Source organism: Paraburkholderia sp. Ac-20340, from assembly GCF_017104965.1.
Taxonomy (GTDB): domain Bacteria; phylum Pseudomonadota; class Gammaproteobacteria; order Burkholderiales; family Burkholderiaceae; genus Paraburkholderia.
This window is the reverse complement of record NZ_JAAGPR010000008.1, coordinates 1-56,345: the sequence shown is the minus strand read 5'-3', so window position 1 is coordinate 56,345 and position 56,345 is coordinate 1. Positions and strand designations below refer to the sequence as shown.

The window sequence follows — 56,345 nt, the reverse complement described above, 5'->3', positions numbered from 1 at the left end:
GAAGGAAGCGCTGTTTCGCTACATGCTGCGCGAGGCGCAGCGCGTGCGCTCGGCCATGCTGATTGCGAACGCGTGGCATGCGCGTTCGGATGCGGCGTCGTCGCTGGTGGTGGCGCTGGGCATTGTCGGCAGTCTGGCGGGCGTGCGCCTGCTCGATCCGATCGCGGCGGCCATCGTCGGCTTCATGGTCGCGCGCATGGGCTGGGTGTTCGGCTGGGATGCGCTGCAGGATCTGTCAGACCGCGCGCTCGACGAATCTGCCGCCGCCGATCTGCGTGCGCTGCTGACGAGCACGCCCGGCGTGCTCGACGTACACGAACTGCGTACGCGCAAGACCGGCGACCTCGCGCTGGTGGACGCGCATATTCTGGTCGATCCGTTTATCTCGGTATCCGAAGGACATTTCATCGCGGAAATGGCGCGCACGCGTCTGCTCAACGATGCGCGCGTGCTGGACGCGCTGATTCACGTCGATCCCGAGGACGATATGCATGTGCGATCGGTGTCGAATCTGCCGCCGCGCGGCGAAGTGGCCAGCGCGCTACGCGAGGCGCTGGCGGCGCATGACGTGCATGTGGAAGCGGTGACGCTGCACTACCTGAGCACGGGCCTCGACATCCAGTTCGTGCTGGCGGCGCGCGACGACGCAAAGCGTCTCGCCGATGTCGATCTGGAAGCGCTGCGGCGCAAGCTCGGCGCGAGCCGGCTGGAAGCCGTGCAGATGACGGCGGATACCGCGACGCCGCCGCGTTGAGCGCGGCGCGCGTTAAAGCGCCATGACCGCGGCAATCAAAGTGGCATTTAAAGCGGCAACTGTGTATCGAACTTGATCTCGCGCAGCACGACGCTCGTGCGCACCTGCGCGACCGCCGGAATGCGGAAGATGCGTTCGTGCAGGAAAGTGTCGTAGGACTTGATGTCCGGCGCGACGATCTTGAGGATGTAGTCCGATTCGCCGGTGGTGCTGTAGCACTCGGTCACTTCGGGGCAGGTGGCGATCTCGCGCTCGAATGCCTCGACGCCGCCTTCGGTGTGGCGCGTGAGATGGATATGCGCGAGCGCGCAGACATGCAGGCCGAGCTTTTCGCGATCGAGCAGCGCCGTGTAGCGCTGGATCACGCCCGACTGTTCCATATCCTTGATGCGGCGCCAGCAGGGCGTGCTGGAGAGCCCGACCTGATCGGAAATTTCCTGCACCGAGCGGCGCGCGTCGAGCTGCAACAGGCGCAGGATCTTTTGAGAGAACGTATCGAGTGTCAAATGCGCCTCCAGTGCGTCGCCGTATTCCCGAATGTTAGAGGCCGGGAAAACGAAACGCAATGCAAACCGCAGATGACGAGGGAGATTACCTAATATTGAGTCCGACGCGCGGCGTTTTGCCTTGAGTTGGCCCTTTCAGCCGCGCCTCGAATGGACCGTGAATGTACCTTCACTGGCCCTTGGCATCGGCAGCGTCGCCGGCATTCGCCATCGCGCTGAGCGCGGCCTGCTGCGCGCGCAGATCGGCGAGCATGTTGCAGAACAGCGCGCCTTGCTCGATGGCGTCGTCGAGCGCCACGTGCGTATGCGGATGATCGTCGAACCAGTGCTTCGGAAAGCGCGGCTTGATGTTCTTGCGATAAGGCAGACCGGTGATCGCAAACGCCAGCGTCTTGATATCGAGCGCCGACCACGAGAACGGACAGCGCCCCGCAAAACGCATCATGTACCAGAACATGAAGGTGAAATCGAAACCTGCCGGCATCGCCACGAATACCGGCTTGCCCGGCAGCGCCTCCACCCATTCGACATAGGCCACGAGCGCTGCGGCCGGGTCCTGCAGATCCTTGCGGCAGGCGGCCCATGCTTCGGGCTGCGTTTCCCACCACGCGGCCTGCACCGGATGCGGCGCGGCGCCGTCGAGCGTCGCGAGATTCGCCGAGAACGTGGCGATCAGGCGCTTGTCGGCGGTATAGGCCGCCGAGGCGAAACTGAGCATCGAGTGCGGGCCGGGAATCGGACCGTCGGCCTCGACGTCGGTGCTGACATAGATTTCTTCGATGGCGGCTTGATTCATCGCTTCCTGTTGATAGCGCGCAACCGGTTCAGCCGGATGCGCGTGTTGATGGGCGTTGGGTTCAGCCCCACTGCGCCTGGCTCGGTTTGTCGCCGACGACGCTGTCCGCCACGTAGGGATTCGAGCGGCGCTCCTCGCCGAACGTCGAGACCGGCCCGTGGCCCGGCACGAAGGTGACGTCGTCGCCGAGCGGCCAGAGCTTTTCGCGGATCGAGCGCACGAGATCGGCGTGATTGCCGCGCGGGAAATCCGTGCGGCCGATCGAACCGGCGAACAGCACGTCGCCGACCAGCGCGATCCGGTGCTCGCGGCTGAAAAAGACCACGTGACCCGGCGTGTGGCCGGGGCAGTGATAGACCTCCATCGCCTCGTTGCCGAAGCGCACGGTGTCGCCGTCGAGCAACCAGCGATCCGGCTCGAACGCCTGCGCGTGGCCGAAGCCAAAGCGCACGCTCTGCTGCGGCAACTGCTCGATCCAGAAGCGCTCGTCTTCCTGCGGGCCTTCGATCGGAACACCGAATTTGTCCGCGAGTTCCCTGGCGCCCGCGCAGTGATCGAGATGACCGTGCGTGAGCAGCACCTTTTCGAGCTGCACGCCCTGCTTGTTGATCTCCGCTTCGATGCGATCGAGATCGCCGCCCGGATCGACGACGGCGGCGCGCTGCGTCGCCTCGCAGACGAGCAGCGAACTGTTTTGCTGGAACGGCGTGACGGGGATCAGCGTGACTTTCATGCGCGCGGTCGGGCTCAGGTCGTGGAGTGAGGAGAGGGTTTGTCGTTTTAGAGGCGCGCCTCTAGCGCGAGCCGGAGGCGAACCCAAAACCCGATTGTACCGGGGTGCGCCAGGGGCCGCCCGCGCTTGCCGGGGGATCGGCGCATGCCTTGTCTGACAAGGGCTGGGACGAATGCAAACCGGCCGCGCCAAACGTCTTTATTGCATCAATAGTTAGAAATCATGGCAATTTGCGGGTGCCGAGCATGACAGGAATTACTTTTAGGTATAATGCGGTCCATCAAGCACGTTTGCGCGTGCATTCACTGGGCGATGTGACCTGCAGTAAATAATGGGTCGCGATGCATCGCCGTCAAGCAGTGCCGTCTCAGAGGCTAGCTAAACAGGCTGCCTTACAAGACGGCAAATCAGGTGCCGATCCGTTCGGCACCGCACGTCTTACCCAGCCAGGCGCCGCGCGCCTGCCACGGACTTGCTGCCGTGACGCTGGGTGGGGCCTACGCCGCCGTTCCTGTGCGCCGTGTTGTATCCGGCGTGCCTGAATGTGTACATCGCGTTCGATGGCGGCATGTGGGGTCTGGTCAGGCTGCCGGGGACAGGTTGCGCCAGACGTGAAAGAAAACCAGCGGTTAGCGGCATATGGGGCCGCATCCGGGTATTGGCACTCGCACGCCTTTTGTTCACACGACAAGGCGCGCGCGGCGTCCTATTGCCTGCGACCGCCGGGGTTATCCAGCGATGCACCACCAGGGTGCAGGACAGCCTCGAAACGTGATGGCTAACTTATGAACTTTGGACTTTCTCGACGACGACTCGGGAGTCTCGCAGCCGTGTCCGTGCTGGCAGGTTGTGCCATGCCGCCCGGCCCACAGGACCAGGCGCAGGGCAACGCGCTCAGCACCAAGGACGCGCACACCGCGTTCGCGTCGCCGCAGAGCTATGGCTCCGCACTGGCGGCGCTGCCCGCTTCGGGCGCCAGTCGCGACAACTCGCTCGCCGATGCACAGGCGATCGACGACAACGCTGTCGACGTCGGCTCGTTTCACCAGACCGGCCGCGCCTCGTGGTACGGCCGCGCTTTCCACGGCCGCAAGACCGCCAGTGGCGAGCGTTTCAATATGGAAGCCATGACCGCTGCGCACCGCACGCTGCCGCTTGGCTCGTATGTGCGCGTGAGCATCCCGGCGACCTCGAAGTGGGTGGTGGTGAAGATCAACGATCGTGGCCCGTACGCACGCGGCCGTGTGATCGATCTCTCCTACGCCGCCGCGAAGATGCTCGGCCTGCAGCATGCCGGTACGGCGAAGGTGAACATCGAAGGACTCTCGCGCCAGGAAGCGAAGGCTGCTCAGGCCGCTCAAGCTGAAATGCTGGCTGCGAACTCGAACAACACCCAGTGATCGCTTGAGCCTTGCGGCTCGGCTGGACTGGCGGGTTTTGTCGACGTGATTCGATCCGTGTTGGCGCGTGGCGCGCACCGGACGATGCACGAGGGCCGAATCCCGTTAGATTCGATGTGATGTGTATCAAAACAAAGGGCTGCCCGGATCGGGCAGCCCTTTGTTATTTCTGCTGGCTTCAGCGGGACGCAGTCGGTCTTCAGTCGCTGTCTTCGCTGCCTTCGCCCTTCAGTTCGAGCGCACGCGCGTAGAGCGCATTGCGCGACGCACCCGTGAGCGCCGCCGCCACCTTCGCTGCGCCCTTTACCGGCATCTCGGCTAGCAGCACGCGCAGCATGGCATCGTGATCCGCCTCGCCGGATTCAGGCGCGCTCGCGCCTTCCACGACCAGCACGAATTCGCCGCGTTGACGGTTCGCATCTTCGGCGAGCCACGTTGGCCCTTCGGCCAGGGTGCCGTGCCAGATCGCTTCGTGTAACTTGGTCAACTCGCGGGCGATCAACAGACGCCGCGCGGGACCGAACGCATCGGCGAGCGCCTGCACGGTTTCGATAATGCGATGCGGCGCTTCGTAGAACACCATCGCGTGCGCATGCGAGGCGAGCGGCTGCAACGCGCTAGCGCGCTGCTTCGCCTTGGGCGGCAGAAAGCCGAGGAAGGTGAACGTCGATACCCAGTCGCCCGCCGCGGAAAGCGCGGTGGCGAGCGCGCTTGCGCCCGGCAGCGGCACGACCTGGAAACCGGCGTCGCGCACCGCATCGACGAGCTTGGCGCCCGGATCGGAAATGCCCGGCGTACCCGCATCGGACACACAGGCCACGCGTTCGCCCGCGCGCAGATGCTCGATCACGCGCTGCGCCGCTTCGCGCTCGTTGTGCTCGTGCACGGCGATAAGCGGCTTCGAAATACCGTAGCGCGTGAGCAGCTGGCCGGTATTGCGCGTGTCCTCGGCGGCGATGCGATCGACTAGACCGAGCACGTGCAGCGCGCGCACGGTGATATCGGCGGTATTGCCGATGGGCGTCGCCACGACGTACAGCGTGGCGGCCGGATATTGCTGGGCCTGTGCGAGTTCGAAAGGAGACGACGTCATGACACGGAACGCGCGAACGCAAGAAAAGAGGCCGTCATTGTGCCACGCAGGGGAGCGCGCGGCGGCGGGGACGCATGTCGAGCCCGCGAAGGCGGCGCGCACCGACCGCGACAACTTTTCTGTACGAGCCCGGTCGAAGTCGGAACGCCGTGCGATAGGCGCGCGCTTCGAGGCGCATGCGCTGAACTGGCTGCAACGTCAGCGCCTGGTGCTGGTCGCGCGCAACGTGCATTGCCGCGGCGGCGAGCTTGATCTCGTGATGCGCGAGCGCGACGGCACGCTGGTGTTCGTGGAAGTGCGGGCGCGCACGCAGGCCACCTACGGCGGCGCGGCTGCGAGCGTGGGCTGGCACAAGCGGCAGCGCCTGCTGCGCGCCGCGCGTCACTATCTGCTCGCGTATGCGGCCGAACACGACGCCTTGCCGCCGGCCTGCCGCTTCGACGTGGTGACGTTCGAAGGCGGCCGCCTCACGTGGCTGCGCGACGCGTTTCGCGAAGATGAAAGCTGAAGTCGGACGCTGTAGGCATAAAGAAGCACGCGCGATGGAAAAGAACGCCGGAAGAGAACCCCTGCGAGTGCGCTAAACTTGCGGCACGCCGCAACCAAGGGATTTTCGCGAGAGAACATCGCGAAACCCGCAGTACAGATTAGAGAGTCGATGTCCGTCGAACGTATTCAACAGCATTTTCGCGATAGCGCAGCGACCCAGCTCGCCGCGATGGAAACCCAGGCGGTGCCGATTGCCGCCGCGGTCGATACGATGTTCGCCGCGCTGGCGAACGGTAACAAGATCCTGACCTGCGGCAACGGAGGCTCGGCCGCCGACGCCCAGCACTTTGCCGCCGAACTGATCGGCCGCTTCGAGCGCGACCGTCCGGGCTTGCCCGCGCTCGCGCTGACGACCGATGCATCGGTGCTCACGGCGGTGTCGAACGACTACGCCTACGAGCAGGTGTTCGCGCGCCAGGTGCGCGCACTCGGCCAGCCCGGCGACGTGCTGCTCGCCATCACGACTTCGGGGAATTCCGCGAACGTGCTGGCGGCGATCGTCGAAGCGCACGAACGCGAAATGATCGTGATCGCGCTGACGGGCAAGGGTGGCGGCCTCGCCAACGAAACGCTCGCGGATACCGATATTCACCTGTGCGTGCCGTCCGAGCGGACCGCGCGCATCCAGGAAGTACACCTGCTGACCATCCATTGCCTGTGCGACGGCATCGACGCGATGCTGATGGGCGAAGATTGAAGTCGGACTGACACCGTAGGATCAAGGAGAGGGAGTTGATGAGCAGAAACGGCATGACGCGCGCGCTGGCACGGACCACGCTGACGATCGGCTTCGCGGCCTCGCTGTGCGCGAGCCTGCAGGGTTGCTTCCTCGCGCTCGCGGGCGCGGCGGGCGGCACGGCACTGGTGGCGACCGACCGTCGCACGGTGGGCTCGCAAACCGAAGACCGCGAAATCCAGGTGAAGGCGCTGTCGAATGTGTCGAGCAATTTGCCCGATACCGCGCACGTCAACGTGGCGGTGTTCAATCAGCGCGTGCTGCTGACTGGCGAGGTGCCGGACGAGGCGTCGAAGCAGAAGGCCGAGAGCGTGGTGCGCGGGATTCCGAACGTGGGTTCGATCGTCAACGAGCTTTCGGTGCAGCCGGCGAGTTCGTTCTCGTCGCGTGCCAATGACTCGTATCTTGAAGGGCGTGTTAAGAGCGAGCTGGTGCTGTACAAGGAAATCTCGGCGAATAACTTCAAGGTTGTGGCCGAGCGCGGAAATATCTATTTGATGGGGCTTGTGACGCAGCGTGAAGGTAATGTTGCGGCCAATGCATCGAGCACGGTTTCGGGCGTGGCGCAGGTGGTGAAGTGCTATCAGTACATCGCGCCGGAACAGGCGATGGCTTCGTCTTCGGGTAATGCGCCGGTTTCCAATGCTTCGGTGCAGGGTAGCGCTGCGGATGCGCCGACGGTTGGCGCGATCCCGGATTCGGGCGTGAGTTCGCGTCCGATCGATCAGCAGTCGCCCGCGCCGGTGATGGAATCGTCGCCTGCGCATTCGGGCTCGACTGGAGCGTCGATGTGATGGTGCGGCGTTTGGTGGTTGGGCTGGTGTTGATGGGGACGGCTGCGGCTTCTTTTGCCGCCGATGGTGTTGCGGTGGCTCGCGCGAATGCCTGTATGGGCTGCCATGCGGTGGATCGGCGGCTTGTTGGGCCTTCGTTCAAGGATATCGCCGCGAAGTACAAGGGCGATGCGGGCGCGCAGGCGAAGCTGGAAAAGAAGGTGCGGGATGGTGGGTCGGGGGTTTGGGGTGCTATTCCGATGCCTTCGCATCCGGGGATGAGCGCCGGCGATATTCATGATGTCGTTGCCTGGGTTTTGGCTGGGGCGCCGGCTTCTTCCGCTAAGTGATTTGGGTTGCTGCGGCGCAATTTCTCGGTTGGTACACCGAAAAATAGGTGTGCTACACTCGAACGGCAGTGGGGCGGTAGCTCAGCTGGGAGAGCGTCGCGTTCGCAATGCGAAGGTCGTGAGTTCGATCCTCATCCGCTCCACCAAGAATTTCGAAAACCACAAACCCCGCGCAGCCAAAGGCTCGCGGGGTTTTGCGTTTCTACGACCGACACGCAACAGCAAAAAACCCAGTTTCACCCCAACCACTCCCACCTCAAACTCACTACCCTAAAACAACAGCCTCCACAAACCTCCCCAACAACTCCACCGATTCCTGCCACCCCAAATAACACGCCTCAACCGGAATAGCCTCCGGAATCCCTGCCTGGGTAACGTTCACCTCCGTCCCACAAAACACCTCCCTCAGCACCACCGTAGTCACCATCGTCCCCGCCAGATTCGGATCATCGAACACAGCCGAATACCGAATCCGCTCATACGGCACAAGCTCAAGATATTCCCCGCCAAACGAGTGACTCGCCCCATCGGTGAAGTTAGTAAAAGACATCCGATACTTCCCGCCCACGACAGCATCGATCTGCTGCACCGCCGCAGTAAACCCATCCGGCGGCAGCCACTTCACCAGCGCTCCAGCATCCAGAAAAGCGCGATAAATCCGCTCAGCCGGCGCGCGCATCACACGATGAATTCGCACAGTATTCGTCGCCATCCCAAACCTCCTGATCAATAGAATTCAGAGACACGAGGCATGCGCCTCAAACCCCGCCATCGCCTAAACTTCCCCCATACCCCGCGAACAATCCACGAGCCAAAGAAGCCCAAAAGCAGGAGGCCGCCATGCCCGCGCTTCAACCCGAACTCGAGCCGCAAACGCTCGCTTACGAAGGCTTCGAAATCCACATCTGCGCTGCGCCGATAGAAGAAAACGCCGTGCGCTACACCTACACGGGCTACGTCTGCCACCCCGGCGCAAACCCGGCGCAACCCGGCCACACCGTCCCTTATCACGCAGACGGCGAAGAAACCTTCCGCACGCAGCAGGAAGCAGTAGAAGAAGCCGCCCACATCGGCCGCAGCATCATCGACGGCACGCATCCCGATCTCTCGGTGTTATCGCTCGTCACCCACGGCTACTAATCGCAACTAACAGCCCCGCCCCTCAGACCCCCCGCCACCACGGCCACCCAGCGCAACAGCAAGACCACCACCAACACCAAAAAACCAATACCCCAAAACCCCACCCGTTGCGCCATCCCATCAGTTTCACGAAACCGTCATTGGAACGGCGTGAAACCATTGCCTCGAACCTACATTCCTTACTAATATTTCAACAGATTACAAGGCGCCGGAACGCCGCGCCACCGCCGTCCTCTACGAACACCGAATACCGGTCCATCCGCCATGACCAGCCCTTACCGCAAGAAGGCTGCGCTAGCCGTTGCCTGCGCCATCACCGTCGCCACGCTCGCGGCCGCAAGCACCGCAGCGAACGCCCAATCCACCGTCACCCTCTACGGCGAACTGGACGCGGGCCTCGCCTACGCCAACAACGTCGGCGGCCACGCGCAATACCAGCTCGCCACCGGCCTCATCGACGGCAGTTTCTGGGGCCTGCAGGGCAGCGAAGACCTCGGCGGCGGCATGAAGGCGCTGTTCCGCCTCGAACGCGGTTTCTCCGTCGCCAACGGCGAGGAACGCAACGACCATCCGTACTACGTCGGCCTCGAATCCGAATCGTTCGGCACCGTCACGCTCGGCCACCAATACGATTCCATCCACGACTACTTCGCGCCCTTCACGCTCACGGGCAGCGCCGGCGGCACGGCCTTCGCGCATCCGTTTGACAACGACAACGCCAACAACACCTACCTCGCCGCCAACGCGATCAAATACACCAGCCCGACGCTCGCCGGCTTTACCTTCGGCGGCATGTACGCGTTCTCGAACGGCGCGGGGCGTTTCGCCGATAACCGCGCCTACAGCCTCGGCGCGAACTACGCGGCGGGCAGCTTCAACGCGGGCGTCGCCTGGCTGCACGCGAACAACCGCGGCGCGACTGGTGCGGGCGCCTACGATCCGCTCGCCTTGCCGGGATCGAGCGGCGATATCGTCGATACCTTCGTGCAGAAGCAGGACACGATCGGCGTCGGCGCGAACTACGCGTTCGGCGATGTGACGCTCGGCGCCGCGTGGTCGCGCGCGATCCAGACCGGTATCGTCGATGCCGATAGCGGCGCGGGCCTGCCGTCCATCGCCTTCAGCAACTACGAGCTCAACGCCGTCTGGCAGGTCACGCCGACGGTCTCGCTTACCGGCATGTACGTGTACACGAAGGCGTCGTCGGCGCACTGGAACGAGGGCGGGGTGCAGGCGATCTATCAACTGTCCAAGCGCACCGACGTCTACGCCGAAACGCTCTATCAACGTGCAACCGCAGGCGCACCGGCCGCGATCAATGCGTTCGATCCGTCGAGCGGACGCAATCAACTGGTCGTCGCTACGGGCATCCGGCACCGCTTCTGAGCGCGCGCGCTGCTACCATCGGCGCTCGCTCTCCATGCCAACAATCAAGCCCGATGCTCGCGCTCAAGCTCACGCTCGTTCCGCTGTTTCTGCTGTTCGTGTCGATGTCCGGCAAGCTCTGGGGCCCGCGCGTGGCGGGCTGGCTGGCCGGATTACCCGTCGTAGCCGGGCCGATTCTCTTTCTGCTCGTGATCGAGCACGGCGACGCTTTCGGTGCGCGCGCCGCCACGCTTTCGCTCTACGCGATCCTCGCTTCCGAAGCGTTTAATTTTGCCTACGCGTGGACCTGCCGCGCGCGGCCGTGGTGGCTCGCGCTCGCAGCGGGTTTGTGTGCGTGGTTCGTCGCGGCATGCGTGCTCTCGCATCTGCCGGTGTCGTGGCCGTGGGCGCTGGGCGTCGCGCTGGCGGCGACGTGTTTCGGCCAGGCCTTCCTGCCGCGCAGCACGGCAAGCGCATCAGGCGCGTCAGGCGCAAATCTCACACGCACCGATCTCGCCACGCGCATGGCCGCGGGCGCCGCGCTCACGCTCGCCGTGACGGCGATGTCCGCGCGACTCGGCCCGGCGTGGAGCGGTCTGCTCGCCGTGTTTCCGTTGCTGGGTAGTGTGCTGGCGGTGTCGTCGCATCGGGCGCAGGGCGCGCCTTTCGTGATCGCGTTGCTACGGGGAATGGTGTTGGGGCGCTTCGGCTTCGCGGCGTTCTGCCTCGTGCTTGCGCTGGGTCTGAGCCATCAGACGTCGATAAGGGTTTTTGCCGAAGCCGCCATCGTCGCGATGATCGTGCAAGTCGCCAGCGCGCGTCTCGCACGTCTGAGCCGGGCGCAGACGATCCACGCTGCACAACGCAACGTACACACGCATACCGCGACAACAGAATAAAAGCAGGGGAGAGCAAGCAGCGAGTTCGCGCACCGACGCCAACGAAGCGCGAACCAATAGAACAAGACGTGCAGCGCCCACAAAAAAGAGGAAAAAGGCCCGGGCAACGAGTGCCCGGGCAAGCCGCCGGATATCCGGCGGCGGAGGTTTCCTGGGGCGTGCCCTGCGCGCGAGGACGGATTCCAGCGCGGCGCAAGGCAACGATAACTAACGTGTCTGCACAAAGACTGACAGGCCCGCTCTTAAGTTCCTGCAGAGCGGGCCTGCCTGGCGTAGGTCACGCAGCGAGCTGCGTTCGACCGGGCATCTTCAACAACTTACTGGCCGAAATAAACCGGCTTGATGTTCGCCGTGCGGCTGCCGGCTTGCGTCGAACCATTGGTCGATGCGCCGTAGGCCGTGGCTTCAGCGGTGGCGTTCTGTTGCGCGACGCGCGCTTGCGCGGCTTGCAGGTCTTCCGGGTAGTACGGGCTCGACAGACCCGGGCGATAGCCGGCCTTTTCGAGTTGCACGAGTTCGGCGCGAACCTGGGCGCGGGTCAGCGGCTGCTGGCTGGCTTGAGCAAACGACACGGCCGGGGCGGCCAGAACGGTAGCGGCGAGCGCTGCGGCAATAAGGGACTTCATGATCTACAACCTCCAAAAATTATCTTTCGGATCGTAACAATCTGCTTGCTCGATCCGTTGATGTGACTTTATTGCGGTGCACTTCAAAGATAAATATCGGGATGCGGCAAACATCATTGCGAAAACCGAGATAATTCGCACGCCGATTCAGTGCCGGATCGCCTGGGCGCGCAATCCACGCCCGTCCGTTTGCGTCGCGGATTGATCGCTGAGGCAAAATAGGGCGCACGCAGCGCGCATGCGTCAGCGCGCGCGCCATCCGCAACTTCCAGGAGATTTCCCATGAAAAACGCGCTCGGCCGTCAGGCTGTGATCGCCGCCGCGCTGGCGGGTCTGGCAACGGCAGGCGTCGCGCACGCCGACGACAAGGTCAACTGCTACGGCGTCGCCAAGGCCGGTCAGAACGACTGTTCGAGCAAGACCGGCGTGCACGATTGCGCGGGTCAGGCCAAGGTCGATCACGACAAGGGCGACTTCAAGACGATGCCCAAAGGCACCTGCGAAAAGCTCGGCGGCACGCCTGAGCAGTAAATCCGCACGCGCATGACCACGATGCTCACGCCCGCCCATCCGTCGCGGCCCGCGCAGGGCGTCGGCATCGGCTTGCGTCATGCGCACTACGATGCCTTCATGCAGGCGCCGCCGCCCGTCGGCTGGGTCGAGGTGCATAGCGAAAACTACTTCGGCGATGGCGGCTACGATCTGCACGTGCTCGAAACGGTGCGCCGCGATCTGCCGGTGAGTCTGCATGGCGTCGGGCTGGGTCTCGGTTCGGCGGCGCCGCTGGACGCATCGCATCTCGCGCGGCTCGCACGACTGGTGGCGCGCATCGAACCCGCGCTCGTCTCCGAGCATCTCTGCTGGGGCGCGACGCCGCATGCCGCGCTGCACGATCTGTTGCCGATGCCGCTCACGCAGGCATCGCTCGATCACTTGAGCGCGCGCGTGACGCATATGCAGGACACGCTGCGCCGCCGCGTGCTGATCGAAAACGTCTCCACCTACGTGCGTTTTCGCGACGACGACTACAGCGAAGCCGCGTTTCTCGCGGAACTCGCGCGGCGTACCGGTTGCGGCGTGCTGCTCGACGTGAACAATCTCTACGTGAATCAGCGCAATCACGGCGAGGACGCGCTCGCCGCGATGCACGCGCTGCCGTGCGACATCGTCGGCGAACTGCATCTTGCGGGCCATCGCGTGAGCGAAGCGGCCGTGATCGACGATCATGGTTCGCGCGTCGCGCCCGAGGTCTGGTCGCTTTACGAGGCCGCGTTGCAGCGTTTCGGCGCGGTGCCCACGCTGATCGAATGGGACACGCATGTGCCGCCGCTGGCCGTGCTGCTCGACGAAGCGCGGCAGGCGCAGGAACGCATGAGTGCGCACGCATGAAGCCATCGCTCGAAGCGTTGCAGTCGGCGTTTGCCGATGCCATCGACGATCCCGCCGCCGATGCCGCGCTCGCCGCGCATCTGCAGAAAGCGGAAGCGGGCGATGGCATCGAGGTCGTTGGTCTACTCGGTTTATATCGCGGCAACGTGCGCGCGGCCCGGCGCGCGGCGCTGGCCAGCGCGTTTCCCGTGCTCGCCCAGCTCACCGGCGACGCGTATTTCGACGCGCTCGCACTCGCGTACGCACGCGCCCATCCTTCGCGCGATGCCGATCTGAACCGCTTCGGCGCGAACTTGCCCGCCTTTATCGAAGGTTATGAAACCGACGCACGTTACGCGTATTTCGGCGATGTCGCGCGTCTCGAATGGGCGCTGCACGTTGCGGCGTTCGCGGCGAATTGCACGCCAATTGCCGCAGCGCAGTGGCAGGCAATCGGCGTGGAGCGGTTGATGGCGTCGCGGCTTGCGGTGCATCCGGCCTGCGTTGCGCTCGAATCGCGCTTCGCGGCGTTCGGGATCTGGCGCGCGCATCGGCAAGACGATCCGGCGCAACAACGGTGGCCCGAGCGCGTCGATACACCTTGCTGGACGCTGATCGTGCGTCCGCAATGGCGTCCCGCTGCGCTCGCGCATACGCAGGCCGCGCACGCGGCTTTCGTCGCCCTGCAAGGCGGCGCGACGCTCGACGAAGCGCTCGAACGCGCCTTCGCCATCGACGAACATTTTGATTTCGCCAGCCAGTGGCGCACGTGGATCGAAGCGAGTGCGATCACGGGACTGCACGACGCCGACTAGCGGTTAGCGCACATAACGCAGAAGAATTCCGCCTCGCAACAACGCACAAAAAAGCAGGATTCCGAATCAAAATGGCGTGTGATGCAAACCCGGCATTCTTCTGTCGAATGCCTATGAAATCAAGGCTGAAAACTCACTTGTCTACACTGTGAAGCACGCCACATAAACGGCGCGCGCGGGCCGTTTTCAGGATGTACACTCGATTGCAAACCGGCACGTCGCGCGCGCCGCGCATCGACGCGCGCGGCTTTTTTGTGTGTTCGCCGATACGGCTGTTCCTTGCCCGTTGTTCGCCCGGGCACCCGCGAGTCCCACGCCATGATGACCCGCCGACCGTACGTCATGATCGCCATCAGCATCGTGCTGGCTGCCGTGCTCACCGCGGTGGCCGGCTGGGTCATGGCGCAGATGCGCGAGGACGCGCTGGCGAGCGCGCGCGCCGCGGCCTTCAACATGGCGCTGCTGTTCGAGCGCGACACGCAGCGCAATTTCGATGTCTACGCGATGTCGCTGCAGGCCGTAATCGACGCCATCGACGATCCGCGTCTGGCCGGACTCCCCGACGATATCCGCCAGAACGTGCTGTTCGACCGCTCGGCGACGGCGCGCAATCTCGGCGCGATTCTGGTCGCCAACGCGGCTGGCGATGTGATCTTCGATTCACGTTCGACGTTGCCGCGCGACGTCAATATCGCCGATCGCGACTACTTCATCGCCCAGCGCGATTCGCGCCAGACGGGCCTCTATATCAGCCAGCCGATGATCGCGCGCGACGGCCCGGAGAACGCCGCCATCGGCCTGAGCCGCCGCCTCGAAAAGCCCGATGGCTCGTTCGCGGGCGTGGTGGTGGGCACGATGAAGCTCGACTATTTCCGGCGCCTGATGAGTGGCGTCGAAATCGGTGCGCATGGCACGGTCGCGCTCACGCTCGCCGACGGCACGCTGCTCATGCGCCGTCCGTACGCGGCCGGGATGATCGGCAAGAATCTCGCCGAATCGGCGCTGTTTCAGCGCATCGGGCGCGCGCAGGAGGGCGGCTTTTTCGGCAACGGGCCGGTGGACGGCGTGCGGCGCTGGTTCGCGTTTCGCCGCGTGGACGGTTATCCGCTCGTGTTCAGTGTGGCGGTGGCCGCAGGCGATATCTACACCGAATGGCGTGCGCGCGCGTGGATCATCGGCTCGCTGACGGTGCTGCTCGACGCTTCGCTGGTCGCGCTGGCGGTGCTGCTTTCGCGGCAGTTGCGCCGTCGCGAACTGCTCGAAGAGGAGTTGCGCGCGCTCGCGGGCACCGATGCGCTCACGGCGCTCGCCAATCGCCGCGCTTTCGAAACGCGCGCGGATCACGAATGGCTGCGCGCGCGCCGCTCGGGCCAGCCGCTCGCAGTGATGATGCTCGACGTCGATCGCTTCAAGCTCTTCAACGACCGCTACGGCCACTCGGCGGGCGATCGCGCGCTGGCGGCCGTGGCGCGCTCGATCGGCGCGCACGCGCGGCGTCCGGGCGACTGCGCGGCGCGTTATGGCGGCGAGGAGTTCGTGCTGCTGCTGCCCGACACCAACGCGGCCCAGGCGCTCGCGCACGCCGAAAAGCTGCGCTCCGCCATCGAGACGCTCGACATTCCGCACGCCGACAGCCCGAACAACGTGCTCACGGCCAGCGTGGGCGTGGCGAGCACGTCGGCGGGCAGCTTTGAATCCTGGCGCACGCTGATCGAAGCCGCCGATGCCGCGCTCTACACGGCTAAACGCGCGGGCCGCAACCGCGTTGCCGTCTGGCAGCCGAGCCTGGCCGGCGAGCCGCACGGCGCCGGTCCCGATCTTTGACAAAATTTTACCCGGATAATATTGCGCCGATAAATTTACCCGGGTAATATTCGCTGCATCGACACAGCAAGGTGATCACGATGACAGCGACACATACGACTCATGAGAAACCCGCGTCCCACGCCGCAGGCGTGACGGCATTTGCAGGCACGCGCCTGATTGCGCGCGGCGCGCCGCTCGACGTGGCGCTGGCCGTGAAGGCGGCGCTGGATCAAGGCGAAGCGGCCTCCGTGCTGATCTTCGACGACCGCGACGCCACGCAGGTGGAATTCGATCTGCGCGGCCGTCCCGCCGATGTCGCCGCGCGTCTTTCCGCCGATGCCGCGTGGCAGGCGCAAACGCAATCAGCAAGCGAAGACGCGCCGCAGGACGACATCGGCGAAGACACGCCCCGCGGCCGTGGCCGTCCGAAGCTTGGCGTGGTGGCGCGCGAGGTCACGCTCCTGCCGCGTCATTGGGACTGGCTGGCGGCGCAGCCGGGCGGGGCGTCGGTGGTGCTGCGCAAGCTGGTGGAAAGCGCGCGTCACGCGAGCGAGGCAAAGGACCGCGTGCGCACATCGCGCGAATCCGTGCATCGTTTCATGACGGCGCTGGCGGGCAATCTGCCGGGTTACGAAGAGGCGCTGCGTGCGCTCTATGCCGGCGAGCGCGCGCGTTTCGAGGCGTGGAGCGTGGACTGGCCCGAGGGCGTGCGCGATTACGTGCGGGAACTGGCGCAAGGCGCTTTCGCCTGAAAAAGTCCGCATAAAGAGGTTCAAGCAAAAGCGAGGTTCAGGCAAAAACGTCCGGGCAAAAAAAAGCCGCTCAGGCCGGGGAGGCATGAGCGGGAAGTCGGAGAGTTTACAACTTACAACCTCTGCATGAACAGTCATGGGGTCACGCAGTAGATTGAGTCTACGTGCGGCCCCCGGCCATCGATATAAGACTTGTCCGAATTTTCTGGCGGGCTGTCCGAATGCACGCCCGAAGTCTCGATGCGCCATTGCTGTTTCGTCCTGCCCACATGCAGGAAGACTTGCCTTGCCACGTGGATTGCGGCTCCGTACACTCGCGCGTGATTTCTCTGACGGGCAGGCGCGGGGCTCGCCGTATCGACGCATGCAGCCCTCGCCCCGATCCCCGTCCCAATAAATAGCACCCGACCACGCCGGCAAACCGCCGACACCGCAGCCGACACCGCATCGACGATGCGGCGTTCGAGTTCGCGCAAGCGCCGGTTGCGGTCACAACGGCACACAAGCACACAAAGAGGAGCCCTAATGTCCGATTCCTGGTTTCCCCGCTGGCGCGCGCAAACCGGCGCCGCAAAAACCGTCGTCGCGCCCGACGAACGTCTCGCCTGGCCGCAGATGTTCGCGATGGGCGTGCAGCACGTCGTCGCCATGTTCGGCTCGACGGTGCTCGCGCCGCTGCTCATGGGCTTCGATCCGAATCTCTGCATTTTCATGTCGGGGATCGGCACGCTGCTGTTCTTCGTGATCGTCGGCGGGCGCGTGCCGAGCTATCTCGGCTCGAGCTTCGCCTTCATCGGCCTCGTGATCGCGGTCACGGGCTACGGCGGTCATGGCCCGAACACGAATATTCCCGTGGCGCTCGGCGGCATCATCGCGTGCGGCGTGGTCTATGCGCTGATCGGCGTGCTGGTGTCGGTGATCGGGACGAAGTGGATCGAAACGCTGATGCCGCCGGTCGTGACCGGCGCGATCGTCTGCGTGATCGGCCTGAATCTCGCGCCGATCGCCGTGAAGGGCGTGAGCGCAACGCAGTTCGATTCGTGGATGGCGCTGGTCACCGTGCTCTGCGTGGGCGCCGTGGCGGTGTTCACGCGCGGCATGCTGCAGCGTCTGCTGATTCTGGTCGGCCTGCTGATCGCTTATGTGATTTACGCGATCGTGACCAACGGCATGGGTCTGGGCAAGCCGATCGATTTTTCGATTGTTGCCAACGCCGCCTGGTTCGGCATGCCGAAGTTCAGCGCGCCGGTGTTCGAGCCGCACGCGATGACGCTGCTGATTCCCATCGCCGTGATTCTGGTGGCGGAAAATCTCGGCCACATCAAGGCCGTTTCGGCGATGACCGGTCATAACCTCGACCGCTATGTGGGCCGCGCGTTTATCGGCGACGGTCTCGCGACGATCGTTTCGGGTTTCGCGGGCGGCACGGGCGTGACGACCTACGCGGAAAACATCGGCGTGATGGCCGTTACCAAGATCTATTCGACGCTGGTGTTCGCCATTGCCGCGCTGATCGCGCTGGTGCTGGGTTTCTCGCCGAAGTTCGGCGCGGTGATCCAGACGATTCCGGGCCCGGTGCTCGGCGGCGTGTCGATCGTCGTGTTCGGTCTGATCGCGGTGACGGGCGCGCGCATCTGGGTGGTCAACAAGGTGGACTTCTCGGACAACCGCAATCTGATCGTCGCGGCCGTGACGCTCGTGCTGGGCGCGGGCGATTTTTCGCTGAAGCTCGGCAACTTCGGGCTCGGCGGCATCGGCACTGCTACGTTCGGCGCAATCGTGCTGTACGCGCTGCTGCGCAGAAAGCCGGCGCAGGAAGCCGCGGTTTAAGCCTTAAAATACGCGGTGAAATGCAAAACGCGACGCCTTCTTTCGAAAGGCGTCGCGTTTTTTTTATGGCCGCAGCGAGCGCGCTTAATCACGCTTAATCGCGATCCTAGCCTCGACTGCGCCCGCGATTCATCATCGCCGTTTCGGTGAGATCGACTTCGCGCATCAGCTTGCCGAGCGTTTCGTCGTTGATCGTATTCGTGTTGCGCAGTTCGAGCAGTGCCGCGCGTTCGGCGCGCATCGCCGCAAGCCGCATCTGCACTTCGAGCTGTTCCGCCTGACGCGCGTTCTTGCTGCGGTCGTGATCGGCGTCGAGCGTGGCGAGGCGTCGGCGATAGGTGTCCAGCACGCGCGCCGTGGTATCGGCGGCATGGGCCAATTCCGATTCGTCCATATCCTCGGTGGCCTTCTCCATATGCGCGTCGACCGCGCGAATCGCCGCCTGCGCCGCCTGGACGCGCGCGAGACGCTCCTCGGCGGCATGCTTCGATTCGCCGCCGCGCCGCACGCCGCGCAGCAGCAACGGCAACCCGACGATCGCCACCAGCAGCGAAGCGAGAATCACCCCCGTGGCGATAAAGATCGCGCTGTCGCGGCCCGGCAGAGGCAGGCCGTTATCGAGCGCGACCGGCAGCGAGAGCACGCCCGCGAGCGTCACCGCGCCGCGCACGCCCGCAACCGTGGTGATCGCCACGGTGCGCAGGCCCGGCACCGCATTCGACACGCCATGACGCGCCGCGCCGCGGCTCGCCACCCAGCGCAGCAGCCAGACCCAGCCGAAGCGCATGGCGTAGAGCGCGGCCAGCACGGCGGCGATATACATCAGCAGACGCAGCATCTGCAGATTGCTGGTGTGATGCGCTTCCAGCAGCGCCTTGCCGAGAATGCCCGGGAATTGCAGGCCGAGCAGCGTGAACACCATGCCGTTGAAGACGAACTCGATCATCGACCACGTGCTCGCCGCCCGCACGCGCGCCGACACCGGCCCCATGTGCGCCGCGCTCGTGTAGTTCATCATCATCCCCGCCGCGACGGCGGCCAGCACGCCCGAGACTTCCAGATGCTCGGCGAACAGATAGGCCGCGAACGGAATCAGCAGCGTCATCACGACGCCGGGCGCGGGATCGCCATCGGACGTGATGTTGAGAAAGCGCTCCGACACAAAACTGAATCCCCAGCCGATGATCGCGCCCACCGCGAGGCCGCCCGCTGCGATCACGAAGAAGCTCAGCGTCGCTTCGCGCAGCGAGAAATAGCCGGTGAGCGCCGCCGCCACGGCGAACTTCAGCGCAACAAGGCCTGACGCATCGTTCATCAGCGCTTCGCCTTCGAGAATGTGCATGAGTTGCGCGGGAATGCGGTCCTTGCCCGCGATGGCCGAAAGCGCGACGGCGTCGGTCGGCGAGAGCACGGCCGCGAGCGCGAACGCGACGGGCAGCGAAATCTGCGGCACCAGCCAGTGCACGAAATAGCCGACCGCCACCACGGTCAGCAGCACGAGGCCGAGCGCGAGCATCAGGATCGCGCGGCGCTGCATGAAGAATTCGCGCTTGGGAATGCGCCAGCCATCCGCGAACAGCAGCGGCGGAATGAACAGCGCCATGAAGATATCCGGGTCGAAGGTGACGTGCGGATTCACGCGCGGAAACGTCAGCAAGGCACCGATGCCGATCTGCAAAAGCGGCAACGGCAGCTTGATCGGCAGAAGTCGCACGATGACGCCCGAAAGGGCGACGGCAAGGAGCAGAATGAGAACGGTGAAGAGGTTTTCCATCGATCAGACAAAAGGTGCGGCGAGGACGATCGCTCAGGCGCGAAAAGCGCGTGGGGCGTGTCCCTTTATGCGGGGGCGTGGGTGAGCGCGCTCTGCGGCAGCGAAATCTCTTGCGGCAGGCGGCGGCGAGCTTACAAGTAGTTTAGCCCGAGGGCGGCGCAGGTCGCCGCGAAGCGCGCAGTCGGGTTTTTCATCGAGTGTGGATGCACGATTTTGGTGCGGTTTGATGTGTTGCATGCCCGTTGGCCGCGCACAGGCGCGATTGGCGGTGCAGGGAACGATGCGCGGCGGGTCCGGATGCAGGCGTGCACGGACTTTGCTTTATCGCCCTGCGTGGCGCAACGCATCGGTCGCGGCAGCAAGCCGCGGCGATCAACTTGCGCGAAGAGGAAGGCATGATCACAGAGCAACAGGAAAAGACGGCGCTCGCGCCGCACGGGTTCGATCTGAGCGTCACCTCGGGGCTGCAGCGCTACAGCGCGCAACATGGCGAACTCACGCTCACGAGCGTGTTCCAGCCGGTTTTCAGCCTCTCGCATATGCGCGCGATCGGCTACGAAGGGCTTTTGCGCGCGCACGATCCGCTCGACCGGCCGATTTCGCCCATCGACGTATTCGGCGAGGCCGCGCGCGTGGGCGATGTGCTGCAGGTCGACCGGCTCGCGCAGGGGCTGCATCTGGAGAACTTCGCGCTGCTCGGCGCCGAGCGCGAGTGGCTCTTTCTCAACGTGCATCCGGGCACGCTGACCGAGCCGTATCACGCGGCCGCGCTGCTCGCCAATCTCAAGCGGCTGGGCATTGCGCCGCGCCGCGTCGTGCTCGAAGTGCTGGAAGCCGAGGCCACCGACCTCGACGCGCTCGCGCATGCCGTGCACGCCTTCCGCGAGCGCGGCTTTCTGATCGCGCTCGACGACTTCGGCGCGGGGCATGTGGATATTGGCCGCGTCTGGCAACTGAATCCCGACATCGTCAAACTCGACCGCATCATGCTGATGCACGCCGCGCATCGCGCCGATATGGCCGCGACGCTGCCCGCGCTGGTCGCGCTGCTGCACGAGGCGGGCAAGCTCGTGCTGATCGAAGGCGTGGAAATGGAGCAGGAAGCGCAGCTTGCGCTGTCCTGCAACGCCGATTTCGTGCAGGGCTTTTTCTTCGCGCGGCCCGCGCCTGGCCTCACCGATTCCTCGCACGCGCAGACCGTGATCGCGGAAGCGACCGATCGTTTCCGTCAGCAAACCGAGACGCGCGAGCGCGGCACCGCCACCCGGCTCGCACCGTATCTGCGCGCGTTCGAACGCGCGGCGGAACGGCTGGGCGCGGGCGAGCCGCTCGAAGAAGTGTGCTGGAATTTTCTCGCGCTCGATCACGCGGCGCGCTGTTTTCTGCTCGATGCGAACGGGCGTCAGGCGGGCCGCAATGTCGTGCTGCGCGTGGACCGCGCGGAACACGACGCGCGCTTCCTGCCGCTCGACGACGCGCAGGGCGCGAACTGGCTGCGCCGGCCGTACTTCCGCGCGGCGCTGGTCGCGCCTGGACGCGTGCATGTGACGTCGCCGTATCTGTCGATCAACGAGGCCTTGCCGTGCGTCACGCTTTCGATGGCCGTGCAGGTGGGCGACCGTCTGTGCGTGCTGTGCGGCGATGTGGACTGGCTGGCGGAATTGCTCGCCTGAAAACGCGCGTGAATAAAAAACGGCGCGGGTGTGAATCGCCCGCGCCGTTCATTTTGTGCCTTTAAAACAGGCCTATTTCGATACGACCACGGGAATGCCGCGCAGCGCGCCCGCGCCCTTGAACGAATCGATCGCTTGCTGCACGACCGCGCTGGTCTTCACGTCGAGCTTCAGGCGCGCGCCGAGTTCGCGCTCGCTACGCTTGACCGCCGCGAGATTCGCCAGCTTCACGTGACCGTAACCGCGCACGCGCTGATGCAGATTGGCGAGCTTCGCGATTTCGTCGGCGTTATCGGCGCAGAGTTTCGCCAGCGCGTTGCGCAGCGTCGCTTCGTAATCGTCGGCGAGGGCGCGTTCCATGCGGCGCTCAAGCGTGCGGCCGAACGGATCGAACCACGTGCCGCGCACGCCGCGTCCCTTCGAAAGCAGTGCAAGCGCGCTCCAGAGCCATTGGCCGAACTGCATTTTGCGCGGCGGCTGGCCGTGCTTTTCGCGGGCGATCAGCGGCGGCGCGAGGTTGAACTTCACCGTGAAATCGCTGCCGGCCTGACCTTCGAACTGCGCTTCGAGCGCCGAGCGGAAAGCCGGATCGGCATGCAGTCTTGCGACTTCGTATTCGTCCTTCACCGCGAGCAGTTTGTAGAACGTCGATGCCACCGCGCGCGACAAGCCCTGTTCCGTCGAACGATCCGCGCCGCGCGCCGCATCGACCAGCGCACGATAACGCTTCACGTAAGCCGCGCCGCCGTACGCAAGCAGACGCGCTTCGCGGTCGGCGACCAGCTCGTCGAGCGTTTGCGTGAGCTTGCGCGCCGTGGCGTTGGCTGCAGCCGCGCGTTGCACGTCGAGCGCTTCCAGCGCAGCGGGATCGGCGGCGGCCATACGGCCAATCGAGAACGCAAAGAGGTTCGCCTGCACGGCCACGTTGTTCAACTCGATCGCGCGCGTGAGCGCCGCGAGCGACACCGGCACGAGACCCAGTTGCCACGCAAAGCCGAGCATCACGATATTCGCGCCGATGGTGTCGCCCAGATAGCGTTGCGCGAGCGCCTGGGCATCGCAGGTCGAAAGCGGGTCTTGCGCATCGGCATGACCGGCCGTTGCGGCGTGACGCATTTTCGCGAGCAGTGCATCGGCGTGCAGGTTGGCTTCGGGGTTCTGCACGAACGACGCGTTCGGAATCTCATGCGTATTCACGACGATGCGGGTGCGGTCGTGACGCACCGTTTGCAGCGCGTCGGCGCTCGCGCCCACCACCATATCGCAGGCGAGCAGCAGGTCGGCCTGCTGGGTGTCGATGCGCACCTGGTTGAGCAGCGCGTCGGTGGCGGCGAAGCGCACGAATGACAGCACCGATCCGCCTTTCTGCGCAAAGCCCATGAAATCCAGCACCGAAGCGCTCTTGCCTTCCAGGTGCGCAGCCATGCTGATGAGCGCGCCGACCGTCACCACGCCCGTGCCGCCCACGCCCGTGACGAGAATGTCATAGGGCGCATTGTCGAGATGGGTGGCCGGCAGCGGCAGCGCATCGACGCGTGCAGCCAGCGCCTGCGGATCGAACGCCGCGCCCGCCGCCTTCTTGAGCTTGCCGCCTTCGATCGTCACGAAGCTCGGGCAAAAGCCGTTCACGCACGAATAGTCCTTGTTGCACGACGATTGATCGATGCGACGTTTGCGGCCCAGTTCGGTTTCCACCGGCTCGACCGAAAGACAGTTCGATTGCACGCCGCAATCGCCGCAGCCTTCGCACACTTCTTCGTTGATGAAGAGGCGCTTGTCCGGGTCGGGGAATTCGCCTTTTTTGCGGCGGCGGCGCTTTTCGGCGGCGCAGGTCTGGTCGTAGATCAGCACGGTCACGCCCGGCGTTTCGCGCAGTTCGCGCTGCACGGTGTCGAGTTCGCTGCGGTGATGGAAGGTCGTGCCCTTCGGGAACAGACCGTGATGGCCGTCGTATTTTTCGGGTTCGTCGCTCACGACGACAAAGCGCGAAACGCCTTCGGCTTCCACCTGACGCGCGATCTGCGGCACGGAAATGCTGCCGTCGACCGGCTGGCCGCCGGTCATCGCCACGGCGTCGTTATAGAGGATCTTGTAGGTGATGTTGGCCTTCGCGGCCACGGCCTGGCGAATCGCAAGGATGCCTGAATGGAAGTAGGTGCCGTCCCCGAGATTCTGGAACACGTGGCGCGTTTTCGTGAACATCGAATGCGAGGCCCAGTCGACGCCTTCGCCGCCCATCTGGATCAGGCCCATGGTGTCGCGCTCCATCCACGACGCCATGAAGTGACAGCCGATACCGGCCTGAGCGATCGAGCCTTCCGGCACCTTCGTCGAGGTATTGTGCGGGCAGCCCGAGCAGAAGTAGGGCGTGCGGCGCACGGCATCGGCGACATTCGAGAGGATTTGCGGCGCGACCAGATCGACCACGCGCTCGCGCCGGTCGAGCGCGGGCTTGTGCTTCGCGAGCCACGCGGCGAACACCGGCAGGATGCGCGAAGGACGCAATTCGCCCAGATCGGAAAGCAGCAGCGAACCATCTTCCGCGTGCTTGCCGACAATCGCCGGACGCGCGCCGCTCGTGCGGTTGTACAGATAATCCTTGATCTGCTGCTCGATCACCGGGCCCTTTTCTTCGATCACGAGCACGTTGTCGAGACCGGCCACGAAGGCGTCGATGCGCGACATCTCCAGCGGAAACGACAGCCCCACCTTGTAGATGCGCACGCCCGCCGTTTCCAGATCGGCGACGGTGAGGTCGAGGCGGCGCAGCGCTTCCATCAGATCCAGATGCGCCTTGCCGCAGGTGACGATGCCCACGTTCGCGTGCGGGCTCGGCGCGATCCATTTGTCGATGCTGTTGGCGCGCGCGAAGTGGCGCACGGCGTCGAGCTTGGCGGCGAGGCGCTGCTCGATCGCGAGACTCGGCAGGTCGGGCCAGCGGTTGTGCAGCCCGCCTGCGGGCGGCGTGAAACCTTCGGGGGCGCTCCAGTCGGTTTTGATGGCGTCGAGATCGACGGTCGAGCCGGATTCCACCGTCTCCGAAATCGCCTTGTAGCCCACCCACGCGCCCGAATAGCGCGACAGCGCCCAGCCGTAGAGGCCGAATTCGAGCATGTCCGCGATATCCGACGGGTTCACGACAGGCATGTGCCACGCCATCAGCGCGAAGTCGCTCTGATGCGGCATCGACGACGACACGCAGCCGTGATCGTCGCCCGCCACCACCAGCACACCGCCATGCGGCGACGAACCGTAGGCGTTGCCGTGCTTGAGCGCATCGCCCGCGCGATCGACGCCCGGGCCCTTGCCGTACCACATCGCGAACACGCCTTCGACGGTGCGCTCCGGGTCCGCTTCCACGCGCTGCGTGCCGAGCACGGCCGTGCCGCCCAGTTCCTCGTTGATGGCGGGCAGAAAGCGCACATCGGCGGCTTCGAGCAGTTTCTTCGCTTTCCACGCCTGCTGATCGACCATGCCGAGCGGCGAACCGCGATAGCCGCTGATAAAGCCCGCCGTGTTCAGCCCGAGCGCGCGGTCGAGCGCGCGCTGCATGAGCGGCAGGCGGATCAGCGCCTGCGTGCCGGTCAGGAAGATGCGGCCGCGCGTGGCGGTGAGGTTGTCGGTGAGCTTGTAGTCGGCGAGGGGCGGCGTATCGAGCGGCGTATCGCTCTGCGTAAGCGAGTTGCCAAAGGCGGGGCGCGCGGTCATTTGGGGGAGTCTCCAATTTTTCTATGACGCATCGCGGGACATCGCCGGATGCGTTGAAGACTCTATTTTTTCGCGCCAATGAGGGAAATTTTTTGCTAACTAATTGGGCGCGACCGACATCCGCGCGACAGTCTGCCCGTGAATCCGCGTTTTTGAGAGAGATTTTCCTGCGCGTGTGGCGAGGCCGCCGGATCGCCTCAAATCACGCGCGGTCCGTAAGGCCTGGCTTCGTCGAACGCCACGACATCGTGAAAGTGCGTGTAGTCCATCACGCTGGTGCCGTCCGCATCGCTCATCAGATCGACGTAACGGTGTTGCCAGCGGATTTCGGCATCGGTCCAGATGTGGCGCGCCTGCATGGTCTGCGCGGTGGATTCGTCCGAGCCTTCGATCACCAGATGCAGCGACGCCGCCTGCTTCGCCAGCGATTCGGCGCTCGCACCGTACAGCGGGCTCGATTCGTCGATCACGTGCATCAGGTTCCAGCCGAGCGTGAATAGCGGATGTTCCGCGCGCACCAGATCGAGGTCGTAGATGCGCCGCGCCGTGTAACCGTCCGAGGTGGTTTCGATGCGGATCAGGCGCAGTTTCGCGTAGGCCTCGGCGATCACGTTCTGGCGCGCGTTGGCCGCGCGCGCCATCAGCGTCATGCGGCCTTCGAGCGGATGCACGACCACCTGGCGCGCGAACCAGATCTTCGCGCGCGGCCGCGAGAAGCGCGCGAACACGAGACCGGTGGCCAGCGCGATGCTCGCCATGCCGACGAAGATTTCGAGCGTCGCGACCAGGTGCGCGTAGACGGTCTGCGGATGCATGTCGCCATAGCCGACCGTCGCGAGGGTTTCGACGCTGAAGAAAAACGCGCCCGCAAAACCGTGCGGATACTGGTTGGCGATGGGCGCCGTGCCGAGCAGATAAAGGCCCGCGAACGCGGCGTTGAGGACCATGAAGAGCGCGCCGAGCGAGGCGAAGAAGGTGGGCCAGCGCATGGTCAGCGCGTAGTGGTAGAAGTCGCGCCAGGTCTGCACGGGCATGCCGTAGACGAACACGTCGCGCGAGCCGATGCGCAGCTTGCGCGCGCCGCGGCGGTTGGCGTTGCGGGGCGTGGGGGCGGTGGCGGAATCGGCGGTCGATGCGGCGCTGGCTTGGTCGCGCGCGTGCGGCGGCGTGTCGGATGTCATGGCAGTCCCTGCTGCGGGGTCGGTTTGCCCGCAAGCGTAGCAATGCCGATCAAGCGAAACAAGCAGGGACGAACGCGCCCGGCGCCGGCACACGCAGGCACATCAAGCGAAGTGCAGCAAACGGCGCGCTAAAGCCGCGAGCCACGACCTCGAGCCACGGCCTCAAACCACGCCGACGATCACGGAAACGCGCGCGGCTTCGGAATGCCCGCGCCGTGCTGGATATCGGCGATGGCTTGCCGGTGTGCGGCGTCGATGGCTTCGGCGCTGGCCGGATAACCGGTGCTGCCGCCGATGGTGATCCACGGCTGGACGGGGCTGTCGCGATGGGTGATCTGATATTCGGCGTCCCAGCGCGCACCCTGCAGTTCGAGCGGATGCACGTGGATGGCGTAGACGCCGTAGAGGAAAAGTTGCTCGGTCATGATGTCCTCCTGACCGTGGTTGCCTGACCTGCCGCGTGCACGGGTGACGTGCGGAACCTGCTTCGAACGATGCCTGCGGCCCGGGACCGGCGCGGGGGACGGGATCGCCGCCCCGCGCGCGTTTGCGAAAAAACGAAAGGTGGCGCGACGGCGCGCGCCCGGCGGCTTCGTACCGCCTTACAGTTCCAGTTCGCCGAGAAGGCGATGCGCCAGCGCCTTGGCTTCCTCCAGCGCTTCTTCCGGCGTGCCGGAAGCGGCATCGACTTCGTAGAGCGCGTTTTCGAGCTCCTCGCCGTCGTCGCGCGCCAGCGAGACCATGCCCTGGTACTGCCCGGCGTTCATCGGCCGCACCGAGGCGACCGCCGTGTAGATCCCCTTCGTGTAGCTGACGTCTTCCATAGCCTGCTCCTCGCGCAAGGAAAACTCATGCTAGCACGTTGATCGTGCGGCTGCGGGGCACGCTCGTGACGCTGGCGGGACGCTTTCGTGTCATGCGCCAGTGTCAGGTTTTGGCTCGTCGATGGCAGCGCACGGCGCGCGCCTGAACCGGTTTCCGCAACGCTTAATCGTTGCTCAATCGGCGATCAGCGCGACCACTTCGTCGAGCGTCGGCGAATGCGCGCCGGGGCGTCGGCAAGCGGCGGCGCCCGCAGCCAGCGCGAACGCCAGATGCTGCGGCCAGCTACGTTGCGGCGTGCTCATCAGGCTGAACATCAGCCCGCCGATGGAAGCGTCGCCCGCGCCCACGGTATCGGCGACTTCGACGCGCGGCGGCGCGGCTTCGAACACCTCGTCGCCCACGTAGAGCGTCGCGGTCTGAGCGCCGCGCGTGACCAGCAGCGTCGCCGCCGGATTCAGCGCGCGCATCGCGGCGATCGCCTCGGGTTCGGTCTTATCGGCGAACAGCATGCGCAGGTCTTCGTCGGAGACCTTGATGAGATCGGCGAGCGCGGCCATGCGGTGCAGGATCGGCTCGTAGCCGTGCGCCATCAGGTTGCGGTAGTTCGGATCGAAGCTGATCTTCACGCCCTGCGCGCGCAAATCCGCCGCGAGCGTGGCGAGCGTTTCGCCCAGCGGCTGGCGCACGAGGCTGATGCAGCCGAAGTGCGCCCACTTCGCGTGCGCGCGCCAGCCTTCGGGCAGCTTCGCAGGATCGAAGGCGAGATCGGCGCTGTTGTCGCCGATGAAGTAGTACGCGGGCGGATGCGTCTGATGCACGATCGCCAGCAGCGGCGCGCGCTCGACGCGCTGCATGAAGCGCATGTCGAGACCGGCGGCGACGCTGGCGTTCCAGAGTTCGTCGGAGAAGTTGTCGGTGCCGAGCGCGCCCGCGCAGGCCGTGGGCAGGCCCAGACGCGCGACCGCGCGCGCCACGTTCCAGCCCGCGCCGCCGGGATGGGCGCGCCAGTGCGAGTCCATGCCCGGGACGCCTGCCGGCGCGGATGCGCCGTCGGGCGCGCCGCCGCGCACGAGATCGGTGAGGATGTCGCCCGCCGAGATGAACGCGGGGAAGCCGGACGAGAAGTCGGGGCCAGTGCTGCAGGTGCTCATCGCTTGATCCTTGCTTGATCGTTCGCTGGATGCGTTGCTGCTTCGTATGCGCGGGGTCGCCGCGGTGGCGCTCAGGCGTTGCCGTCGGTGCCGGTTGCGCGGGGTTCGTCGGCGAGCGCCGCCTCGCGGCCGATCACCGGCGCCATGCCGCGTCCCGGCAGGGCGTTGAGCGCTTCGTAGCACGCGCCCATGGTGTGGTAGTCGGTCTTGCCCGCGGGGCTTTTCTCGTCGCTGTACTTGCGGTTGTCGCAGGTGAGAATGCGATACCACGCGCCATAGCGATGATCGACGAAATGCGCCCAGCTATAGCGCCAGATCTCGTCGTACCAGTCCCAGAAGCGCTCGTTGCCCGTGCGCTTCGCGAGCAGCGCGGCGGTGGCGAAGGTTTCGGCCTGCACCCAGAAGTATTTGTCGTGATCGCAGACGGTGTAGTCCGGGCCGAAGCCGTAGTAGAGCCCGCCGTGATCGTTGTCCCACGCGTGCGCCATGGCGGCGTCGAACAGTTCGATGGCGCGCGGCAGCAGCCACGGCAGCGGACGATGACGCTCCAGGATCAGCAGCAGCTTCGCCCATTCGGTCTGGTGGCCCGGCTGGAAGCCCCACGGACGGAAGATGTTCGAGCTGTCCTCTTCGTTGTAGTGCCAGTCCACCGACCAGTCGGCGTGAAAGTGCTCCCACACGAGGCCTTGCGAAAGCTTCGCCTGGCGCAGCGTGATGTTCGAGGCGACGCGCTCCGCGCGGTCGAGATAGACGAGATGGCCGGTCGCCTCGTAGGCCGCGAGCAGCGCCTCCGTGGTGTGCATGTTGGCGTTCTGGCCGCGATAGCTCGACACGATCCAGTCGGCGCTGGCTTCATCGGCGTACAGGCCCGCTGCGCCGTCCCAGAAGCGATGTTCCATCAGCTCGAAGGTGGCGCCGATCATCGGCCGCGCTTCTTCGATGCCGGCCATCGCCGCGTGCGCGTAAGCCAGCAGCACGAAGGCAAGGCCGTAGCAGTGACGCGTGGCGTCGAGCACGCGCTTTCTGCCGTCGCGCCAGTCGATCTCCCAGTCGTAGCCCTGATGCTGCGGGTCCCAATGCGCCTCGCGCAGGAACTGCAGGCCGTGGCGCGCGTATTCCAGATGCTGCACGTCGCCGGACTCGCGGTATGCCATCGCGTAGTTGAAGACGTAGCGGCAGCTGCTCACCAGATGGCGCGAATGCGCGTTGTACACCGAGCCGTCGTCGCGGAAATAGTGGAAGAAGCCGCCCGAGGCGTCGTACAAGTTGGGCGCGTAGAAGCGCAGCGTGTCCTCGATATGGCCCAGCAGGAACGCACGGTCGCGAAAGCTCGCGACGGCGGGCACGCTGGCATTCGTGGCCGTGTTGGCCTGGAGAGTGTCGGTGGGCTTCGTCATGGCGTTCTCAGGTTGACTGGGCTTGGGTGGCGAGCGCGGGCATGGCCGTGCTGGCGCGTTCGATCAGCCGCACGGGCAGCACGATCTCTTGAACGGGCGGCTGGAATTCGGGCGTTTCTTCGAGCAGCAGTTCCACGCCGCGCCGCCCGAGCGCTTCCTTGTCGACGGCGATGGTCGACAGCGCGGGCGAGGCATGCGAGGCACCGGCAATATCGTCGAAACCGATGATGGCGATGTCTTCGGGCACGCGCAGGCCGTGGCTCTGGCACACGCGCATGGCGGCGAGCGCGGCGGCGTCGTTGTAGGCGAAAACGGCGTCGGGCCGCGCCGCGCCGCGCTGGCGCGCCGTATCGAGCAGACGCTGCATGGCTTGCGACGCGCCGGTGTCGGGATCGAGCCCGCCGTCGATGGTGGTTTCCAGCGACGGATCGAACAGCAGCCCGGCTTCGAAGAAGGCGCGGCGGTAGCCGAGCGCGCGCTGCGCGATGCTGTAGTGCGCGAGCGACCCGCCGATAAACGCCACGCGCCGCCGCCCGAGGCTGAACAGATGATGCATGGCGAGCGCGGCGCCCGCGGCATTGTCGATGTTCACCGAGCGCAGACCCGGCGCCCACAGGTCGATCAGCACGAGCGGACGTTGCAGCGCGACCAGCGCGTTGAGCATTTCGGGCTCGACGAAACCGGCCACGGCGATGGCATCGGGCGCGTGCAGACGCAGTTGCTGGACGGTGTCGTCGGCGGGACCGGCGGTGAGCAGCGCGGGCACGATGCCGTGCTCGCGGCAGGCGTCTTCGACGCCATGCAGGACGTGCGAGAAGAACGGGCTGGCGGCGAAATTATTGTGCTGGCGATGCAGCAGGAAAGTGAGGCGGCGAATGCGCGGGCGCAGTTGCCCGCAGTCATAGCCCAGCGAGCGCGCCACTTCTACGATGCGCGTGCGCGTGGCCTCGGACAGGCCCGGCTGGTTTTTGAGCGCGCGTGAGACCGTGCCGATCGACACATTGGCCGCCTGCGCGACGTCGCGTATGGTTGTCCCCATGGTTCCTGTCTGCTTGCTGCGCGCCTGTTGCGGCGACATGGCCAGATGTGCGGCGATTGTATAGTAAAAACAGGGTAGCGCAACGTTGCATCGCGCCATAAAAGCCCCGTAAATACCCGTAATTACACAGATAAACGTAAATTTACGTGTTTAGTAAAACTAGCTAAACAAGACCGCGGGAACAGCGGTTGCTCAATCGGTCGCGTCATCATTCGAACCGTACGGAGGCATCATGCTAGGCACCTTGCTTCTGGTCATCCTGATCCTGATGCTGATCGGCGCCTTTCCCGCCTGGCCGCATAGCCGCTCGTGGGGCTATGCGCCATCCGGGACGCTGGGGATCGTCGTGATCGTCGTGGTCGTGCTCGTGTTGATGGGGACGATCTAGCTGTATCGACAGCCGCTGTAACGACAGCCGCTAAAAGACCAAAAGGCCGGCGCGGATAGGCGATCCGCGCCGGCCTTTTGTCGACGGTGAGCCAGCTGCGTTAGCTGTGCGCGGCAGGCATCGCCCGTTGCGCTTCGGCGTAGACCTCGCCGTGCGAGAGCGCGGGCAGCAGTTCCGCGCTGTCGCTGCCTTCGATCACCACGAGACCGGCGGCCTCCTGCTTGGCGCGCCGCTTCGCAATCGCTGCCAGCGACGCGATCGCTTCGCTGCCGTGCTGCGCGCCGGTGCCCGCCGCGATATGCACGCAGCCGATCGCCATCGTCACGAAGCTGAAGAACGTCGGATGACCTTGCCGGTCCTCGCCGTGAATGCCGCCTGCGAGCCGGTCGGCGGGTGCGTAAAAACGCAGCGCGCCCGCATTGAAGGTTTCGATCGCGCGGCTGGCGCGCTCGCGCCACGTTTCGCTCTGAAACAGGATCAGGAAATCGTCGCCGCCCACGTGGCCGAGAAAGTCGCGCATGGGGTCGCACACATCGGCGAGCACCTGGGCCGCGAATTTCAGCACCTCGTCGCCTTGCCAGTAGCCGTACTGATCGTTGAACGGCTTGAACTGGTTCAGATCGACGTAGCACGCGTGAAAGCCCGCGTCGTGCGATTGCAGACGTTCGATGTGCGAACTGATCGGGATATTGCCAGGCAGAAACGTCAGCGGATTCGCGTAGCGCGCCGCCTGGATGCGTACTTCCGTCACCGCGCGCACGAGACTTTCGCCGGTGCCGAGCCCCGCGTAACGGCCGTTATCGGTGATGACGAAACCATCGGCGAGATAGCGTTGATCGTCGCTCGCGAGCAGCGCGGCCATCTGCTCGACGCTCATGGTCTGCTCGATCAGCACGGGCTGCGCGTTGGCGAATTGCAGACAGGCTTTCTTGCCGAACAGCTCGCGGTGATAGGGCAGCGCGTAGCGGTCCATGAACGCGCGCCGGTTGATCAGCGCCACGGGCGTTTCGCCTTCGACGACCGCGACCGCGTGCAGATCGGGCATGCGGTTGAAGAGATCGAGCACGTCGTTATTGGTCGCGCGGCGCGGCAGCGCGGGCGCGTGCACCACCATCTTCTGCGCGGGCGCGCCGCCGCCCGTTGCGCTTGCGCCGCTCTGACGCGTCGCTTCGGGAAACACGGCGATGTGATGCGCGCTGATCGCGGCGCGCGTGCGCTCGTCGAGCTTGCGCGGCGGCTGCGCATCGGGACGGCCGAGGAAAAAGCCCTGGCCGCTCTGGATGCCCATGTCGCGCAGCACGAGCAGATCGGCTTCGTTCTCGATGCCTTCGGCCACGAGCCGCGCGCCGCTCGCTTGGGCGAAATGCTGCATGGCGCGCACGGCTTCGAACTTCAGCGGCGTATTGGCGATGTCCTGAATGAAGAAGCGATCGATCTTCACCACGTCGGGCTGAAGCTGCACCCAGACGTTCATGCTGGCGTTGGCGCTGCCGTAATCGTCGAGTGCGAACTGCGCGCCGGCCGCGCGCAAGGCCGCCACCACGGGCGTGAACTCGCGCAGATCGGCGATGGCGCTTTGCTCGGTCAACTCGATCACGACGCGCTGCGCGTCGATGCGCGCGAACAGGGCGCCGATGCCCGTGCTGGCCAGCTGGCACAGCGCGCCCGCGCTGAAGTTCAGGAACAGCTTGCCGTTGCAGCCGAGCTGCGTGAAGGCGTCGATGCAGACGTCGGCGGCGGCGCGTTCGAGCGCGGTGGTGCAGCCCGCAGCGCCCGCGTGCGCGAACAGCGCGGCGGGCGACTCGAGCGGCGAGCCGGCCGGACCGCGAATCAGGCCTTCGTAGCCGAGGATGGCGCCATCGTCGAAATCGACGATCGGCTGGAAGACGGCGCGCAACTGGCGTTGGGCGATCAGGGCCTCGATGCTGGCCGGACCTTCAGTGGCGCCGACAATCGGTGAGGCGGACGGCGTGGACGCACGTGCAGACATGGATAGAGCCAGGATGGCTTTAACGACGGGAATATCGGCAGCAGCGTCGGACAATTAAATGAACTTTTCATGACAGTTCGAAGAAAAAGGGCGCGGAGGGGCTGTGCAACGTTTGCGAGCCAAAGCGGCTGTGGCTGATGTGCGTCAGGTTGTCCTCCTGGTCGGAACGGGACAATGGCGGGTTCGCGCCCGACATGCCGATGCAGCACCAGTCAAGGCGTGGGTGACCCGCTCGACATCCATACCGATCCCGTTGCGCCAGGTTCTGCGAAGGCCTCGATGAGGGTTTACAAAATCAGATAAAATTATTTAATCTGTAAACCTTAATCAGGAGTGCTGCCATGATCGGTCCACGCTTGCACCGCGCCAGGAAGGCGGCAGGATTGTCACTGCGCGACCTTGGCGCACAAGTCGGCCTGACGCATGCGGCCATCAAGAAGTACGAAGACGGACAAGCGACGCCGTCATCGTCGACCTTGCTCAAGCTGGCCCGCACGCTCAACGTGCGAACGGAGTACTTTTTCCGCCCGGAAACGGTTTCTCTTGACCGCATTGAATATCGCAAACGCAGCACACTGCCCCGGAAGCGCCTCGAAGCGATCGAACATGAGGTGATTGATCACATCGAACGTCGTATCGAGCTTGAGAACCTGTTCCCATCTCCGCCGATTGCCCCTTTCGGGCCGGTCCACGCGCTGCCTGAGGTCATCTCCGGGCTGGCGCAGATCGAATGTGCGGCCGAGACGGTGCGCAAGGCGTGGGACCTGGGTTACGCCCCGATCCCGGACCTGATCGACGTACTGGAAACGCATGGCATCCGCGTATTCATGATCGACGCCAATGCTGATCCCAAGTTCGACGGGCTTGCGGCGTCGGTCGGTCGATTGCCGGTCATTGTGGTTGGCAGCAACTGGCCCGGAGATCGTCAGCGCTTTACGCTCGCGCATGAACTGGGGCACCTGATCCTGGCTGATCGACTGGAAACGGGCCTCGACGAAGAGTTGGCGTGCAACCGGTTTGCTGGTGCTTTTCTGATTCCGCGTCAATCGGTGATACAGGAGTTGGGCGCGCATCGTAGCTTCATCGAGCCGAAGGAACTGGCGTTGCTCAAGGAAGAGTTTGGCCTGAGCATGGCCGGTCTTCTTTATCGTGCGCGCGACCTCGGCATCGTGTCGCCTGCATGGCGCGACGAGCAGGCGAAGCAGTTTCGGAGTAAGGGTTGGCATATCACCGAACCCGGCAAACCGTATCCGGCACAGAAGGCGCATGTGTTCGAGCAGATGGTGTTTCACGCGCTGGCCGAAGACTATATCGGCGAATCGAAGGCCGCAGAATTACTGTCGATGTCGCTGATCGACTTTCGGGCTGAACGCGCGCTGGAGGGCAGCGATGCTGCTACTCATCAGTGATGCCAACATATTGATCGACATCGAGGTAGGTGGACTGACCGCCTCCATGTTCAGCCTCGACTACCAGTTCGCTTTACCCGATGTGCTCTTCTACGAAGAGCTGGAAGCGCAGCACGCGCATTTGCTCGATATGGGACTGGAAGTACGGGAGCTTGATGAGCGGATGGTGGCGCGAGCGGCTTTTCTTGCCCGGCAGTACCGCCGCCCCGGCCGTATGGATCTGTTCGCTTTGGTGCTCGCGGCAGAAGCACAGTGCCCGCTGCTGACCGGCGACCGGGACCTGCGAGCCGCGGCGGAAAACGAGCGAGTCGAAGTGCGTGGCACGCTTTGGCTCGTGGCGGAAATGCTGCGAGCGGGAACGATCAACGCTCAGGTCGCACGCAGCGCCTATCAACAGATGCGAGCCCACGGAAGGCGGCTTCCGTGGGGCAGGGCAGAGCAGATTCTGGCTGAGTTCGAAGCTCAGCAGAGCGCTTGCGATTGAGATTGAGATTGAGATTGGATAAACAACGACCGCTGCCAGGGTGCTCTCGGCGTCACCTTCATGCACTCGAGCAGTGGGAAGACCGCGCTTAACGCCGCCCCGCCGCAGCCGCGCCACCCTGCGACTCGTCGCCCGCAACGGCCGCACGTTCCGCGCTCATGTCGCGCGCGCCCCAACGCTGCGCCAGCGCCGCGCACACCATCAACTGAATCTGGTGGAACAGCATCAGCGGCAACACCACCGCGCCCACCGCATTCGACGCGAAGATCACCTTCGCCATCGGCACGCCGGCCGCGAGGCTCTTCTTCGAGCCGCAGAAAATAATCGTGATCTGATCCGCGCGCGAGAAGCCCAGCTTGCGGCTCGCGAAGATCGTCATGCCGAGCGCCAGCGCCAGCAGCACCGCATTCACCACCAGCAGGCCGCCCAGTGCCGCGAGCGGCGTGTGATGCCAGAGCCCTTCGTTGATCGCTTCCGAAAACGCGCCGTACACCACGAACAGAATCGAGCCTTGATCGACGAACTTGAGCACGCCGCGATTGCGCTCGATCCAGCCGCCGATCACCGGGCGCAGCAACTGGCCCGCCACGAACGGCACGAGCAGTTGCAGCACGATGTTCCAGACCGTATGCCACGCGGAACTGCCGCCGGCCGTCTGGTTCGTCACCACGAGGCTCACCAGCGCGGGCGTGACGAAGATGCCGATCAGGCTCGACGCCGAAGCGCTGCACACGGCCGCCGGCACGTTGCCGCGCGCAATCGACGTAAAGGCGATCGACGACTGCACGGTCGACGGCAGCGTGCACAGGAACAGCACGCCCATATAGAGCGCAGGCGTGACGAGCGGCGAAAGCACCGGCTTGAGCGCAAGCCCGAGCAGCGGAAACAGGATGAAGGTGCTGGCCAGCACGACGAGATGCAGACGCCAGTGCGTGGCGCCCGCGACGATCGCTTCGCGCGAGAGCTTGGCGCCGTGCAGGAAGAACAGCAGCCCGACCGCGATATTGGTGAGCCAGTTGAACCCAGTGGCGGCCTGGCCGTGCACCGGCAGCAGGCTCGCGAGGATCACGGTGCCGACGAGGCAGAGCGTGAAGTTATCGGGCAGGAATTTCGGACGTGCCATCGGACGATCTCAAGTGCGCATATCGGCGCCTGGCAATGTGCGTCGTTCGACGCGAGCATCGCGGGCATAAGGGGTCATCGGGAGGCCCTATTGTCTGCGCAAGGCCATTGAAAAAGCAAATTCATTTGCGGAATTGATTAATGAGTGAGGCGCATGTTGGCGCGCGATCCAGAACGGTTTTGCCGCGCCGGTTTCGAGTGTGCCGGGAATGCGCCGATGGCGGTGTGTCCGATGTTCATCGCGATCCTCATGTTCATTCGTCATGCAAAAGACCGCTTCTCAAGTACGACGAAATACTCACCCGGAACAGCTTCGGGAAGGTGCATTGGGCGGTGCGATGCAGCACAAAACCAGCACAAAACCAGCACAAAACCAGCACAAAACCAGCACAAAACAGGCCCGTGCGACAACCCTCCAAAACCCGAAAAATCGAACAGTAACATGGTGTTACAACCCTTCCGAGGGCATAACACTTTTTGGCTCGACACCCATACCGGGGGCCCATAAATTACCGTCAAGGAACGTGTGCAGACCGTTGCGGCGGCAATCGTTACGCATCGCAGCACACGCTTCCCGGAACTGGCCTGCCATGGCCCGAATGGCGGGTGGTCATGCGGATCGTCGGGCAGGTGATCGACAAAATGCGCGCAGGGTTGTTACGGATGGGACAGTGGATGCTGGGGGCCGGTTTGGCGGCCCTCGTTGCGCTCGCCCATGCCCAGCCCTCGTTCGCGCCTCATGGCGGCGGCGGTTTTCACGGCGGTGGCGGCGGTGGTTTCGGCCATGCGCCGATGATGCGCGAAGCGTCGCCCATGCATTGGGGCGGTGCGGGCGCTGCCCGTCAGCCGCGCTACGGCGGCATGCCCGGTGGCGGCGCACGCTACAACAACCCGGCGCCCTTGCGCGTCGCCGATCAAGGCGGCTGGCGCGAACGCGGCGCGCCTGGCGGTGGCCGTCAGGCGGAGCGTCGCGAAACGCCAGGCTTTAGCAACAGCCCCTACGGCAACGGCTTCAGCAATTATCGCGGGCCGATCCAGCCGGTCAGCGCGGAGACCCGTCAGGTGCCGCATCCGCCGGCGGACTCGCCGGTACGCGCCGGTTCGATCCGCGAGGACGTCGCGCGCTATAACGAGGAACGTGGCACGTTCCGGCCGTTCCAGCGGGGCGGCGGCGATGGCCCGCGTCCGCCGATGCCTTCGCCGTATCGTAATTAACCGCAACTAACAGCCAGCCCGGCGTGCTGCCCGGAGCGTGCCTGCCGAGCCGCAAAGCTGCACCGCCGCGCACCCTGACCCCCGCGCGCCAATAAGCCTTCGCGCACGCACTTTCCCCGCCTGCGCACCTTTCTTTCCGCGCCTTTCCAGTCGTCCTTTTCCGCGTTTCTCCCGCGCCCGATCCCGCCTGAAATCCCCGTTTCCCCCCGCAAGCGCTTTTTCGCTTCAAAACTGACGCGTGGATACCACACTTTTTCTGAAATCACTCGTCATACAGAACCCTTTCGTCATCAAATCTCGTCTTCGCTGTGGCGGCGCGTCAACGGCCAGGCCGGAAAGCGCAAAAAACGGGCAGAAGCCCCGTCCACATGGGCCATGAGCCCGACGTCGTTCATGTTGCGATGCGCCATAAAGAGCGCCGGATCCCATCAGTGCAGGTTTTGCGGACAGCAAACTAATCGGGCCGATATACCGGCGATAACAGCCGATATTTTTGTCCAGAAAAATGGTCCGCAAAGATGGACCTGCCCAGAACGGCCACGCCTGCGAACGACGAAAAACAAACGGTTTGCGCGAGCGCCAAAGCCGCCAGTCACACCTTTTTTTGACAAAGACAGGAGAACCCATGAAATCAGCCGTTAGCCGCGCGCTGCGTGCGCCGCTGCGTACGTCCCTTAAGGCCGGCGCCATCGCCGCCGTGCTCGCCGCCGCATCGTCGTCGGCCTTCGCACAGTCGAGCGTGCAGCTCTATGGTCAGGTCGACGAGTGGGTCGGCGCCACGCGCTTCCCCGGCAGCCAGACCGCATGGAATGTCGGCGGCGGCGGTATGTCCACGTCCTACTGGGGCTTGAAGGGCTCCGAGGATCTGGGCGGCGGCTACAAGGCGATCTTCACGCTGGAAAGCTTCTTCCGCGCACAGAACGGCCAGTACGGCCGCTTCTCGGGTGACACGTTCTTCGCGCGTAACTCGTACGTGGGTATCGAATCGCCCTACGGTACGGTCACGGCGGGCCGTCTGACGACGCAACTGTTCGTCTCGACGATCCTGTTCAACCCGTTCATCGATTCGTACACCTTCTCGCCGATGGTGTACCACGTGTACCTCGGCCTTTCGACGTACCCGACCTACACGACCGACCAGGGCGTGGTGGGCGATTCGGGCTGGAACAACGCGATCCAGTACTCGACGCCGAACTTCAACGGCCTGTCGGGCTCGGTGATGTACGCGCTCGGCAACACGGCCGGCGAAAACGGCAAGAAGAAGTGGAGCGCCCAGGCGCTGTACTTCCACGGCCCGTTCGCTGCCACGGCGGTGTATCAGTACGTGAACTTCAACAGCTCGCCCGGCGATATCGGCAGCATCCTGAGCGGCGACGTGACCGTCGTCGGTCTGCGCAGCCAGAGCGTTGCGCAGGTGGGTCTGTCGTACGACCTGAAGTACGCGAAGTTCTTCGGCCAGTACATGTACACGAACAACAACAGCGACATCAGCAGCTGGCACGTCAACACGGCGCAAGGCGGCGTGTCGGTGCCGGTCGGCCCGGGCACGGTGATGGCGTCGTACGCGTACTCGCGCGACAGCGGCGGCCTGAACCAGACGCACAACACGGCAGCGGTCGGTTACGACTACCCGCTCTCGAAGCGCACCGACCTGTATGCCGCGTACATGTACGACCACTACGACAACATGTCGACGGGCATGACCTACGGCGTGGGCCTGCGCGCGAAGTTCTAAGCGTTCGGCCGCATCGCTTCGCGTGGCAACGCCACGCATTGCCAGGAAAACCCCCGCGCTGTCCGCAGCGCGGGGGTTTTTCTTTGGCGCGCCGGAAAGAAGCGGAAAGAAGCCGAAAGATCGCAGGCTGCGCGTTTGGCTACCAGTAATTGATAAAGCGCGCACAATAACGCGGATTGTTTCCTGATCACGTCAGACCGTTTTACCGTTTAACCGATACGAGCAAGAGCAGCGCGATGGATACCCTCGTCAGCATGAAAGTTTTCCGGCAGGTGGTGGAAGCGGGGAGCTTCGTCGCGGCGGCCGAGCGGATGGGCATGTCCGCGGCGATGGCCAGCAAACACGTGATGCACCTGGAGCAGCAGCTCAACGCGCGGCTGCTGAACCGCACGACGCGCCGCGTCGCGCCGACCGAAGCGGGCCGCGAATACTACGAACGCGTCGCCCAGGCGCTGACGGAACTCGACGAAGCCGGCCAGGCCGTGGGCGCGGCCAGCGTGGTGCCGCAAGGGCGGCTGCGCGTGTCGTCGCTGACGGCTTTCGGTCTGCGCCACGTGATGGGCGCGGTGGCCGATTACGCGGCGGATTTCCCCCAGGTGACCGTCGATATCACCTTGTCGGACCGCGTGGTCGAGTTGATCGACGAAGGCTTCGACGTGGCGATCCGCGCCTCGCCTTCGGGGCTGAAGTCGTCGTCGTTGATCGCGCGGCCGCTGGCGACCGCGCATATCGTGCTGTGCGCCTCGCCGGAGTATCTGCGCCGCCATGGCGTGCCGAAAACGGTCGCCGATCTCGCGAAGCACAAGTTCGTGCATTACGCGGGCGCTTCGGCGGCGGAACTCGCGCCGTTCTCCGAAGCGGGCGCGCGCCCGAAGCCGGGCGGCAACCTCATCGTCAATCATCTGGAAGCGCTGCGCGTGGTGGTGCTGCAAGGCGGCGGACTGTCGATGCTCGGCACCGAAGTGATCGGCGACGATATCGCCGAAGGCCGTCTCGTGCCGCTGCTCGTCGATGCGCTGCCGCCGCGCGAGTTGCCCATCTACGCGGTCTACGCGAGCCGCCGCCATCTGTCGGCGAAAGTGCGCTCGTTCGTGGACTTTCTCGCCGCGCGCTTCGGCGAACGTGCGCTCTGGCCGAATGCCGACGAAATCCGCGCGCTGGCGCAGCGCGTGAAGGTCTAAGCGACCCAAAGCCTGATCGCGCGATCGGGTTATCGCGCGATCCCGAGCCGCGCCTTCGCTTCGTCGTACTCGCTTTTCAGGCGCGCGACCAGTTCCGCCACCGACGGCACATCGTCCATCAACCCGACGCCCTGGCCCGCGCCCCAGATGTCCTTCCACGCCTTGGTCTTGTCGCCGCCGAAGTTCATCGCCGATTTATCCGATTCGGGCAGCGCGTCCGGGTCGAGCCCCGCGTTGACGATGCTCTCGCGGATGTAGTTGCCGTGCACGCCCGTGAACAGGTTCGTGTAGACGATGTCGGCGGCCTTGGCGCCCAGGATCGCGTGCTTGTAGCCCTCCACCGCATGCGCTTCCTGGGTGGCGATAAAGCGCGTGCCCATGTAGGCGAGGTCGGCGCCCATCGCCTGCGCGGCGAGGATCGAGCCGCCGTTGGCGATCGCGCCCGACAGCACGAGCGGGCCGTCGAACATGCGCCGCACTTCGCCCACCAGCGCGAACGGCGAGGTCGTGCCCGCATGCCCGCCCGCGCCCGCCGCCACGAGAATCAGCCCATCCACGCTCGCTTCGAGCGCCTTGCCCGCATGCCGCAGATTGATGACGTCGTGCAGCACGATGCCGCCATAGCCATGCACGGCGTCGAGCAGTTCCTTCGGCGGCGCGCGCAGGCTGGTGATGAAGATCGGCACCTGATGTTTCACGCATACGCCGATGTCGTGCTCCAGGCGCGCATTCGACTGATGAACGATCTGGTTCACGGCGATCGGCCCGATCACGGCATCCGGGTGGGCGGCCTTGTGCGCCGCGAGTTGCGCCTGGATCTGCGTGAGCCATTCGTCGAGCAGTTCGGCGGGACGCGCGTTGAGTGCCGGAAACGAACCGACGATCCCCGCCTTGCACTGCGCCAGCACGAGATCGGGATAGCTGACGATAAACATCGGCGAGGCGACGACGGGCAACGACAGGTTCTGCAGAACGGCAGGCAAGGCCATGAGCGGATCTCCTTGGGCACGCGGCGCGCGGCGCTGGCCGATGCAGGGCGGCGCGCCAGCCAGAATCGGTCAAAAACGGTCGTTCGATTATAGGCACGCTGTCGCCCGGACCGGGTTCGAAGCGGATTCGAGGGAGTGTTCGGTTTCTAGCGCTACGAGCCCGAAACCACGCTTTGGGCTCGCGCACGCCTCATACAATGGCAGCAGACCAACAGGGACAAGAGAGAGACAAATCATGCCGTTTGAGGGATACACGCCTTTCACCGTCCGGACCGCGGGCGGCGTCGAGATCAACGGGATGCGCGGCGGCGAAGGCCCGCCGTTGCTGCTCCTGCATGGTCATCCGCAGACGCACATGATCTGGCATCGCTGTGCGGCGGATCTGGCGCAGCACTTCACCGTGATTGCCACCGATCTGCGCGGTTACGGCGATTCGTCGAAACCGGCCAGCGACGCGAGCCACGCCGCGTACTCGAAACGCGCAATGGCCGCCGATCAGGTCGAGGTCATGCGCCACTTCGGCTTCGAACGCTTCCTGGTGTGCGCGCACGATCGCGGCGCGCGTGTGGCGCATCGCATGGCGCTCGATCATGCGGAGGCTGTCGAACGGCTGATGCTGCTCGATATCGCGCCCACGCTCGCCATGTACGAGCAGACCGACCGCGAATTCGCCACGCTCTATTTCCACTGGTTCCTGCTGATCCAGCCCGAGCCGCTGCCCGAAGCGCTGATCGGCGCGAATCCCGATGCCTATATCGAGCGCGTGATGGGCAGCCGTCACGCGGGCCTCGCGCCGTTCGCCCCGAAGGCGCTGGGCGCGTATCGCGCGGCGCTGCGCCAGCCGGGCGCGGTGCACGCGATGTGCGAAGACTATCGCGCCTCCGCGACCATCGACCTCGAACACGATCGCGCCGATATCGAACGCGGCCATAAAGTGGGTTGCCCGTTGCGCGTGCTGTGGGGCGAGCATGGCGTGATCGAGCGCTGCTTCGATCCGCTGGCGGAATGGCGCAAGGTCGCGCGCGACGTGAGCGGCCGCGCGCTGGACTGCGGCCACTACATTCCCGAGGAAGCGCACGAAGCGCTGGTGGCCGAAATGCTGGCGTTCTTCGAAGCCACCGACGAAGCCACCGAACGCTGAGCGCGCGTTCTACACGAGCGGCGGCAGACGGCGCGGCACCGGCGTCGATTTGACGATGGCGCTGCTCGTCTCCGCGCGCTCGGTGACCTTGTTGAGAATGTCGTCGAGTTGCTCGATCGAATGCAGGTAGACGCGGGCGATAAAGCAGTCGTCGCCCGTCACCTTGTCGCATTCGATGAACTCGGGAATGCGCCGCAACATCGCCTCCACCAGATGCAACTGGCCCGGCAGCGGCTTTACGCGCACGATCGCCTGCAGCGTGTAGCCGAGCGCACGCGGGTCGATACGCACCGTGTAACCGCCGATCACGCCCTGCGCTTCGAGCCGGCGCATGCGCTCCGACGTGCTGGGCGCCGATAGCCCGATCTGCCGCGCCAGTTCGCTCACGCTGGCGCGCGCATCTTCGGCGAGCGCCGCAAGCAGCGCGCGGTCGATGTCATCGAGCGCAGCGGGCGCGGATGTATTCGCACGTGTGTTCATGATTTCGCTCATCCAAAGGGCAGATTGCCTTCGATTCTAAGGCTATGAGCAGTTTCGGCCTTGTTTTCGCCATGTATTCCGCCTTGTACAGCCAGTAAACTAATTCGCAGATTCTTGCGAGGAAAATGCTCATGGCTTCCCCTGAAGTACGCCGCGGCGCGGGCGAAATGATCGTCGCGATGCTGATGTCCGGCACCATCGGCTGGCTCGTGGTGGCGTCGAAGCAGCCCGCGCTCAATGTCGTGTTCATGCGCTGCGTGCTGGGCGGCGCGACGCTGGCGCTGGTGTGCGCGGCGCTCGGGCTTTATCGGCGGGCGTTGCTGCCGTGGCGCACACTCGGGCTCGCGATGCTGGGCGGCGCGGCCATCGTCGCGAACTGGGTGCTGCTGTTTGCGGCGTATTCGCGGGCGTCGATTTCCATGGCCACGGCCGTCTACAACACGCAGCCCTTCATGCTGGTCGGACTCGGCGCGCTGCTGCTGCGCGAACGCGTGAGCGCATCGACGATCGTGTGGCTCGCGCTCGCCTTCGTCGGCCTCGTGGGCGTGGTCGAGGTGCCGCCTGCCGTGCTCGCGGTGCCGGGCGAATATCTCGCGGGTGTGGCCTGCGCGGCGGGCGCGGCCTTCCTCTATGCGATCTCGGCGATCATCACGCGGCATCTGAAGGGCACGCCGCCGCATCTGCTCGCGCTCGTGCAACTGGGTTTCGGCGCGCTGGCGCTCGCGCCGTTCGTGCACTACGGCACGCTGCCCGATACGCCCGTGCACTGGGCGCAGATCGTCACGCTCGGCATCGTGCATACGGGCGTGATGTACGTACTGCTGTACGGAGCGATCCAGAAACTGCCCACGGCGATGACGGGCGCGCTGTCCTTCATCTATCCGGTGATGGCGATCCTGGTGGACTGGTTCGCGTTCGGCCAGCGCCTGGCGTTGATCCAGATCGCGGGCGCGGCGCTGATCCTGCTCGCGGCGGCCGGCGTGAACCTCGGCTGGCGGATCGTGCCGCAGCGCGAGAAAGCGTCGACGGTTTAAGGCGGCGCGCCGCCCGCGCGAGCCGCATGGTTCGGAGACTGCCCGCATAATGGCGCGGATCTCAATGCACTCCGATCCGCCTGCGCATGTCCTCATCCGAACTCAGCCGCGACGAAGCCGAACTCATTCGCGCCAAACGTCGCGCGCTTTTCCTGTTGATCGCGGCCGCCGTGGTGTTCGTCGTCACGGCGCTGTCGCCGCCGGGCGTGATCGTCGACGGCATCAAGGCTGTGAGCGAAGCCTCGATGGTGGGCGCGCTGGCCGACTGGTTCGCCGTGGTGGCGCTGTTCCGGCGCGTGCCGATTCCTTTCATCGCCGCGCGTACGGGCGTGATTCCGCGCAACAAGGATCGCATCGCGGACGAACTCGCCGTGTTCGTGCAGGAGAAGTTTCTCGACGTGAATTCGCTGGTCGGGCTGATTCGCCGGCACGATCCCGTCGAGCGTTTATCGGGCTGGCTGACCGCGCCGCAGAATGCGCAGCGGCTGGGCGATTACGCGGTGCGTCTGATGTCCGGCCTGCTCGGCCTCACCGACGACGCGCGCATCCAGGCTTTTATCCGCGACGGTTTGCATGCGGCGCTCGACAAGGTCGATCTCTCGAAGTCGGCGGGCGCGATGCTCGACACGCTCACGAAAGATGGCCGCCATCAGGAACTGCTCGACCGCATGCTCGATCAGCTTGGCCTGCTGCTGGCCGAGGAAAGTACGCGTGCGTTCGTGGCGTCGCGCATCGTCGATGGGCTCAAGGGCGAGTTTCCGAAGAGCGAGTGGATGCTGCCTTCGGAATGGCTCGGCGACAAGGGCGCGCGCGTGCTGGAGAGTGCGGTGAGCCGTCTGCTGCTGCAGGTGAGCGAGGATCGCGAACATCATCTGCGCCAGAAGTTCGACGAGGTGATGCAAAAGCTGATCCAGCAACTCAAGAGCGATCCGGCGTTTTTGCGCAAGGGCGAGGAGCTGAAGGCGAGCCTGCGCGAAGGCAGCGCGCTCAACGATTACACGCGCGAGCTTTGGGACAGTCTGCGCGCCTGGCTGCGCGACGATCTCGACCAACCGGATTCGACGCTGCACGCGAAAGTGGCCGCCACCGGGCACTGGCTGGGCGAAGCGCTTGCCGCCGACGCCGATCTGCGCGCCTCGCTCAACGGCCATCTGGAAGACGCCGCGCGTGCGATGGCGCCGGAGTTTTCGCGCTATCTCACGCATCACATCCGCGATACGGTGCGCAACTGGGACACGCGCGAAACGGCGCGCCTGATCGAGCTGAAGATCGGCAAAGACTTGCAGGAAATCCGCGTGAACGGGACGGTGATTGGCGGCACGATCGGGCTTGGGCTCTATCTGTGCTCGCATCTGTTCGAATGGTTGCGCCTGCAACTCGGCATGTGAGCCGTAGTTCATGCATGCGATATAGATTCGGATCGCGAAGTAATTCGGGTGATTTTCGGGCGGCTGGGAGGGCGCTGCGCACCGTCGTCAGTCTGTAGGGAAATCACCGATGCGACGTGCAATCGCGCGCGAGTATGATCGGCTCACACGTTTGATCACGTCAGAGCAAGATACTCTCGCTCGTCCCCCAAAAAGGACGAGCGTTTTTTTATTCAGGCGCTTCGATGCGGTCTTCGCGCAGCACCAGCGCGCCGCTCTTCGCCAGTTCGCCGGTCAGTTCGCGCAGCAGCGCGGGCCACGCACTTTGAAGCGCGAGTTGCTGCGCCGCCGCGTGCAGCGCCGAGGCTTCGGCCAGCATCGTTTCCAGCGCACCCAAACCCAGCGTGCGCACCTCCAGCAGCTTGAACACGATCAGCACCTTGAGCGCGTTTTTCGCGTTGCGTGCGGGATCGGCGCGCAGCCAGGCAAGCCGCGAATACGCCCGTTCGAGCGCTGTGTTCACGTTGGTGAACGGCTGGCCGTGACCCGGAATCACCGTGGCCACGTCTAGCTGCGCGATAGCGTCCAGCACCGCCTGTTGCTCCGCAAAACCGCTTTCGCCTTCGAGTTCCGGGAAGATCACGCCGAAGCCATGCTCCCAGAGCGCATCGGCGCTGATCAGCACGCGCGGTTCGGGCGCGTAGAGCATCAGCGAATCGGGATCATGGCCCGGTGCGCCGATCACGTCCCAGTCGAAGCCGCCCATCGTCAGGCGTGCGCCGGGCGCCAGCGTGCCCGTGAAGCCGAAGCGATCGCAGGTCTGCGCCGTCGCGCGAAAGCTGAGCCGCGCTTCGTCCCACTCGCGCACGGCGCGCGCGCTGGCGGCCGGGATCAGCGTGTCGCACGGCCATTGCGCCTGCAGTTGCGCATTGCCGCCGCAATGATCCGAATGCAGATGCGTGTTGATTATCGTGTCGAGCGCGCGGCCCGCGAGCGCATGCTGCACGAGCGCAACGGTTTGCGCCGCGTGCGTGGCGTAACCGGTATCGACCAGCGCGCTACGTTCGCGATCGACCAGCAGCACGTTGTTCGACGAAAGCCAGCCGCGCTCGAATACGCGTATCGACGCAGGTAATCCAGGCAGCGTGGCTTCGCTCATGGCGCCGCGCCTTCGGAAGCCTGCGGCTTCGGCATCACGAGTATGGTCGAATGGCCGACGATCAGCGTCTCGCCGTGCTGGTTCTTCGCGGTGCCGTCGAGCTTCACGAGATCGCCGTTGAGGCTCGCTTTCCAGTGCGCCGCCACCACGTGCCATTCGAAGGTGATGACGTCGTGCGCCTGCGCGGCGCGCTTGAGCTTCATGTCGAATTCCAGACCGAGCGGCTGCGCATACTGCGAAAAATGCGTCGCGAGCAGCGCCATGAAATGCGCGGTGGGCTGCGTGCCCGAAGCGATCAAACCGCCGAAGCGGCTTTGCGCGGCATACGCATCGTCATGATGAAGCGGGTTCATGTCGTTCACGAGCGTGGCGAACGCTTTCACCGAAGCGGGCGAGAGCGCGAGCGTGTCGCTGAACGTCTCGCCGATCTTCACGACGCGAGCGGGTGCCGTCATTGCACGCGTCCCGGCAAGGCATCGCGATGCGTGATCCAGTTCGCGTGCCGTAGCTCGATCGCATCCCACACGGCGCGCTTCGCTTCATCGTCGAGCGTGGACCAGGACGCGATCTCGTCGATGGTGCGCAGGCAGCCTTCGCACAGGCCGCTCGTTTCGTTCATGCGGCAAATGTTGATGCAGGGCGAAGGCGTGCTCATGCTTCACGCAGCGCGACGTCCACCACGGGCGCGCCGGTCATGGCCGCGAGTTCCTGCGGCGACAGATTGAACACCGCATGCGGATGGCCCGCCGCCGCCCAGAGACTGTCGAGCGCGAACAGATCGGCGTCGATCAGCGTGACGGGGCGCGTGGCGTGGCCGATCGGGCACACGCCGCCAATCGCATAGCCGGTCATCTCGCGCACGAACTTCGCGTCGGCGCGGCCGATTTCACCCACATGCGCCTCGACCTTTTTCTCGTCGACGCGATTTGCGCCGCTCGCGATCACCAGCACGGGCGCGTCGTCCTTGCGGCGGCGAAACAGGATCGACTTGGCGATCTGCGCGACTTCGCAGCCGAGTCCCGCAGCCGCTTCTGCCGAGGTCTTGCCGGTTTCCGGCAGCAGCACGACCGGCTTCGCATGACCGTGATCGAGCAGCAATTGCGCCACGCGCCGCGCCGATTCGGGCAGCGCTTCGATACCGTCTTTTTCGGAATTGATCAGGGTGTCCGTCATTGTATGGATTCCTTCGTACTGCGATTCAAGGTCGGATCAGGCGCAAGCGATGGCGTTCTGCTGTTTCGCGAGCAGCGCCTTGCCCGCGCGCGACACATTGGCGCGGCCAATCGTGCGCGAGATGAAATCGCCGGCGGCCACCACCTGGTCGAGATCGATGCCCGTGTGTATGCCCAGGCCGTTCATCAGATAGAGCACGTCTTCGGTCGCCACGTTGCCGGTCGCGCCCTTCGCATACGGACAGCCGCCCAGACCCGCCACCGAAGCATGAAAGATCGCGATGCCTTCTTCGAGCGCCGCATAGATATTCGCCAGCGCCTGACCGTAGGTATCGTGGAAGTGGCCCGAAAGCCGTTCGCGCGCAAACACCTTGGTGACCGCTTCGAATACTTCGTGCACGCGCTTGGCCGTGCCTACGCCGATGGTATCGGCGATATCGATTTCGTCGCAGCCGAGCGCGGCGAAGCGCTGCACCACGTCCACCACCGATTCCACCGGCACATCGCCCTGATACGGGCAGCCGAGCGCGCACGACACGCTGCCGCGAATGCGCACGCCATTGGCTTTCGCCGCTTCGGCCACGGGCGCGAAACGTTCGATGCTTTCGGCGATCGAGCAATTGATGTTCTTCTGCGAAAACGCTTCGCTGGCGGCGCCGAAGATCACGATTTCATCGGCGCGGGCGGCGAGCGCGCCTTCGAAACCGCGCAGGTTCGGCGTGAGCGCGGAATAGATCGTGCCTGTGCGGCGCGCGATGCCGTCCATCACCTGCGCGCCGTCGGCCATCTGCGGCACCCATTTCGGCGAGACGAACGACGCCGCTTCGATATTCGCGAAACCGGCTTGCGTGAGGCGATCGATCAGTTCGATCTTCACGGCGGTCGGCACGAAATCCTTTTCGTTCTGCAGGCCGTCGCGCGGGCCGACTTCGACGATTTTTACCGCGCCGGGAAGGGTGTTTGCTGCCATGTCTGTCTCCGTTTTTTTTGCACGACTCGCGGCTCAATAACCGCGCTTGACGTGCACCACGCCGCTCACGGTTTCGCCGCGCGCGAGCGCTTCGATCTTGTCCGCGATCTGCGAGATCGCTTCGTCGCGCAAGGTGAGCGCCGAGCTATGCGGCGTGATCGTGATGCGCGGCTCCTGCCAGAAGGGGTGATCCTGCGGCAGCGGTTCGGTGCGGAACACGTCGAGCGTGGCCGCCGCGAGCGTGCCGTTCGCCAGCGCGTCGAGCAGATCCTGTTCGACCAGATGCGTGCCGCGCGCGACGTTCACGAGATACGCGCCGCGCGCGAGCTTGCCGAAGGTCTGCGCGTTCAGCACATCTTCGGTGTCGGGCGTGGCGGGCAGCAGGTTCACGAGCACTTTCACATCGTCGAGAAAGGCGTCGAACGATGGGCCGTGCAACTCGCCCGAGAAGGTTTCGATACCGTCGATGGTTTTCGCGCTGCGCGAGAAACCGCGCACTGGCACGCCGAGCGACGCGACCGCGCGTGCGACCTGCGCACCGAGCACGCCCAGGCCGAGCACGCCCACCGTGAAGGTTTCGTGCGGATGCGGCGCGAGCACATGCCATTCGCGGCGCGCCTGTTGCCGTGCGTAATCGTCGAAGCGGCGCAGATAGCGCAGTACCGCGTGCTGCACGTATTCGGCCATTTGCGGCGCCATGCCCGAATCTTCGAGACGCACGAGTTGCGCGTCCGGCGGCAGGGTGCCGGGATGTTCGCGTTCGAGCGCGAGGATCGCATCGACGCCCGCGCCCAGGTTGAACACCGCGCGCAGCCCGCGCGGCGCGGCAAACAGTTCGCGCGGCGGATGCCAGACGACGGCGAAATCCGCGGGGGCGTCGTCGCCCGGTTGCCATTCGCGCAGATCCGCGCCGGGCAGGGCGCGCGCGAGGCCGGCGAGCCAGGCGGAGGCATCGGCCTGCGGGAGCCAGAACAGAATTTTCATCGTGCTACGTTTCCCTCGAAATCGCTGAACGAAGTCCGTCTCAAACAAACTCACATTCTACTTTTTGAAACCGTAAGCTGCGGCGCTTTCTCGGCGTGAAACGCTGCTCGCGTGCGCCGCACTGCACCATCGGCGGTCCGCGAAAAAGCAAAGCAAAAAAAATTGGTTCGGCGCGCGCGCGGTGCGGACCACAATCCCTTCACGATCCGTCGATACGAGGAAAAAATCATGCTTTCGTGCGCCCAATCACGCTGGCCGCCGCGACTCGTCACCGTGCCGGGCCTGCACGGCAGCGACGGCGCGCATTGGCAGAGCTGGCTCGAGCGCCAGTTTCCGCGTTCGCTGCGCGTCGAACAGGACGACTGGGACGCGCCCGATCTGGCGATCTGGAGCCGCGCGCTGGCGCAGCGGCTCGCGCGCGAACGCGGGCCGTTCCTGCTCGCGGCGCACAGCTTCGGCTGCCTCGTGACGGCGTATGCGCTGGAAAACGGCTTGTTGAGCGCCGATGTGGCCGGCGTGCTGTTCGTCGCGCCCGCGAGCCCGGAGAAGTTTCGCTTTGCCGGACCGTTCGAGGCGCGCCGCCTGAACGTGCCGTCGATTCTGATCGGCAGCGAAACCGATCCGTGGATGTCGCTCGAAGGCGCGCAGCGTCTTGCGCAGCAACTGGGCAGCGCGTTCGTGAACCTGGGCGACGCCGGGCATATCAACACGGCGGCAGGCTTCGGGCCGTGGCCGCGCGCGAAGTATTTCGTCGATACGCTCGTGCAATGCGAAGCGCCGCGGCGTCTGCGCGAAGAAGACGCCGATGCAGCGCACGCAAGCGCCGCGCTCGAAATCGAAGCGCGGCTCAAGTACGCCTGAGCGATTGAGCCGCTGTGCGCCGATCAGTGTGCCGATCAATGCGAAGATCAGTGCGGCTTCGCGCCACGCAGCAGTCGCGCGGTATGCAGCGCGATCATGCCTTCTTCGTCGGTGCGAACGGCGAACACCGGCATGCGGCTGTCGTGCGCGGCCACGCGCTCCTTGCCCGCCTCGTTGGCCGCCGTATCGAGCGTCACGCCGAATAGCGGCGCAAGACGCTCGCACACCTGCGCGCGAATCTGCGGCGCGTGTTCGCCGATCCCCGCCGTGAACACCAGCGCATCCAGCCCGCCGAGCACGACCGCGAGCTTGCCCACTTCCTGCGCAATGCGATACGTGTAGAAGTCGATGGCGAGCTTCGCCTGCGCGCTGTCGCTTTTCAGCAGTTCGCGCATATCGCTGCTCACACCCGAGAGTCCCTTGAGGCCCGAGTCGTGATACAGCAGCTTCTCGATTTCGTCGTGGCCCATGCCGCGTTCCATCATCCACAGCACCGCGCCCGCGTCGAGCGCGCCGCAGCGCGTGCCCATCGGCAGGCCGTCGAGCGCGGTGAGACCCATGGTCGTTTCGACGCTCTGGCCGTCTTTCATCGCACACAGGCTCGCGCCATTGCCCAGATGCGCGACCACGACGCGCCCGCGCGCGATATCGGGCGCAACGGCGTGCAGATGATGCGCGATGTATTCGTACGAGAGGCCATGAAAGCCGTATCGGCGTATGCCTTGCTCGTAGTAGTGGTAGGGCAGCGCGAATAGCTGCGCCATGACGTCGTTGCCCGCGTGAAACGCCGTATCGAAACAGGCCACTTGCGGCAGTTCGGGCGCGGCGATGCGCACCGCGCGGATCGCCGCGAGATTGTGCGGCTGATGCAGCGGCGCGAGCGGCGTGAGCGAATCGAGTTCTTCGATCACCTGATCGTCGATCAGCACCGCGTCCCTGAAATGCGCGCCGCCATGCACGACCCGATGGCCGATCGCCGCGGGCGGCGTGTCGCGCAAACCCACCGCGAGCACGAGACGCAGCAGACGGAACGCAGCGTCGTGATCGGCGACCTGCGCGACGGGGAATTTTTCATCGACGATCAGCCGGCCGTCGGCCATATGCGCTTCCACGCGCGGCGCCACGCCGATGCCTTCGATCTGCCCGCCCGCGCCATGAATCGCGCGCAGGCCGCCTTCCGCGTGGGCATCGTCGATCACGCGATACACCGAGCACTTGATGCTCGACGAACCCGCGTTCACGACCAGCACGATCTGGCCTTCGCCGCCGTTCGGATGGTGATGCTGGGCCGATGCATGCGCATTATCGACGCTCATTTACAGCACCTCCGCGTTCTGGCGCGCGCGCCGCGCATGCGCGAGCAGCACGGCAATCGCGCAACTGCCGATGCGCGAGCGCACGGTATCGGCGCGGCTCGTGAGAATGATGGGCACGCGCGCGCCCAGCACGATGCCGGCGGATTCCGCGCCCGCGAGAAAGGTCAACTGCTTGGCGAGCATGTTGCCCGCTTCGAGATCGGGCACGAGCAGGATGTCGGGATCGCCCGCGACCGGCGAATGAATATGCTTGATGCGCGCGGCTTCGGTGCTGATGGCGTTGTCGAAGGCGAGCGGCCCGTCGAGCAGGCCGCCTTCGATCTGGCCGCGATCGGCCATCTTGCACAGCGCGGCGGCGTCGATCGTCGAAGGCATCTTGTCGGAGACCGTTTCGACCGCCGCGAGGATCGCCACCTTCGGCGTGGCGATGCCCAGCGCCTGCACGAGATCGATGGCGTTGCGCACGATGTCGGCTTTATCGGCGAGCTTGGGGAAGATGTTGACGGCGGCGTCGGTGATGAACAGCGGCTTGTGATAGTTGGGCACGTCCATCGCGAACACGTGCGAGAGACGTCGTTCCGTGCGCAGGCCGTTGGTGCCCGAGGCGACTTCGTGCAGCAGTTCGTCGGTGTGCAGGCTGCCCTTCATCAGCAGTTCGGCTTCGCCCGCGCGCACCGCATGCACGGCGAGTTCGGCGGACGCGTGGCTGTGCGGCGCATCGACGATCCGGACGTTGTCGAGCGAGAGGTTCGCTTCCTGTGCCACCGAGCGGATCTTCGCTTCGGGGCCGACGAGGATCGGCGCAATCAGGCCGAGATTCGCGGCGTCGAGCGCGCCCGTGAGCGACGAGACATCGCAGGGATGAGCGACGGCCGTGGGCACGGGCGGCAGACCCGCGCAGCGCGCCAGCAGGACCGAATATTTGTCGGGCGTTGCAGTCATTTCAGGCTCCACGCAAAAGCATGTTCGACCACGAATGTGACGAGGGCGTCGTTCCCTTTCGCGCCGCGATTGTTGCGCCGCGCAAAGCGCCAATAGTGTAGTCCAGCGTGCGGGAGGCAGCGCGTAAAGTGCGCGCGGTGCGCCGGTTCAATGCAGTGCGCATGGTAACGCGCCGCTCGCGCGTGGCTTGTGCAGCAAAGCGCCGCGCCCATCGACATGTTTCTGTCACGGCGTGTTCACGCCACGGCGCGATCATGACGCAACCGTGACTTCGCAGCGTGATCCGGCCCGCCTTGACTTTCGGCACGGCGCTGCCTAGATTGGACTTTTGCAGTGCAGCATGACTGCCGCGTGCGCACGCCCGTGTATCGGGCCTCATCGATGCGCAGTCTGGGCGCGCGCCAATCACGCTGCATGACGCCACCCGCCGCACCGTATGCGCCGCCCGCCAGGCCCGCTGGCCGCAGGCCGCGCGCACCCGTCAAAGGAGATTCGTGTCGTGGCAGTTTCCGCCCTTTCCACCGTTTCGCCCGCAACTTCCTCTTCCTCCGCGCCTGCCGATCCGGCCTCCACGTTCTGGCCCTTCTGGCCGCTCAAGCCGCTTGCCTCGCTCTCCGCATTCCAGGCCTTGCCGCCGTTCCAGCCCATCGCCGATGCTTTTGCCGAATCGGCCGAAGCCGCGCAATCGGCGTTGAACAATGTGCTGGGCAACGCGTGGCAATCGGCATTCACGCAGGCCGCCGCGCCGTTCAGCGGTTTCGCGCTCACGCGCGCAGCGGGCGCCGCCGCCACGTTGCCCGCCGCGCCGAAACTGCCCGCGGCCGCGCCCGCCGCGATCCAGCCGCTGTTCGATTACCTGTTCGACGCGTGGCAGCGCAGCGTGCTGTTTCTCGACGTGCTGCGCGAGCGCGGCAACCAGACCTATATGCACGAGAAGGCGGGCATGCCGCCGGTGCTCGCGTTCGACTACGACGTGATCGTCGATGGCCGCGAGCTCGACGATCCGTGCAATTACGCACTCCTGCGCATCAAGCCGGAGCCGGGCGTCGAAACCGATGCGCGCATGCGTCCGTTCGTGGTGATCGACCCGCGTGCGGGCCACGGTCCCGGCATTGCGGGCTTCAAGATGGACAGCGAAGTGGGCATCGCGCTGCGCAAGGGTCATCCTTGCTACTTCGTGACCTTCTTCCCGGTGCCGACCGAAACGCAGACGATCGAATCGGTCGGCAAGGCCGAAGCCGTGTTCCTGCGCAAAGTGCGCGAAATGCACGCCGACGCCGATGGCCTGCCGTTCGTGATCGGCAACTGCCAGGGCGGCTGGGCGGCGGCGCTGCTCGCGGCTTCCGCGCCTTCGCTGGTGGGTCCGTTGATGCTGGCCGGCTCGCCGCTCTCGTACTGGGCCGGTGTGATCGGCAAGAACCCGATGCGTTATTCGGGCGGCATGCTGGGCGGTTCGTGGGCGTCGTCGCTGGCTGCCGATCTGGGCGATGGCCACTTCGACGGCGCGCATCTGGTCACCAACTTCGAGAACCTCAATCCGTCGAACACGTTCTGGGGCAAGCTCTACAACCTCTACGCGAAAGTCGATACGGAGCGCGAGCGCTTCCTCGAATTCGAGCGCTGGTGGGGCGGCCATTTCCAGTTGAACCGCGCGGAAATCGACTGGATCGTGCAGAACCTGTTTGTCGGCAATCACCTGACGCGCAACGAGGTGTACGCGAAGAACGCGCGCGCGCCGGTCGATCTGCGCAACATCCGCACGCCGATCATCGTGCTGGCTTCGTGGGGCGACAACATCACGCCGCCGCAACAGGCGCTCAACTGGATTCCCGACCTCTACGCGAGCGTGGATGAGATCGTCGCCAACGAACAGGTGATCGTCTATTGCCTGCATGACAAGGTCGGGCATCTGGGGATTTTCGTTTCGGCCAGCGTGGCAAATAAGGAGCACACCGAACTATTTTCGGCGCTCGATCTGATCGACGTGCTTTCGCCGGGCCTTTACGAAGCGAAGATCACCGATTCGACGCCGGAAGCGGGCCGTCTCGAAGCGCTCGAAGGGCGTTATGAAATCCGCTTCGAGCGCCGCACGATTGACGATGTGCTCGCGCTCGACGATGGCCGCGAAGACGAGCAGCCGTTCGAAGTCGTGCGCCGTTTCGCGGAGAACAATCAGCGTATTTACGATCTGTTCGTTTCGCCGGTCGTGCGCGGTTCGAGCAATGCGCTGAGCGCGCATCTGTTGCGCGAGTCGCATCCGTCGCGCGTGGAGCGCAGCATGTTCAGCGACGCGAATCCTGCGCTGGGCGTGTTGCCGGCCATCGCCGAAACGGTGCGCGCGCATCGCAAACCCGCCGCGCCCGACAATCCATTTACGCTGATGGAAAAGCAGGTCTCGGCGAGCATCGAAGGCGCGTGGGATGCGTATCGCGATGCGCGCGATGCGTGGGTCGAGCGCACGTTCTACAGCCTCTATACGGCGCCGTGGGTGCAGGCGTGGGTGGGCGTTGCGCCCAACACGCCGCTCGATCCAATTGCGCCGCCGCTATCGGCACTGCGCAAGGAACTCGCGCAGACGCGTCTGCGTGCGGCGCGCGCGCATCTGCATAGCGGTTCGCTGCTCGATGCGTTCATGCGCGTGCTGGCCTATCTCGCCGATGAAATGCATGTGGTGCAGTACCGCCCGTTCCAGCGCATGCGCGAACTCGGGCGCGAGTATCTGGGCGACCGGCAGCCGACCATCGCCGAACTCAAGGACGCGGCGCGCCGCCAGGGCGCGATCGTGCAACTCGACGCGCACGCGGCGATTGCGGCGCTGCCCGATCTCGTGCCGGACGCTCGCACGCGGCGCACCTTGATGGCGGTGGTGTATCAGGTCGCCACGGCGTACGAGCCGCTGGAAGGCGAGCGCGCCGAGCGTTTTGCCGAAGTGCAACGTGTGCTGGGCCTGGAACCTGGCAGCGAGAAGGATGCGTTGCCGCCGCCGCCGGGAAGCAGCGGGGCCGGTGGTTCGGAAGGTTCGGGCGGCGGTGGCGAGGGCTCGAAATCCGGCGCCGGTTCGCAAACGGCCGAGAGCGGTTCGCAGGGCGCGGCGGCATCGGCATCTTCATCGGCTAAGCGCGTGGAAGAGGCCGCGCCGGTGCGAACGCGTGCCAAAGCCACCAACGCGACCAAGGCTGCTGTTGAACCCGTTGTGGTCGAAAAGCCCAAGCGCGCTGCGCGCCCGGCTTCGTCGAAGGTGAAGGCTGCAGCCGCTGCGGCGGCGCATGCGGTGGCCGCACCCGAACCGAAAGCGCCTGCAAAGAAGGCGGCCGTGAAGGCGACGGCGGCACGCGGCGCCCGCGCGACGAACGCGCCGTCGGCCACG

At 65.0% G+C, this 56,345-nt stretch carries 53 protein-coding genes and 1 tRNA gene (1 of these 54 running past the window's edge); 28 read left to right on the top strand and 26 right to left on the bottom strand.

The genetic code is table 11. The annotated features are described in order from the left end of the window. Nucleotides 1-754, top strand: partial view of a cation diffusion facilitator family transporter gene (locus G3N59_RS12910; RefSeq protein ID WP_205983018.1) — the 3' portion only. Its footprint begins 404 nt before the window's first position; 754 of the gene's 1,158 nt are visible here — the last part of the coding sequence; the start codon falls outside the window, past its left edge; it ends in the stop codon at nt 752-754. Between the two features lie 47 nt (nt 755-801). Here the strand turns inward: G3N59_RS12910 and G3N59_RS12905 are convergent, their stop codons facing one another. The 3 genes from G3N59_RS12905 to G3N59_RS12895 all read right to left on the bottom strand — a co-directional run bounded on the left by G3N59_RS12905 (nt 802) and on the right by G3N59_RS12895 (nt 2,789). Continuing rightward, entirely contained in the window at nt 802-1,260 is a 459-nt protein-coding gene (locus G3N59_RS12905; RefSeq protein WP_065062295.1) for an Lrp/AsnC family transcriptional regulator, read from the bottom strand. Nucleotides 1,261-1,429: 169 nt separating this feature from the next. Then, on the bottom strand, nt 1,430-2,056 hold the full coding sequence (locus G3N59_RS12900; protein WP_205983017.1) for an exonuclease: 627 nt from the start codon (nt 2,054-2,056) through the stop codon (nt 1,430-1,432). A 61-nt stretch (nt 2,057-2,117) separates the two neighbouring features. Continuing rightward, a complete protein-coding gene (locus tag G3N59_RS12895; RefSeq protein WP_205983016.1) occupies nt 2,118-2,789 on the bottom strand; it encodes an MBL fold metallo-hydrolase in 672 nt (223 codons plus the stop codon). Nucleotides 2,790-3,574: 785 nt separating this feature from the next. On the opposite strand from G3N59_RS12895, the gene G3N59_RS12890 reads away from it, so the two are divergent. Then, nucleotides 3,575-4,189, top strand: coding sequence for a septal ring lytic transglycosylase RlpA family protein (locus G3N59_RS12890; RefSeq protein WP_205983015.1), 615 nt, complete (start codon nt 3,575-3,577; stop codon nt 4,187-4,189). Between the two features lie 199 nt (nt 4,190-4,388). Here G3N59_RS12890 and rsmI read toward each other — a convergent pair whose 3' ends face one another. Continuing rightward, nucleotides 4,389-5,282 carry a 16S rRNA (cytidine(1402)-2'-O)-methyltransferase gene (gene rsmI / locus G3N59_RS12885; RefSeq protein WP_205983014.1) on the bottom strand — a complete coding sequence of 298 codons (894 nt, stop codon included), beginning with the start codon at nt 5,280-5,282 and terminating at the stop codon, nt 4,389-4,391. Here rsmI and G3N59_RS12880 point away from each other — a divergent pair. The 5 genes from G3N59_RS12880 (at nt 5,281) to G3N59_RS12860 (ending at nt 7,836) form a co-directional block, all read left to right on the top strand. Next, nucleotides 5,281-5,790 carry a YraN family protein gene (locus G3N59_RS12880; protein WP_205983013.1) on the top strand — a complete coding sequence of 170 codons (510 nt, stop codon included), beginning with the start codon at nt 5,281-5,283 and terminating at the stop codon, nt 5,788-5,790. The genes rsmI and G3N59_RS12880 overlap by 2 nt on opposite strands. 150 nt (nt 5,791-5,940) lie before the next feature. Further along, nucleotides 5,941-6,528, top strand: coding sequence for a phosphoheptose isomerase (locus tag G3N59_RS12875; RefSeq protein ID WP_205983012.1), 588 nt, complete (start codon nt 5,941-5,943; stop codon nt 6,526-6,528). Between the two features lie 38 nt (nt 6,529-6,566). Beyond that, a complete protein-coding gene (locus tag G3N59_RS12870) occupies nt 6,567-7,361 on the top strand; it encodes a BON domain-containing protein (RefSeq protein ID WP_205983011.1) in 795 nt (264 codons plus the stop codon). 32 nt (nt 7,362-7,393) lie between these two features. Further along, on the top strand, nt 7,394-7,690 hold the full coding sequence (locus G3N59_RS12865; protein WP_241023428.1) for a c-type cytochrome: 297 nt from the start codon (nt 7,394-7,396) through the stop codon (nt 7,688-7,690). A gap of 70 nt (nt 7,691-7,760) precedes the next feature. Next, nucleotides 7,761-7,836 (top strand) — tRNA-Ala (locus G3N59_RS12860). A gap of 119 nt (nt 7,837-7,955) precedes the next feature. On the opposite strand, the gene G3N59_RS12855 is transcribed toward G3N59_RS12860, so the two are convergent. After that, nucleotides 7,956-8,402, bottom strand: coding sequence for an SRPBCC family protein (locus G3N59_RS12855; protein ID WP_205983009.1), 447 nt, complete (start codon nt 8,400-8,402; stop codon nt 7,956-7,958). Between the two features lie 128 nt (nt 8,403-8,530). Here G3N59_RS12855 and G3N59_RS12850 point away from each other — a divergent pair, with 128 nt between their 5' ends. From G3N59_RS12850 to G3N59_RS12840, 3 genes are all read left to right on the top strand, one after another. Beyond that, on the top strand, nt 8,531-8,830 hold the full coding sequence (locus G3N59_RS12850; RefSeq protein ID WP_205983008.1) for a hypothetical protein: 300 nt from the start codon (nt 8,531-8,533) through the stop codon (nt 8,828-8,830). A gap of 264 nt (nt 8,831-9,094) precedes the next feature. Beyond that, nucleotides 9,095-10,216, top strand: coding sequence for a porin (locus tag G3N59_RS12845; RefSeq protein WP_205983007.1), 1,122 nt, complete (start codon nt 9,095-9,097; stop codon nt 10,214-10,216). A gap of 53 nt (nt 10,217-10,269) precedes the next feature. Then, nucleotides 10,270-11,094, top strand: coding sequence for a hypothetical protein (locus G3N59_RS12840; protein ID WP_205983006.1), 825 nt, complete (start codon nt 10,270-10,272; stop codon nt 11,092-11,094). 317 nt (nt 11,095-11,411) lie between these two features. Here the strand turns inward: G3N59_RS12840 and G3N59_RS12835 are convergent, their stop codons facing one another. Beyond that, nucleotides 11,412-11,720 (bottom strand): DUF4148 domain-containing protein, encoded by a 309-nt coding sequence (locus G3N59_RS12835; RefSeq protein WP_205983005.1) that lies wholly within the window; start codon nt 11,718-11,720, stop codon nt 11,412-11,414. A 282-nt stretch (nt 11,721-12,002) separates the two neighbouring features. On the opposite strand from G3N59_RS12835, the gene G3N59_RS12830 reads away from it, so the two are divergent. From G3N59_RS12830 to G3N59_RS12805, 6 genes are all read left to right on the top strand, one after another. Then, nucleotides 12,003-12,251 (top strand): DUF2282 domain-containing protein, encoded by a 249-nt coding sequence (locus G3N59_RS12830; RefSeq protein ID WP_205983004.1) that lies wholly within the window; start codon nt 12,003-12,005, stop codon nt 12,249-12,251. A gap of 12 nt (nt 12,252-12,263) precedes the next feature. Next, nucleotides 12,264-13,109, top strand: a complete 846-nt coding sequence (locus G3N59_RS12825; protein ID WP_241023416.1) for a DUF692 domain-containing protein — start codon at nt 12,264-12,266, stop codon at nt 13,107-13,109. Further along, nucleotides 13,106-13,903 (top strand): DNA-binding domain-containing protein, encoded by a 798-nt coding sequence (locus tag G3N59_RS12820; RefSeq protein WP_205983003.1) that lies wholly within the window; start codon nt 13,106-13,108, stop codon nt 13,901-13,903. The genes G3N59_RS12825 and G3N59_RS12820 overlap by 4 nt, the downstream gene beginning before the upstream one ends. A gap of 318 nt (nt 13,904-14,221) precedes the next feature. Then, complete coding sequence (locus tag G3N59_RS12815) at nt 14,222-15,727, top strand: sensor domain-containing diguanylate cyclase (RefSeq protein ID WP_205983002.1); 1,506 nt, start codon at nt 14,222-14,224, stop codon at nt 15,725-15,727. Nucleotides 15,728-15,807: 80 nt separating this feature from the next. Beyond that, on the top strand, nt 15,808-16,461 hold the full coding sequence (locus tag G3N59_RS12810) for a DUF2239 family protein (protein ID WP_205983001.1): 654 nt from the start codon (nt 15,808-15,810) through the stop codon (nt 16,459-16,461). 525 nt (nt 16,462-16,986) lie between these two features. Further along, entirely contained in the window at nt 16,987-18,291 is a 1,305-nt protein-coding gene (locus tag G3N59_RS12805) for a solute carrier family 23 protein (protein ID WP_205983000.1), read from the top strand. Nucleotides 18,292-18,397: 106 nt separating this feature from the next. Here the strand turns inward: G3N59_RS12805 and G3N59_RS12800 are convergent, their stop codons facing one another. Next, entirely contained in the window at nt 18,398-20,065 is a 1,668-nt protein-coding gene (locus G3N59_RS12800; protein ID WP_205982999.1) for a Na+/H+ antiporter, read from the bottom strand. A 395-nt stretch (nt 20,066-20,460) separates the two neighbouring features. Between G3N59_RS12800 and G3N59_RS12795 the strand changes: the two genes are divergently transcribed. Beyond that, nucleotides 20,461-21,738: an EAL domain-containing protein gene (locus G3N59_RS12795; RefSeq protein ID WP_205982998.1), complete on the top strand. Its 1,278-nt coding sequence runs from the start codon at nt 20,461-20,463 to the stop codon at nt 21,736-21,738. A gap of 72 nt (nt 21,739-21,810) precedes the next feature. Here the strand turns inward: G3N59_RS12795 and G3N59_RS12790 are convergent, their stop codons facing one another. The 7 genes from G3N59_RS12790 to G3N59_RS12760 all read right to left on the bottom strand — a co-directional run bounded on the left by G3N59_RS12790 (nt 21,811) and on the right by G3N59_RS12760 (nt 31,039). Next, nucleotides 21,811-25,446, bottom strand: coding sequence for an indolepyruvate ferredoxin oxidoreductase family protein (locus tag G3N59_RS12790; RefSeq protein WP_205982997.1), 3,636 nt, complete (start codon nt 25,444-25,446; stop codon nt 21,811-21,813). Between the two features lie 197 nt (nt 25,447-25,643). Continuing rightward, a complete protein-coding gene (locus tag G3N59_RS12785; RefSeq protein ID WP_205982996.1) occupies nt 25,644-26,627 on the bottom strand; it encodes an ion channel in 984 nt (327 codons plus the stop codon). Nucleotides 26,628-26,806: 179 nt separating this feature from the next. Continuing rightward, nucleotides 26,807-27,052 carry a hypothetical protein gene (locus G3N59_RS12780; protein WP_205982995.1) on the bottom strand — a complete coding sequence of 82 codons (246 nt, stop codon included), beginning with the start codon at nt 27,050-27,052 and terminating at the stop codon, nt 26,807-26,809. Between the two features lie 177 nt (nt 27,053-27,229). Then, entirely contained in the window at nt 27,230-27,451 is a 222-nt protein-coding gene (locus G3N59_RS12775) for a hypothetical protein (RefSeq protein ID WP_103702613.1), read from the bottom strand. A gap of 174 nt (nt 27,452-27,625) precedes the next feature. Continuing rightward, complete coding sequence (locus G3N59_RS12770; RefSeq protein WP_205982994.1) at nt 27,626-28,603, bottom strand: carbohydrate kinase; 978 nt, start codon at nt 28,601-28,603, stop codon at nt 27,626-27,628. 71 nt (nt 28,604-28,674) lie between these two features. Continuing rightward, nucleotides 28,675-30,000, bottom strand: coding sequence for an AGE family epimerase/isomerase (locus tag G3N59_RS12765; RefSeq protein ID WP_241023415.1), 1,326 nt, complete (start codon nt 29,998-30,000; stop codon nt 28,675-28,677). A 7-nt stretch (nt 30,001-30,007) separates the two neighbouring features. After that, on the bottom strand, nt 30,008-31,039 hold the full coding sequence (locus G3N59_RS12760; RefSeq protein WP_205982993.1) for a LacI family DNA-binding transcriptional regulator: 1,032 nt from the start codon (nt 31,037-31,039) through the stop codon (nt 30,008-30,010). A gap of 232 nt (nt 31,040-31,271) precedes the next feature. Here G3N59_RS12760 and G3N59_RS12755 point away from each other — a divergent pair, with 232 nt between their 5' ends. Continuing rightward, a complete protein-coding gene (locus tag G3N59_RS12755; RefSeq protein ID WP_205982992.1) occupies nt 31,272-31,427 on the top strand; it encodes a DUF3309 family protein in 156 nt (51 codons plus the stop codon). Nucleotides 31,428-31,527: 100 nt separating this feature from the next. Here the strand turns inward: G3N59_RS12755 and G3N59_RS12750 are convergent, their stop codons facing one another. Then, on the bottom strand, nt 31,528-33,417 hold the full coding sequence (locus G3N59_RS12750) for a phosphodiesterase (RefSeq protein ID WP_205982991.1): 1,890 nt from the start codon (nt 33,415-33,417) through the stop codon (nt 31,528-31,530). Nucleotides 33,418-33,758: 341 nt separating this feature from the next. Between G3N59_RS12750 and G3N59_RS12745 the strand changes: the two genes are divergently transcribed. Together G3N59_RS12745 and G3N59_RS12740 are read left to right on the top strand one after the other, a co-directional pair. Continuing rightward, nucleotides 33,759-34,826: an XRE family transcriptional regulator gene (locus G3N59_RS12745; protein WP_205982990.1), complete on the top strand. Its 1,068-nt coding sequence runs from the start codon at nt 33,759-33,761 to the stop codon at nt 34,824-34,826. Next, nucleotides 34,807-35,310, top strand: coding sequence for a DUF3368 domain-containing protein (locus G3N59_RS12740; protein ID WP_205982989.1), 504 nt, complete (start codon nt 34,807-34,809; stop codon nt 35,308-35,310). The genes G3N59_RS12745 and G3N59_RS12740 overlap by 20 nt, the downstream gene beginning before the upstream one ends. Before the next feature lie 88 nt (nt 35,311-35,398). Here the strand turns inward: G3N59_RS12740 and G3N59_RS12735 are convergent, their stop codons facing one another. Next, entirely contained in the window at nt 35,399-36,433 is a 1,035-nt protein-coding gene (locus G3N59_RS12735) for a bile acid:sodium symporter family protein (RefSeq protein ID WP_205982988.1), read from the bottom strand. A 611-nt stretch (nt 36,434-37,044) separates the two neighbouring features. On the opposite strand from G3N59_RS12735, the gene G3N59_RS12730 reads away from it, so the two are divergent. The 3 genes from G3N59_RS12730 (at nt 37,045) to G3N59_RS12720 (ending at nt 40,563) form a co-directional block, all read left to right on the top strand. Then, nucleotides 37,045-37,647: a hypothetical protein gene (locus G3N59_RS12730; RefSeq protein ID WP_241023414.1), complete on the top strand. Its 603-nt coding sequence runs from the start codon at nt 37,045-37,047 to the stop codon at nt 37,645-37,647. 625 nt (nt 37,648-38,272) lie between these two features. After that, nucleotides 38,273-39,382, top strand: a complete 1,110-nt coding sequence (locus G3N59_RS12725; protein WP_205982987.1) for a porin — start codon at nt 38,273-38,275, stop codon at nt 39,380-39,382. Between the two features lie 236 nt (nt 39,383-39,618). Further along, a complete protein-coding gene (locus G3N59_RS12720; RefSeq protein WP_205982986.1) occupies nt 39,619-40,563 on the top strand; it encodes a LysR family transcriptional regulator in 945 nt (314 codons plus the stop codon). A 29-nt stretch (nt 40,564-40,592) separates the two neighbouring features. Here the strand turns inward: G3N59_RS12720 and G3N59_RS12715 are convergent, their stop codons facing one another. After that, nucleotides 40,593-41,552, bottom strand: coding sequence for a nitronate monooxygenase family protein (locus G3N59_RS12715; protein WP_205982985.1), 960 nt, complete (start codon nt 41,550-41,552; stop codon nt 40,593-40,595). A 235-nt stretch (nt 41,553-41,787) separates the two neighbouring features. Between G3N59_RS12715 and G3N59_RS12710 the strand changes: the two genes are divergently transcribed. Next, nucleotides 41,788-42,693 carry an alpha/beta hydrolase gene (locus G3N59_RS12710; protein WP_205982984.1) on the top strand — a complete coding sequence of 302 codons (906 nt, stop codon included), beginning with the start codon at nt 41,788-41,790 and terminating at the stop codon, nt 42,691-42,693. A 9-nt stretch (nt 42,694-42,702) separates the two neighbouring features. On the opposite strand, the gene G3N59_RS12705 is transcribed toward G3N59_RS12710, so the two are convergent. Next, nucleotides 42,703-43,173, bottom strand: coding sequence for an Lrp/AsnC family transcriptional regulator (locus G3N59_RS12705; protein WP_205982983.1), 471 nt, complete (start codon nt 43,171-43,173; stop codon nt 42,703-42,705). A 131-nt stretch (nt 43,174-43,304) separates the two neighbouring features. Here G3N59_RS12705 and G3N59_RS12700 point away from each other — a divergent pair, with 131 nt between their 5' ends. After that, nucleotides 43,305-44,207 carry a DMT family transporter gene (locus tag G3N59_RS12700; protein WP_205982982.1) on the top strand — a complete coding sequence of 301 codons (903 nt, stop codon included), beginning with the start codon at nt 43,305-43,307 and terminating at the stop codon, nt 44,205-44,207. Between the two features lie 86 nt (nt 44,208-44,293). Then, a complete protein-coding gene (locus G3N59_RS12695) occupies nt 44,294-45,595 on the top strand; it encodes a DUF445 domain-containing protein (RefSeq protein ID WP_205982981.1) in 1,302 nt (433 codons plus the stop codon). 208 nt (nt 45,596-45,803) lie between these two features. Here the strand turns inward: G3N59_RS12695 and G3N59_RS12690 are convergent, their stop codons facing one another. From G3N59_RS12690 to G3N59_RS12665, 6 genes are read right to left on the bottom strand one after another with little or no spacing between them, the layout of a single operon-like run. Continuing rightward, entirely contained in the window at nt 45,804-46,718 is a 915-nt protein-coding gene (locus G3N59_RS12690; protein WP_205983243.1) for an MBL fold metallo-hydrolase, read from the bottom strand. A gap of 11 nt (nt 46,719-46,729) precedes the next feature. Beyond that, complete coding sequence (locus G3N59_RS12685) at nt 46,730-47,188, bottom strand: MaoC family dehydratase (RefSeq protein ID WP_205982980.1); 459 nt, start codon at nt 47,186-47,188, stop codon at nt 46,730-46,732. Beyond that, entirely contained in the window at nt 47,185-47,388 is a 204-nt protein-coding gene (locus G3N59_RS12680) for a DUF1289 domain-containing protein (protein WP_205982979.1), read from the bottom strand. The genes G3N59_RS12685 and G3N59_RS12680 overlap by 4 nt, the downstream gene beginning before the upstream one ends. After that, nucleotides 47,385-47,906: a YbaK/EbsC family protein gene (locus G3N59_RS12675; RefSeq protein WP_205982978.1), complete on the bottom strand. Its 522-nt coding sequence runs from the start codon at nt 47,904-47,906 to the stop codon at nt 47,385-47,387. The genes G3N59_RS12680 and G3N59_RS12675 overlap by 4 nt, the downstream gene beginning before the upstream one ends. Nucleotides 47,907-47,942: 36 nt before the next feature. After that, entirely contained in the window at nt 47,943-48,875 is a 933-nt protein-coding gene (locus G3N59_RS12670) for a hydroxymethylglutaryl-CoA lyase (protein ID WP_205982977.1), read from the bottom strand. Nucleotides 48,876-48,908: 33 nt separating this feature from the next. Then, complete coding sequence (locus tag G3N59_RS12665; RefSeq protein WP_205982976.1) at nt 48,909-49,859, bottom strand: glyoxylate/hydroxypyruvate reductase A; 951 nt, start codon at nt 49,857-49,859, stop codon at nt 48,909-48,911. 228 nt (nt 49,860-50,087) lie between these two features. Between G3N59_RS12665 and G3N59_RS12660 the strand changes: the two genes are divergently transcribed. Then, nucleotides 50,088-50,720 (top strand): alpha/beta hydrolase, encoded by a 633-nt coding sequence (locus G3N59_RS12660; protein WP_205982975.1) that lies wholly within the window; start codon nt 50,088-50,090, stop codon nt 50,718-50,720. Between the two features lie 47 nt (nt 50,721-50,767). On the opposite strand, the gene G3N59_RS12655 is transcribed toward G3N59_RS12660, so the two are convergent. Both G3N59_RS12655 and G3N59_RS12650 read right to left on the bottom strand, forming a co-directional pair. Next, entirely contained in the window at nt 50,768-52,036 is a 1,269-nt protein-coding gene (locus tag G3N59_RS12655; RefSeq protein ID WP_205982974.1) for an acetate/propionate family kinase, read from the bottom strand. Beyond that, a complete protein-coding gene (locus G3N59_RS12650) occupies nt 52,037-52,978 on the bottom strand; it encodes a bifunctional enoyl-CoA hydratase/phosphate acetyltransferase (RefSeq protein WP_205982973.1) in 942 nt (313 codons plus the stop codon). Between the two features lie 499 nt (nt 52,979-53,477). Here G3N59_RS12650 and G3N59_RS12645 point away from each other — a divergent pair. Beyond that, nucleotides 53,478-56,345, top strand: a 2,868-nt coding sequence (locus tag G3N59_RS12645) for a DUF3141 domain-containing protein (RefSeq protein WP_346777879.1), incomplete at its 3' end; no start/stop codon positions are given.

Coding starts and splice junctions, on each gene's coding strand:
- G3N59_RS12900 (WP_205983017.1), bottom strand. CDS start 2,056: ATGAATCAAGCCGCCATCGAAGAAATCTATGTCAGCACCGACGTCGAG.
- G3N59_RS12895 (WP_205983016.1), bottom strand. CDS start 2,789: ATGAAAGTCACGCTGATCCCCGTCACGCCGTTCCAGCAAAACAGTTCG.
- G3N59_RS12890 (WP_205983015.1), top strand. CDS start 3,575: ATGAACTTTGGACTTTCTCGACGACGACTCGGGAGTCTCGCAGCCGTG.
- G3N59_RS12880 (WP_205983013.1), top strand. CDS start 5,281: ATGACACGGAACGCGCGAACGCAAGAAAAGAGGCCGTCATTGTGCCAC.
- rsmI (WP_205983014.1), bottom strand. CDS start 5,282: ATGACGTCGTCTCCTTTCGAACTCGCACAGGCCCAGCAATATCCGGCC.
- G3N59_RS12875 (WP_205983012.1), top strand. CDS start 5,941: ATGTCCGTCGAACGTATTCAACAGCATTTTCGCGATAGCGCAGCGACC.
- G3N59_RS12870 (WP_205983011.1), top strand. CDS start 6,567: ATGAGCAGAAACGGCATGACGCGCGCGCTGGCACGGACCACGCTGACG.
- G3N59_RS12865 (WP_241023428.1), top strand. CDS start 7,394: ATGGGGACGGCTGCGGCTTCTTTTGCCGCCGATGGTGTTGCGGTGGCT.
- G3N59_RS12855 (WP_205983009.1), bottom strand. CDS start 8,402: ATGGCGACGAATACTGTGCGAATTCATCGTGTGATGCGCGCGCCGGCT.
- G3N59_RS12850 (WP_205983008.1), top strand. CDS start 8,531: ATGCCCGCGCTTCAACCCGAACTCGAGCCGCAAACGCTCGCTTACGAA.
- G3N59_RS12845 (WP_205983007.1), top strand. CDS start 9,095: ATGACCAGCCCTTACCGCAAGAAGGCTGCGCTAGCCGTTGCCTGCGCC.
- G3N59_RS12840 (WP_205983006.1), top strand. CDS start 10,270: ATGCTCGCGCTCAAGCTCACGCTCGTTCCGCTGTTTCTGCTGTTCGTG.
- G3N59_RS12835 (WP_205983005.1), bottom strand. CDS start 11,720: ATGAAGTCCCTTATTGCCGCAGCGCTCGCCGCTACCGTTCTGGCCGCC.
- G3N59_RS12830 (WP_205983004.1), top strand. CDS start 12,003: ATGAAAAACGCGCTCGGCCGTCAGGCTGTGATCGCCGCCGCGCTGGCG.
- G3N59_RS12825 (WP_241023416.1), top strand. CDS start 12,264: ATGACCACGATGCTCACGCCCGCCCATCCGTCGCGGCCCGCGCAGGGC.
- G3N59_RS12820 (WP_205983003.1), top strand. CDS start 13,106: ATGAAGCCATCGCTCGAAGCGTTGCAGTCGGCGTTTGCCGATGCCATC.
- G3N59_RS12815 (WP_205983002.1), top strand. CDS start 14,222: ATGATGACCCGCCGACCGTACGTCATGATCGCCATCAGCATCGTGCTG.
- G3N59_RS12810 (WP_205983001.1), top strand. CDS start 15,808: ATGACAGCGACACATACGACTCATGAGAAACCCGCGTCCCACGCCGCA.
- G3N59_RS12805 (WP_205983000.1), top strand. CDS start 16,987: ATGTCCGATTCCTGGTTTCCCCGCTGGCGCGCGCAAACCGGCGCCGCA.
- G3N59_RS12800 (WP_205982999.1), bottom strand. CDS start 20,065: ATGGAAAACCTCTTCACCGTTCTCATTCTGCTCCTTGCCGTCGCCCTT.
- G3N59_RS12795 (WP_205982998.1), top strand. CDS start 20,461: ATGATCACAGAGCAACAGGAAAAGACGGCGCTCGCGCCGCACGGGTTC.
- G3N59_RS12790 (WP_205982997.1), bottom strand. CDS start 25,446: ATGACCGCGCGCCCCGCCTTTGGCAACTCGCTTACGCAGAGCGATACG.
- G3N59_RS12785 (WP_205982996.1), bottom strand. CDS start 26,627: ATGACATCCGACACGCCGCCGCACGCGCGCGACCAAGCCAGCGCCGCA.
- G3N59_RS12780 (WP_205982995.1), bottom strand. CDS start 27,052: ATGACCGAGCAACTTTTCCTCTACGGCGTCTACGCCATCCACGTGCAT.
- G3N59_RS12775 (WP_103702613.1), bottom strand. CDS start 27,451: ATGGAAGACGTCAGCTACACGAAGGGGATCTACACGGCGGTCGCCTCG.
- G3N59_RS12770 (WP_205982994.1), bottom strand. CDS start 28,603: ATGAGCACCTGCAGCACTGGCCCCGACTTCTCGTCCGGCTTCCCCGCG.
- G3N59_RS12765 (WP_241023415.1), bottom strand. CDS start 30,000: ATGACGAAGCCCACCGACACTCTCCAGGCCAACACGGCCACGAATGCC.
- G3N59_RS12760 (WP_205982993.1), bottom strand. CDS start 31,039: ATGGGGACAACCATACGCGACGTCGCGCAGGCGGCCAATGTGTCGATC.
- G3N59_RS12755 (WP_205982992.1), top strand. CDS start 31,272: ATGCTAGGCACCTTGCTTCTGGTCATCCTGATCCTGATGCTGATCGGC.
- G3N59_RS12750 (WP_205982991.1), bottom strand. CDS start 33,417: ATGTCTGCACGTGCGTCCACGCCGTCCGCCTCACCGATTGTCGGCGCC.
- G3N59_RS12745 (WP_205982990.1), top strand. CDS start 33,759: ATGATCGGTCCACGCTTGCACCGCGCCAGGAAGGCGGCAGGATTGTCA.
- G3N59_RS12740 (WP_205982989.1), top strand. CDS start 34,807: ATGCTGCTACTCATCAGTGATGCCAACATATTGATCGACATCGAGGTA.
- G3N59_RS12735 (WP_205982988.1), bottom strand. CDS start 36,433: ATGGCACGTCCGAAATTCCTGCCCGATAACTTCACGCTCTGCCTCGTC.
- G3N59_RS12730 (WP_241023414.1), top strand. CDS start 37,045: ATGCGGATCGTCGGGCAGGTGATCGACAAAATGCGCGCAGGGTTGTTA.
- G3N59_RS12725 (WP_205982987.1), top strand. CDS start 38,273: ATGAAATCAGCCGTTAGCCGCGCGCTGCGTGCGCCGCTGCGTACGTCC.
- G3N59_RS12720 (WP_205982986.1), top strand. CDS start 39,619: ATGGATACCCTCGTCAGCATGAAAGTTTTCCGGCAGGTGGTGGAAGCG.
- G3N59_RS12715 (WP_205982985.1), bottom strand. CDS start 41,552: ATGGCCTTGCCTGCCGTTCTGCAGAACCTGTCGTTGCCCGTCGTCGCC.
- G3N59_RS12710 (WP_205982984.1), top strand. CDS start 41,788: ATGCCGTTTGAGGGATACACGCCTTTCACCGTCCGGACCGCGGGCGGC.
- G3N59_RS12705 (WP_205982983.1), bottom strand. CDS start 43,173: ATGAACACACGTGCGAATACATCCGCGCCCGCTGCGCTCGATGACATC.
- G3N59_RS12700 (WP_205982982.1), top strand. CDS start 43,305: ATGGCTTCCCCTGAAGTACGCCGCGGCGCGGGCGAAATGATCGTCGCG.
- G3N59_RS12695 (WP_205982981.1), top strand. CDS start 44,294: ATGTCCTCATCCGAACTCAGCCGCGACGAAGCCGAACTCATTCGCGCC.
- G3N59_RS12685 (WP_205982980.1), bottom strand. CDS start 47,188: ATGACGGCACCCGCTCGCGTCGTGAAGATCGGCGAGACGTTCAGCGAC.
- G3N59_RS12680 (WP_205982979.1), bottom strand. CDS start 47,388: ATGAGCACGCCTTCGCCCTGCATCAACATTTGCCGCATGAACGAAACG.
- G3N59_RS12675 (WP_205982978.1), bottom strand. CDS start 47,906: ATGACGGACACCCTGATCAATTCCGAAAAAGACGGTATCGAAGCGCTG.
- G3N59_RS12670 (WP_205982977.1), bottom strand. CDS start 48,875: ATGGCAGCAAACACCCTTCCCGGCGCGGTAAAAATCGTCGAAGTCGGC.
- G3N59_RS12665 (WP_205982976.1), bottom strand. CDS start 49,859: ATGAAAATTCTGTTCTGGCTCCCGCAGGCCGATGCCTCCGCCTGGCTC.
- G3N59_RS12660 (WP_205982975.1), top strand. CDS start 50,088: ATGCTTTCGTGCGCCCAATCACGCTGGCCGCCGCGACTCGTCACCGTG.
- G3N59_RS12655 (WP_205982974.1), bottom strand. CDS start 52,036: ATGAGCGTCGATAATGCGCATGCATCGGCCCAGCATCACCATCCGAAC.
- G3N59_RS12650 (WP_205982973.1), bottom strand. CDS start 52,978: ATGACTGCAACGCCCGACAAATATTCGGTCCTGCTGGCGCGCTGCGCG.